This is a genomic window from Calothrix sp. NIES-3974 (assembly GCF_002368395.1).
GTDB lineage: Bacteria > Cyanobacteriota > Cyanobacteriia > Cyanobacteriales > Nostocaceae > NIES-3974.
The window spans coordinates 807,402-865,072 of record NZ_AP018254.1 but is presented as its reverse complement, the minus strand read 5'-3'; the positions used below and the strand labels follow the sequence as shown (position 1 = coordinate 865,072).

At 41.5% G+C, this 57,671-nt stretch carries 43 protein-coding genes, 1 other RNA gene, 1 pseudogene and 1 riboswitch (2 of these 46 cut by a window edge); of the genes and pseudogenes, 20 read left to right on the top strand and 25 right to left on the bottom strand.

What is annotated here, in order from left to right:
* Positions 1 to 242 carry the beginning of an NAD(P)-binding domain-containing protein gene (locus CDC37_RS03360; protein ID WP_096620486.1) on the bottom strand. 1,360 nt of this gene lie to the left of the window's left edge, so the window shows 242 of its 1,602 coding nt (coding positions 1-242); its start codon is at positions 240 to 242; the stop codon falls past the left edge of the window.
* Between the two features lie 822 nt (positions 243 to 1,064).
* Positions 1,065 to 1,490 (bottom strand): NUDIX hydrolase, encoded by a 426-nt coding sequence (locus tag CDC37_RS03355; protein WP_096620485.1) that lies wholly within the window; start codon positions 1,488 to 1,490, stop codon positions 1,065 to 1,067.
* Positions 1,491 to 1,937: 447 nt separating this feature from the next.
* On the opposite strand from CDC37_RS03355, the gene CDC37_RS03350 reads away from it, so the two are divergent.
* Together CDC37_RS03350 and CDC37_RS03345 are read left to right on the top strand one after the other, a co-directional pair.
* Positions 1,938 to 2,153, top strand: coding sequence for a hypothetical protein (locus CDC37_RS03350; protein ID WP_096620484.1), 216 nt, complete (start codon positions 1,938 to 1,940; stop codon positions 2,151 to 2,153).
* 1,153 nt (positions 2,154 to 3,306) lie between these two features.
* Positions 3,307 to 4,548 carry a DUF4912 domain-containing protein gene (locus CDC37_RS03345; RefSeq protein ID WP_096620483.1) on the top strand — a complete coding sequence of 414 codons (1,242 nt, stop codon included), beginning with the start codon at positions 3,307 to 3,309 and terminating at the stop codon, positions 4,546 to 4,548.
* A 593-nt stretch (positions 4,549 to 5,141) separates the two neighbouring features.
* Here the strand turns inward: CDC37_RS03345 and CDC37_RS03340 are convergent.
* Both CDC37_RS03340 and CDC37_RS03335 read right to left on the bottom strand, forming a co-directional pair.
* Positions 5,142 to 5,858: a rhomboid family intramembrane serine protease gene (locus tag CDC37_RS03340; protein WP_096620482.1), complete on the bottom strand. Its 717-nt coding sequence runs from the start codon at positions 5,856 to 5,858 to the stop codon at positions 5,142 to 5,144.
* 174 nt (positions 5,859 to 6,032) lie between these two features.
* Positions 6,033 to 7,226 carry a trypsin-like peptidase domain-containing protein gene (locus CDC37_RS03335; RefSeq protein ID WP_096620481.1) on the bottom strand — a complete coding sequence of 398 codons (1,194 nt, stop codon included), beginning with the start codon at positions 7,224 to 7,226 and terminating at the stop codon, positions 6,033 to 6,035.
* A gap of 913 nt (positions 7,227 to 8,139) precedes the next feature.
* On the opposite strand from CDC37_RS03335, the gene CDC37_RS23895 reads away from it, so the two are divergent.
* Positions 8,140 to 8,307, top strand: coding sequence for a hypothetical protein (locus tag CDC37_RS23895; RefSeq protein WP_157780629.1), 168 nt, complete (start codon positions 8,140 to 8,142; stop codon positions 8,305 to 8,307).
* Positions 8,308 to 8,422: 115 nt separating this feature from the next.
* Here CDC37_RS23895 and CDC37_RS03330 read toward each other — a convergent pair whose 3' ends face one another.
* Complete coding sequence (locus CDC37_RS03330; protein ID WP_096620480.1) at positions 8,423 to 8,617, bottom strand: hypothetical protein; 195 nt, start codon at positions 8,615 to 8,617, stop codon at positions 8,423 to 8,425.
* A gap of 832 nt (positions 8,618 to 9,449) precedes the next feature.
* Between CDC37_RS03330 and CDC37_RS03320 the strand changes: the two genes are divergently transcribed.
* Positions 9,450 to 10,745: a recombinase family protein gene (locus tag CDC37_RS03320; RefSeq protein WP_096625874.1), complete on the top strand. Its 1,296-nt coding sequence runs from the start codon at positions 9,450 to 9,452 to the stop codon at positions 10,743 to 10,745.
* Positions 10,746 to 10,961: 216 nt separating this feature from the next.
* On the opposite strand, the gene CDC37_RS03315 is transcribed toward CDC37_RS03320, so the two are convergent.
* Both CDC37_RS03315 and CDC37_RS03310 read right to left on the bottom strand, forming a co-directional pair.
* Positions 10,962 to 16,679, bottom strand: a complete 5,718-nt coding sequence (locus CDC37_RS03315; RefSeq protein ID WP_096620479.1) for a GAF domain-containing protein — start codon at positions 16,677 to 16,679, stop codon at positions 10,962 to 10,964.
* Between the two features lie 505 nt (positions 16,680 to 17,184).
* Positions 17,185 to 17,391, bottom strand: coding sequence for a hypothetical protein (locus CDC37_RS03310; RefSeq protein ID WP_096620478.1), 207 nt, complete (start codon positions 17,389 to 17,391; stop codon positions 17,185 to 17,187).
* Between the two features lie 1,007 nt (positions 17,392 to 18,398).
* On the opposite strand from CDC37_RS03310, the gene CDC37_RS03305 reads away from it, so the two are divergent.
* Positions 18,399 to 18,923: an SRPBCC family protein gene (locus tag CDC37_RS03305; RefSeq protein ID WP_442861077.1), complete on the top strand. Its 525-nt coding sequence runs from the start codon at positions 18,399 to 18,401 to the stop codon at positions 18,921 to 18,923.
* Here the strand turns inward: CDC37_RS03305 and lnt are convergent.
* The gene (lnt, locus tag CDC37_RS03300; RefSeq protein WP_442861076.1) at positions 18,907 to 20,454 is read right to left on the bottom strand and encodes an apolipoprotein N-acyltransferase; all 1,548 of its coding nucleotides are present in this window, start codon (positions 20,452 to 20,454) and stop codon (positions 18,907 to 18,909) included. The genes CDC37_RS03305 and lnt overlap by 17 nt on opposite strands.
* A gap of 647 nt (positions 20,455 to 21,101) precedes the next feature.
* Positions 21,102 to 21,238: riboswitch (cyclic di-AMP (ydaO/yuaA leader) on the top strand.
* 477 nt (positions 21,239 to 21,715) lie between these two features.
* Here lnt and CDC37_RS03295 point away from each other — a divergent pair.
* Positions 21,716 to 23,053: an SLC13 family permease gene (locus CDC37_RS03295; protein WP_096620476.1), complete on the top strand. Its 1,338-nt coding sequence runs from the start codon at positions 21,716 to 21,718 to the stop codon at positions 23,051 to 23,053.
* 32 nt (positions 23,054 to 23,085) lie between these two features.
* On the top strand, positions 23,086 to 23,214 hold the full coding sequence (locus CDC37_RS25405) for a hypothetical protein (protein ID WP_255408887.1): 129 nt from the start codon (positions 23,086 to 23,088) through the stop codon (positions 23,212 to 23,214).
* A gap of 294 nt (positions 23,215 to 23,508) precedes the next feature.
* Here CDC37_RS25405 and CDC37_RS03290 read toward each other — a convergent pair whose 3' ends face one another.
* The 4 genes from CDC37_RS03290 to CDC37_RS03275 form a co-directional block, all read right to left on the bottom strand.
* The gene (locus CDC37_RS03290; RefSeq protein ID WP_096625870.1) at positions 23,509 to 24,549 is read right to left on the bottom strand and encodes a Gfo/Idh/MocA family protein; all 1,041 of its coding nucleotides are present in this window, start codon (positions 24,547 to 24,549) and stop codon (positions 23,509 to 23,511) included.
* 148 nt (positions 24,550 to 24,697) lie between these two features.
* Complete coding sequence (rnc, locus tag CDC37_RS03285) at positions 24,698 to 25,417, bottom strand: ribonuclease III (RefSeq protein WP_096620475.1); 720 nt, start codon at positions 25,415 to 25,417, stop codon at positions 24,698 to 24,700.
* Positions 25,418 to 25,908: 491 nt separating this feature from the next.
* Positions 25,909 to 26,347, bottom strand: an RNA gene (rnpB, locus tag CDC37_RS03280) — RNase P RNA component class A.
* Between the two features lie 316 nt (positions 26,348 to 26,663).
* Positions 26,664 to 27,377 (bottom strand): cadmium resistance transporter, encoded by a 714-nt coding sequence (locus CDC37_RS03275; RefSeq protein ID WP_096620474.1) that lies wholly within the window; start codon positions 27,375 to 27,377, stop codon positions 26,664 to 26,666.
* A 115-nt stretch (positions 27,378 to 27,492) separates the two neighbouring features.
* Here CDC37_RS03275 and CDC37_RS03270 point away from each other — a divergent pair, with 115 nt between their 5' ends.
* From CDC37_RS03270 to hisS, 4 genes are read left to right on the top strand one after another with little or no spacing between them, the layout of a single operon-like run.
* Entirely contained in the window at positions 27,493 to 27,864 is a 372-nt protein-coding gene (locus CDC37_RS03270) for a DUF2237 family protein (RefSeq protein ID WP_096620473.1), read from the top strand.
* A 3-nt stretch (positions 27,865 to 27,867) separates the two neighbouring features.
* Positions 27,868 to 29,277 (top strand): aldehyde dehydrogenase family protein, encoded by a 1,410-nt coding sequence (locus tag CDC37_RS03265; RefSeq protein ID WP_096620472.1) that lies wholly within the window; start codon positions 27,868 to 27,870, stop codon positions 29,275 to 29,277.
* A complete protein-coding gene (locus CDC37_RS24675; protein ID WP_096620471.1) occupies positions 29,274 to 29,471 on the top strand; it encodes a hypothetical protein in 198 nt (65 codons plus the stop codon). The genes CDC37_RS03265 and CDC37_RS24675 overlap by 4 nt, the downstream gene beginning before the upstream one ends.
* A complete protein-coding gene (hisS, locus tag CDC37_RS03255) occupies positions 29,464 to 30,867 on the top strand; it encodes a histidine--tRNA ligase (RefSeq protein WP_096620470.1) in 1,404 nt (467 codons plus the stop codon). Before CDC37_RS24675 ends, hisS begins: the two co-directional genes overlap by 8 nt.
* Before the next feature lie 78 nt (positions 30,868 to 30,945).
* Here hisS and lepB read toward each other — a convergent pair whose 3' ends face one another.
* The 3 genes from lepB to rimI form a co-directional block, all read right to left on the bottom strand.
* Positions 30,946 to 31,515, bottom strand: coding sequence for a signal peptidase I (gene lepB / locus CDC37_RS03250; RefSeq protein WP_096620469.1), 570 nt, complete (start codon positions 31,513 to 31,515; stop codon positions 30,946 to 30,948).
* 922 nt (positions 31,516 to 32,437) lie between these two features.
* Positions 32,438 to 34,909, bottom strand: a complete 2,472-nt coding sequence (locus CDC37_RS03245; RefSeq protein ID WP_096620468.1) for an ATP-dependent Clp protease ATP-binding subunit — start codon at positions 34,907 to 34,909, stop codon at positions 32,438 to 32,440.
* 446 nt (positions 34,910 to 35,355) lie between these two features.
* Complete coding sequence (gene rimI / locus CDC37_RS03240; RefSeq protein ID WP_096620467.1) at positions 35,356 to 35,913, bottom strand: ribosomal protein S18-alanine N-acetyltransferase; 558 nt, start codon at positions 35,911 to 35,913, stop codon at positions 35,356 to 35,358.
* A 153-nt stretch (positions 35,914 to 36,066) separates the two neighbouring features.
* On the opposite strand from rimI, the gene lysA reads away from it, so the two are divergent.
* The 4 genes from lysA (at position 36,067) to CDC37_RS03220 (ending at position 39,913) form a co-directional block, all read left to right on the top strand.
* The gene (gene lysA, locus CDC37_RS03235) at positions 36,067 to 37,464 is read left to right on the top strand and encodes a diaminopimelate decarboxylase (protein ID WP_096620466.1); all 1,398 of its coding nucleotides are present in this window, start codon (positions 36,067 to 36,069) and stop codon (positions 37,462 to 37,464) included.
* Between the two features lie 138 nt (positions 37,465 to 37,602).
* The gene (gene cdaA / locus CDC37_RS03230; protein WP_096620465.1) at positions 37,603 to 38,523 is read left to right on the top strand and encodes a diadenylate cyclase CdaA; all 921 of its coding nucleotides are present in this window, start codon (positions 37,603 to 37,605) and stop codon (positions 38,521 to 38,523) included.
* The gene (locus tag CDC37_RS03225) at positions 38,520 to 39,284 is read left to right on the top strand and encodes an isoprenyl transferase (RefSeq protein ID WP_096620464.1); all 765 of its coding nucleotides are present in this window, start codon (positions 38,520 to 38,522) and stop codon (positions 39,282 to 39,284) included. Before cdaA ends, CDC37_RS03225 begins: the two co-directional genes overlap by 4 nt.
* A 110-nt stretch (positions 39,285 to 39,394) precedes the next feature.
* Positions 39,395 to 39,913: a hypothetical protein gene (locus CDC37_RS03220; protein ID WP_096620463.1), complete on the top strand. Its 519-nt coding sequence runs from the start codon at positions 39,395 to 39,397 to the stop codon at positions 39,911 to 39,913.
* A 47-nt stretch (positions 39,914 to 39,960) separates the two neighbouring features.
* Here the strand turns inward: CDC37_RS03220 and CDC37_RS25400 are convergent.
* Together CDC37_RS25400 and CDC37_RS03210 are read right to left on the bottom strand one after the other, a co-directional pair.
* Positions 39,961 to 40,359, bottom strand: a pseudogene (locus tag CDC37_RS25400) (FkbM family methyltransferase); the annotation flags it as partial.
* Between the two features lie 88 nt (positions 40,360 to 40,447).
* Entirely contained in the window at positions 40,448 to 41,377 is a 930-nt protein-coding gene (locus CDC37_RS03210; protein WP_096620461.1) for a cobalamin-binding protein, read from the bottom strand.
* Between the two features lie 329 nt (positions 41,378 to 41,706).
* Here CDC37_RS03210 and CDC37_RS03205 point away from each other — a divergent pair, with 329 nt between their 5' ends.
* Positions 41,707 to 43,827, top strand: coding sequence for an ATP-binding protein (locus tag CDC37_RS03205; RefSeq protein WP_096620460.1), 2,121 nt, complete (start codon positions 41,707 to 41,709; stop codon positions 43,825 to 43,827).
* 172 nt (positions 43,828 to 43,999) lie between these two features.
* Here the strand turns inward: CDC37_RS03205 and CDC37_RS03200 are convergent, their stop codons facing one another.
* From CDC37_RS03200 to CDC37_RS03175, 6 genes are all read right to left on the bottom strand, one after another.
* Positions 44,000 to 44,725, bottom strand: coding sequence for a DevA family ABC transporter ATP-binding protein (locus CDC37_RS03200; protein ID WP_096620459.1), 726 nt, complete (start codon positions 44,723 to 44,725; stop codon positions 44,000 to 44,002).
* A gap of 195 nt (positions 44,726 to 44,920) precedes the next feature.
* Positions 44,921 to 46,084 (bottom strand): ABC transporter permease DevC, encoded by a 1,164-nt coding sequence (gene devC, locus CDC37_RS03195; RefSeq protein WP_096620458.1) that lies wholly within the window; start codon positions 46,082 to 46,084, stop codon positions 44,921 to 44,923.
* A gap of 144 nt (positions 46,085 to 46,228) precedes the next feature.
* Positions 46,229 to 47,440 carry an MFS transporter gene (locus tag CDC37_RS03190; RefSeq protein ID WP_096620457.1) on the bottom strand — a complete coding sequence of 404 codons (1,212 nt, stop codon included), beginning with the start codon at positions 47,438 to 47,440 and terminating at the stop codon, positions 46,229 to 46,231.
* Between the two features lie 548 nt (positions 47,441 to 47,988).
* Positions 47,989 to 49,389 (bottom strand): HlyD family efflux transporter periplasmic adaptor subunit, encoded by a 1,401-nt coding sequence (locus CDC37_RS03185; protein WP_096620456.1) that lies wholly within the window; start codon positions 49,387 to 49,389, stop codon positions 47,989 to 47,991.
* Positions 49,390 to 49,688: 299 nt separating this feature from the next.
* Positions 49,689 to 50,300 (bottom strand): TetR/AcrR family transcriptional regulator, encoded by a 612-nt coding sequence (locus CDC37_RS03180; RefSeq protein WP_096620455.1) that lies wholly within the window; start codon positions 50,298 to 50,300, stop codon positions 49,689 to 49,691.
* A 273-nt stretch (positions 50,301 to 50,573) separates the two neighbouring features.
* On the bottom strand, positions 50,574 to 51,173 hold the full coding sequence (locus tag CDC37_RS03175; protein WP_231943205.1) for a YdcF family protein: 600 nt from the start codon (positions 51,171 to 51,173) through the stop codon (positions 50,574 to 50,576).
* Positions 51,174 to 51,674: 501 nt separating this feature from the next.
* On the opposite strand from CDC37_RS03175, the gene ctpB reads away from it, so the two are divergent.
* Both ctpB and CDC37_RS03165 read left to right on the top strand, forming a co-directional pair.
* Positions 51,675 to 53,009, top strand: coding sequence for a carboxyl-terminal processing protease CtpB (ctpB, locus tag CDC37_RS03170; protein ID WP_096620454.1), 1,335 nt, complete (start codon positions 51,675 to 51,677; stop codon positions 53,007 to 53,009).
* Between the two features lie 144 nt (positions 53,010 to 53,153).
* A complete protein-coding gene (locus CDC37_RS03165) occupies positions 53,154 to 54,131 on the top strand; it encodes a glycosyltransferase (RefSeq protein ID WP_172892749.1) in 978 nt (325 codons plus the stop codon).
* Positions 54,132 to 54,234: 103 nt separating this feature from the next.
* Here the strand turns inward: CDC37_RS03165 and CDC37_RS03160 are convergent, their stop codons facing one another.
* The gene (locus CDC37_RS03160; protein ID WP_096620453.1) at positions 54,235 to 55,206 is read right to left on the bottom strand and encodes a phycobilisome rod-core linker polypeptide; all 972 of its coding nucleotides are present in this window, start codon (positions 55,204 to 55,206) and stop codon (positions 54,235 to 54,237) included.
* A gap of 367 nt (positions 55,207 to 55,573) precedes the next feature.
* On the opposite strand from CDC37_RS03160, the gene CDC37_RS03155 reads away from it, so the two are divergent.
* Together CDC37_RS03155 and CDC37_RS03150 are read left to right on the top strand one after the other, a co-directional pair.
* Positions 55,574 to 56,164 carry a DUF1517 domain-containing protein gene (locus tag CDC37_RS03155; RefSeq protein WP_096620452.1) on the top strand — a complete coding sequence of 197 codons (591 nt, stop codon included), beginning with the start codon at positions 55,574 to 55,576 and terminating at the stop codon, positions 56,162 to 56,164.
* Between the two features lie 166 nt (positions 56,165 to 56,330).
* Entirely contained in the window at positions 56,331 to 57,209 is an 879-nt protein-coding gene (locus CDC37_RS03150) for a hypothetical protein (RefSeq protein ID WP_172892826.1), read from the top strand.
* 77 nt (positions 57,210 to 57,286) lie between these two features.
* Here CDC37_RS03150 and CDC37_RS03145 read toward each other — a convergent pair whose 3' ends face one another.
* On the bottom strand, positions 57,287 to 57,671 hold the 3' end of the coding sequence (locus CDC37_RS03145; protein ID WP_096620450.1) for a pentapeptide repeat-containing protein. 986 nt of this gene lie beyond the right edge of the window; only the last 385 of its 1,371 coding nucleotides appear in the window; the start codon falls outside the window, past its right edge; it ends in the stop codon at positions 57,287 to 57,289.

Here is a 57,671-nt window from a genome sequence, read left to right as displayed (position 1 = left end):
TCACTTAAAAGTGAATTCCAATCCCAGCGAAGGTTGATTTCTGGGTCGTTGTACCCTGTGTAAACTTTATTGATGGAAATCAGTTTTTTGTGGCGAGGATAGTTTTTAAAAAAGGTTCCGGCACTGTCTCCTGCTTCTAAAATTAGGTAGTTGTGACCAGATTTTTCTAAAAAATAACCTAGCTGTACACCAGCAGGACCAGCACCAATGATTATATAGTCAAACTTTTTTATCGAAGTCATTAATACACCTATTAGTTAGCTAATGGTAGTTGTTTACTTACAGAAGTTACACACTGAATAGGGATTCACAGGGATTTACATTATTGAAATGAAAGAAAGCAATTTCATAATCTACCTTTCTCTGACAGATAACTAAGTATTCACTGAATTGCCTTTTGCCTAACTAACCGACATTATTAATTATTTATTAAAAATAATATATCCGTAATAGATGGTATTTTAAAACTCGTAATCTGACTGGTTTAGCTCTAAGTAATATTATTTACCCACACTAATTTAATTCCCAAGGAGGATGCTTACTTTTATCGGGTATGGTTCGGAAAAACGATGACAAAGTAAGCGCTGGTAGTTCACTTTAGAATTTTATGTATCAATTCCTGATTTATTGCAAGACACATAAGGCTTAAACCTGCATTTGCAGCGAATCCCTAAAACTTACAGGGAGCAGGGAGTAGAAGGAAAACCAATCTTTCACTCAAGACTCATTACTTATACTGATTCCAAAAATATTTACAACACATCCAGAATATGGAGTATATCGCACCTGGTCAAACAAAATTCATCTGTTGTATTCTTTTCTTCTAATTGCTATTACTCGTGAAAAATCCGGGTTAAAAATTTGGAACAAACCGAATTATGTCATGAAATTATGACAAACAATACCGAATTAATTTGATTTATTCCTGGGAACATGGATTGCAAAACCAATAATAACAAGATTTTGAAGTCATAGTAAAAATACATACATCAAGCAAATATTATGATATTAACTATTGAAAAATATACCAATAGAAAGGTAGACAAAGCGATCGCATTTATATATCAAGAGAATTCGTGCCTAGATTCGCAGACGCGTTTGATAATACGTTGAAGCGATCGCAACTCAATTTTGGCGATCGCTTCATTGATATCGACCCAAACTCGTAAGCGTTGACCTGCTTCTGGATAGTTTTCACATAGGGATTCCACGCTCAAGGGGTACATATGAACGCGATAGGTTTTACCCTTTTTGCGATATTTGTAACAACCGATTTTTTTTGACTTGACTGTTCCGTAGATACCTGCTTCTTCCCAAGCTTCCTTTGCAGCAGAATCAGGGGGTGTCATCCCCGTGACAATTCCACCTTTGGGAAGCACCCATTTTTGATGTTTACGATTAGTAATGAGCAAAACCTCAAGTTTCCCATCCTGAAGACGGTAAGGAATAACTCCAGATTGTTTGAGGATTTTGTTGGATTTTTGTCCCATATCACCTGGTTAGATAATTGTGAATGCAGTTTTTTGGGAAAAGGCGAAAGTCGTCTTCCCCATTCTCGGATGAATCTTATATGGTTTTTGTCGATTCCGCCACTGATTTCGAGTATTTTTTTAGACTACAAAACCTGGAGAGGAATTTACTTAAATCCTTCTACAAGAGATATTTATGGAAATCAGAATATTCTTGATAGTTTTATTTAATACAGGAGACCGAATACAGGAGAAAGCTTACAGTTGATCACGTTATATAAACAAAAGTTGCAAAGATGAGTTAAGGATGAAACACATCTCTGCCTAAAGTACCTAAATACGTGAATTCAGCATGGTAATATATTAAGGCTGGGCCAATAGTTGTTGCAGGTTGTTCTAGATCACCGGATGTTAATTGTAAGATTGTGTATCCTGTAGAGAAATCAAGTTTTAACCCGTGGAGGGCTGATGACTCCCAATATTATGCGTCAGCTATGGTCGATTGTCGAAACCACTCAAACCAAAATGCTGTTGCAAATGGATGATGCAAGTTTGGTACAGTGGCTGGAAAAACAAACCCAAATTCAGGTATCTCTGGATAATTCCGATGCGGACTTTTTGCGGGATTATATCCGTTCGAGATTACCTTTGATTCGGGAATTAGCCTACGAAAGAATGGGATGAGGGATTTTGGATTACTCTTCGGTCGATCCGCACTACGTACCTCTATGGATTTTGAATTAGAGGAAGTTGATTCTGGAGATAAACTATATCCCTAAATCCTGGATTTACTGGAAATAATCTATACTTTGTACACTGAATCGGTATTAGTGCAAAATTAATTATACTTTTTCAAGCTAATTTGCTTTAACCGTAAAGCTGATACTTAGATTGTTTCAATCGCTCTATTCGCAGTAAAAAATATATCTTTAATTTTGCTGATGTGCTTATTTTACTTTTGGTTTGTTGACAGGTAACATTCCCTAGATTTCTCACAAGATTTTCAATCAACACAGTTCAGTTAGACTTAAAAGCCTGATTATTGGGTAGGTTGGGTTGAAGAATGTAGAGGTAGAGAGAGAACCTCGTGGAATGCGTCCCCACGCGGAGCAGAGGGACGAGATCATCACAAAAACTGTGTGAACTTATGGGTAAATTTCGACAAAATCAACAGTCTATGCAAAGCCTTAACCCAACCTAGTCTTAACTGAACCGTACTGGCTTTTAGGGGTGTGGTTTTCATCTTTATCCTCTGTAAAATAAGTATTCCATCACATAAGTTCTGAGGTTTTTTTGTTGTGGCTTTAACTAGGAAAAAGCTTTAATATCAAGCACTAAAGTGCTACTACGTGCCTTTCTTCACTCTTTATCGATACCGACCACAAGCATACACCGACTCTCCGATGGCATTGTTTTTTATGTGTGTGCTTCACTGCTAACTTTATACTTTCCCATCAAAGTCAACAAATCTTGACTTTATCCTTTCATAAATAGTTCATATAAACTATAAAGGATGCAATATGTCATCAAAGTTTGACATCGGGATCTAAAAAAGGCTTGAAAAATCGTCAAGGGGAGCAAAATCCCTACCAGAGGGTATTGATCCCGACCAGTGATTAGCGGTTAATATTCAGTAACAAATTAAGTTTCTAAAAAGCGAGTTGCATTACGCGTGTAGTTAGCAACTTCCGTGTATTGCAAGCTCAAGGACATCGCTTTGACAAAAAAACACCATAGACAACATATCAACACATCCAAAAATTGCGGGGAAGAATGCTTGCATTTACCTAGATAAAAATCCAGGAGAACAAAATCGTAATTATACGAGGCGAAAGTTATGGCACAAGAACGCCCACCATTAGAGGAAATGACCTTAAGGCAGTTGCGTAAAGTGGCAAGTGCCTACGGAGTATCACGGTATAGCCGGATGCGCAAAGCGCAACTATTAGCAGCAGTACAAGAAATAGAACGTACTAAATTTACACCCAACCAATCTCGTTCTCTGGAGGCACAGGAAGTCGTGGAAGCATCAAAATTTGAGTTAGGACAATCGAATGACCGTTTAGGGGAAGACCTAACGGGGGTTGACGAGTTTCTAACAGATTTACCCGGTGGTTATGGGGAAAGTCGGATTGTTTTGATGCCAAGAGACCCCCAGTGGGCTTATGCCTATTGGGATGTGCCCATTGAACATAAGGAGGAATTACGTCGTCAGGGTGGACAGCAACTAGCATTGCGCATCTACGACGTAACCGATATAAACCTTGATCACCAAAGTCCCCACAGTATCCAGGAATATCCCTGCGATGAAATGGCGCGGGAATGGTATTTACCGATACCTGTGAGCGATAGAGATTACGTCATCGATATTGGTTATCGTTGTGCGGATGGTCGTTGGTTGGTGTTAGCTCGTTCAGCGCGGGTGCATGTTCCTCCTGTGTATCCCTCCGACTGGATTGAAGATATATTTGTCACCGTTGATTTCAACGAAGACCTACGGGGTAAAACCATCTACGAACTCGTACCTCCAGCGAAGAAAATGGCGACTGCGGGTGCTGCTGGTAACGCGATTTACGACCAAATTTTTGGTATGGCAGAATCGGCTGAAGCCATGCGGGTTGCGGGTTCCCTGTTTGGTTCGATGCAGCATGTTCCCGGTTCAGTACGTCCAGAACAAGCAATTAGTTCCTACGTCTTTCCATCGGGTGTGGGAATGTGGGCTTTACCAACAGCATCCGGTGTAAGTATGTCCGGTGTGGGAATGTCCGGTGTTGGTTTCTCTGGAGATGTTCCCATGCGTCCCCGGAAATTCTGGTTGATTGCCGATGCGGAGTTAATAGTTTACGGTGCAACGGAACCAGATGCGACGGTGACAATTGGTGGTCGTCCCATCAAGTTGAATCCGGATGGTACATTCCGCTTCCAAATGTCGTTCCAGGATGGGTTGATTGATTATCCAATTATGGCGGTTGCTGCGGACGGGGAGCAAACCCGTTCGATTCACATGAAATTCAATCGCGAAACACCTTCTCGGAATACCAACACCAAGGATGAAGCGGTTTTGGAATGGCTTTCTTAGGTAAATTCTAAATCTTGCGAGAAAAAGCCATAGATGGGCAGCATCTTCTCGAAGATTACTGCCAAGAAAAGTAGGTCTCCGTATTTAGCTTGTAGTTGCGCGGAAAGTGCTAAAGCGCAACTACGAGCAAATATTAAGTCGCAATGACGTATATGCGTAGTGCAATACAGTTCAGTTAGACTTAAAAGCCTGATTATTGGGTAGGTTGAGTTGAAGAATCTAGAGGCAGAGCCTAGGCTGTGTACCTTGTGCCTTTTTTGGGGTCGCAAATTCATGCACAAACCGTGACCACAAACTTGTTCCAATACTGCGGCTGTTGATACATATAGGTAAGCTCTGCTTCCTGATTTGAGGCAGTAGCCCTCGTGGAATGCGTCCCCACGCGGAGCATAGGGACGAGATCATCACAAAAACTGTGTGAGTGAACTTATGGGTAAATTTCCACAAAATCAACAGTCTACGCAAACCCTCAACCTAACCTACAGTTATCTTTAGCTGAACCGTATTGATACATAGTGATTGCGTAATTCATGTAATTAACAAATTCATAATCCAACACCCAACTATACATTCATTCAATTACGAATTACGAATTAAAAATTATAACCATCACCATCCACATCACTAAAAAGTCCTAAAATGGGGGCGAGAATTGCACCAAAAACAAAACCGCCAGCATGGGCCCAGTAGGCAATTCCACCACCTTGCATTCCTATATTTGTGGGGATTTCTAAACTAGCAATTCCGTAAAAAGCCTGTTGCAGAAACCAAAATCCGAGAAAATAAAAAGCAGGAATTCGGACTGCGGGAAAAAATATACCCAAGGGAATCAAGGTAAGAACTTCAGCTTGGGGAAAACGCAAAATATATGCACCCATAACTCCCGCGATCGCACCGCTAGCTCCTAAACTGGGTATTAGGGAATCCTGGGCAAAGTACCACTGAGTTAATGCAGCTAGCACTCCGCAAGTCAAGTAGAAAACTAAATACTTAATATGTCCTAATTTATCTTCGATATTGTTACCAAACACCCAGAGAAATAACATATTTCCACCTAAGTGTAATAAGCCACCATGTAAAAACTGGGATGTGATTAATGTCACCCACTCCGGGATGGGTTGACCAACGGGAATACCTGCGAAACTGGCGCTAAGTTCCCTAGGTACAACTGCAAATAGGTCAAAAAAAGCATCCAGGTATTGGGGAGGAATACTGGATTCGTAGATAAATGCTAAAACGTTGACTGCAATTATACCGTAGGTGACATAGGGGGTGATGACGGTGGGATTGTTGTCTCGAATTGGAACCACAGGCTAATTTTTTCCTTTGATTTTTGCTTAACAGCCCTAGATTAATGGATTTTGAGGAGCTACACTACTAACTAAAGTAGAGGTTCTTTGTCGCTTTTATACTAAAAAGCAGTTTTGGTGGAGGAAGTAGGGGAGGTAGAGGTACTGGGGGTGATTGGTAAAGATTTACATGATTTAACGCTGAAGTTTTTGAATAGTATCCATTAGATTTTGGTATTTGCTATCGTCACCCTGTTTCTGAAACAACTCAGCAGATATTTGAAAATCTCTAATCGCTTTTCGCTTATCTTCCAATTTAAATCTGACGATACCCCGGTTGTAATATGCTCTTGCATCTTTGGAGTCAAGACGAATTATCTGGTTATAATCTGCGATCGCATCTGTCATATATCCCATCTGATAACGAGCAATACCTCGATGATAATAGGCAAGGGTATAATTTGGATTAATTCTCAGCGCTCTGGTGTAATCAGCAATTGCGTCCCAGGTGTCACCTTTTTCTGCATGGATAAGTCCCCGGACAAAGAACTCTTCAGCAGTTTGAGGATTGCTCAGATTAAGTTGATTCGTTTTAGTAGCACTATTGTTATCTATATTTAAATCAGAAAGGTTTAACCCAGATTTGGATATGATATCAACAAAGTTATTGATGGGAATTGCCGAGTTAAAACCCGTTGGTAATACTAACGGAACCCTCGAAAATCTACCGGATGAATCGGGTAAATAGCCTTCAGCTAGACCGAGGTCTCCTTGTCCATGAACCCCAATAACTCTAGCATTGCCATTTAATACAGGACTACCACTCATACCCCCCCAAGTCAAAGCATTGAAGCGTAGGTTATATCCTTGGGGTTCATTTTGGCGTATGCTCGTAATATAACCAGGTGAAAATTCAGCTTCCCGATTGTTTCCTCGACGACCACCAATTGCCGGATAACCATAAATGTAGATTGGATCGCCAATATTTACTAGATCAGAATTACCTAGGGTCGCGACTGGATACTGATTGGTGCTATTAAACTGTAATATGGCAAGGTCGGGGTCATCCTTTTTAACCTGAAAACTAATTCCTGCGGTGACAGGATATTTTTTCCCATCAAAGGTGCTAATTGTGTAAGCAACATTCCCTTTTACCACATGGCTATTAGTTAGTACTATGTAGGCATCCTTGTTTTTCGCAACGATGAACCCTGAACCAGAACCTGATTGACTATCGATCCGCACTGTAATTGGTTTAGCTATATCAGCAATTTCTCTAGGAGTATTTGCTATCACCAGTACAGGTTGACTGATAATCAGAACTGCTGCGGTTACTGTCGTTGTAAGTAGACTCGAAAACCAATTCAGAGGGTATATGGTTAGGTTCATAGAATTCTAGTGAGAATATCTGTAATATCTTGAATTAATTCCATTTCTATCGGATTTGTAAATCCCGCATTTCTCACAAAACCCTAAAACTCACAGGGAATAGGGAGTAGTCCGTGACGGGAGTAGAAGGAAAATCAATATGTTACTTAAGTAAGGCTTACAACTTACTCGTGAGAAATCCAGGAAATGCAATTTTCCCCTATATTTCACTTTTTGAGTATCAAAACTAGGTGAATAGTGAGGGTGTATTTTTAATTGTCAATCCTCAATATTTATGTGGATAAAATTTATATGGATAAATTAATTCACGACCAAATTATCCACATGTCAGCACAGAAATCTCGGATAAATAAAGTCGGGAAGCCAGTAGTAAACATTTAATAGGGACAGATCACTCTTGATATTTCAATATATTGTGTAATGACAGGTTATGATTTGTATTAACCCAAGTTACTAGTTATAAAAAAAGTGCCAATTTTTTACAAAATCTGAAAGTTTGGTGTCTAACAATGCATGAGAGTGGAAACTTTGTATTATTCTAATACCATTCAGAGGCACTAACTAGCAACTTAAGTTATGAAAAAAGTGGCAAAATCAAGTAATTTTCATCACTTGGGTCATTTATATCTATTGTGATTTATTTTTGACATCATTGATTTAAGTAATCAGTAAAGTTGAGTAAAAAAATAGGAAGATAAATATCTTATAAAATTATAATTTGTATAAAACTATTCTCATAAAAGCTAATTTTTGCCTTCAATAATTGAAATTCATTAAATACTTCAAATAGTGACAAAATCGGCTATGAACCCCTTCGATAAACAGAGAAGAGCGCGTCTGCATAGCCCTTAAACCTCATTGATAATACTTCTGATTGTTGCTATTAATTAGCATTAATTGCTGAACTAAATCCATGAATGTATCCTTAAAAGAAACCTTGCTATACAAGGGTTTATTTCTCAGTATACTTAGCGAGGTTCAAGTAGGATTACTGTATTTGTTTACTATTCTCTATCAATTGGGATGTCGCGATCGGACTCAAGCTGCACTATGGGCTTGTCAAAATCTTTACCTAAATTAATCTATGTCACCCATCCCCAAAAAAAAGACTCCGAGAATTAATCCCGAAGCCGACCCCGCAATATCTATAAAGAGAAGCCATGTAGATGATGAGTAAACACCTGTTGAAGCTAAATCTAGGTGGTGTGACTTTTGCCGTAAATCATCCTTGCAGTTACATCTAATTTACCTTGTACCGGATTCCAATAATTTGAGATTTCGTCCGACATCCCCAACTCCTGAGCTGTACGTCCGAGGATGGATTGTTGACGATTTTTTACCATTTGATAACGACGACTCATTAATGCACGAGCTCTATCCTGGGTAGACATACGCGATTTTTCCTACGAAATTTAATCTATACGTTTCACTGGGTTGTTCAGCTACATATACAATATAACAGATAATTCTGTATCTAAAGTTACGGTTTGATTAAGAAGTCAGATTTTTTTATATTTTTTTCTCGAAGATAAGGCCTTATTGTCAGCAAAACATGACATCATCAGTAACGAAGGATTCTTTTTGGGAATCTAGATGGAGTCACCCCGGTTTAATCGGGGTTTTTTTTGTTGTTAAGTCGGTGGGTGGTGGAAATTGTCGTTAAGTACAGACGCGATATATCGCGTCTGTACGGGGGTAGAGACGACCCGACGGGTCGTCTCTACGCCGAATGATTGGTTACATTGTGGTTTTATGTTTAATTGCACCTACCTGATTTGAAAGTGTAGACGCTACGCGTATCCGAAGGGTGTAGGGAGTAGTGAGTGTGAGCAGGAAAAAACCACTTTCATCTCAAAGAGAAGCTGCGCTACGCGCATCTACGGCTTTAGTGTATGTAGTACATGACGGCTACTTAGCTATGGTAAGAAGAAAAAGCAGATGGCAAAGAATCTGAATGAAATCATGCAGAAATTGCCGTGCGATCGCGTTGAAAAAGTTGAAGCGCGAGGAGCTGCATTAATTGCAGAATAGATGATGCTCCAGGATATCCGAACAGCAAGGGAGCTTACCCAGGAAAGATTTGACTTTCAACACTACGGGGATATTTAAATATAATGGGTGGCGAACTGGAAGTTGCTGTGAAATTTTCAGAGTGTCCACCTGTTATAATTACTGGACTTGCAGAACTTGATGGAAAGGATGAGCAAAGTTAAAAATCCCATGATGAAAATCTTTGCTTACACCTACACAAATCCTTTAATTGAGGAACCACCCCTCGCGGACATGTGGGGATGGGAAATTGATTGTGTGTATGAGGATTTAGGACAACGGGTCGAATTGGAGGAAATGCTGCGGGTTTGTCGTGAGGAACCCCCTGCTTACCTGCTTATACGTAGGCTAGAAGAATTAGGTGATACGGTTGATGAAGTTAGTTCTCGACTTTCCCTATTCCAAACTCAGGGAATTATTTTAATTGCGATCGCCCAAAATTATAATTCATCTCAACACCTCACCCATCCCCACATTGAGTTACTAAAGTTACTTAAGTATGTTCAGTCAGAACATCACCGTCGTCGTCTGCGTCAAGCCCACGCCCTCAAGCGTTTAGATGTGAATCCGCCTCCGGGAAAGCCTCCCTACGGTTATAAACGAGGACAAAATAAATACATGATTGACCGGACAACTGCCCCTGTAGTCAAGGAGTTTTTTGATTACTATTTAATTTATGCCTGTTTGCGGGGGGCGGTTCGCCATATCTACAAGAAATATGGTAAAAAAATTTCCGTCACCACTGGTAAACGCTGGTTAACTAATCCTGTGTATCGAGGTGATACGGCTTACCACAATAACGAGGTGATTCCGGATACCCATCAACCGATTATTTCCCGAGAAGAAGCTGCCCAAATTGAGCGATTATTAAGGCGCAATCAACGTATTCCCCGCCGTAGCGCTAGCGCTCCCCGTTCCCTCGCCGGGATTGTTCGTTGTGCCCAATGCAACTCTCCCATGACTATTACCCGTGTCAATCAACGTCAGAAACATCGAGAATATTTATACCTACGACCAATAACTTGTCCCCAGCAACCGAAATGTCAGGCGATCGCCTATCAACAGGTTCTCGAACAAACCATCGAAACTATCTGTCAGCAATTACCACAGGCAGTAGCACAATTGACACAGTTTGATTCCAGACCGAATACTACTATCAGTGGAGAAATTACTCAAAAACAGCAAATCCTCGAGCAAATACCCCAATTGGTTAGAACTGGTATACTGGATACGGCAACAGGGAAATTACGTGCATATAATTTACGTACCCAAATATCCCAACTCCAAGCCCAATTAGCCAGTCTTCCTCCAGCCAATTTATTGTCCATTGCTCAAACGGTTTCCATTCCCCAGTTTTGGTTAGACCTATCGGAAACCGAACGCAGATTCTATCTACGTGAATTTATTCGGCAAATTGATCTCCATCGCAATGGTCGGGATTGGGAAGTACGGATTCAGTTCATTTTTTGATGAAAAAATTCTCATCTAAATTTCATCTATTTTTCATGATACTGGGGTTTAATAGAACATTGAGGGTTGGAGTGGGGCTTTTGTCGAGAAAAGTAGTATGTCGGCAGAAGCCACTCAAGACGATAGATTGTCATTAGGGCAGCTTTACCGACTTGTACTACGAATAAAACTACTCAATCCAATTTTTGCATGACTTCGGTGATTTGATCTGGGTATTTACAAATTATTTAATTCGATAATTTTTTCAAATTGGAAATTTAAGGCTAGTTCAGTAAGGTATGTGGTTAAGATTTGCTGTTCTGGTGGGATTTCGGTGAGTAATTCCAGGATTAAGTTATCGCTGCAACTAGCTGCTGCATGGAAAAGTTGTTCTCGCCAAGACTTAGGCATTTGGGTAATCAGGTTTGGGATGTCTGACAGAGAGTTTGTCGAGGGTTGGGAAGCATTGATGCTGGTATCAGTTTCCCGGTTGGTATCATCGTACAAATATTCGACTTGCAGATGGGTTTGTAATTTTTGGAAAAGAATTTGTGTGTTTAAAGGTTTATTAATTAAATCGTCACATCCAGCTGCCAGCATTTCTTGTTTTTGTTCCGCAAAAGCATTGGCGGTGAGGGCGATAATAATCGGCTGGGGATGATTATCTTCTCTAACTCGATTTTTGATGGTGGTGGTGGCTGTATAACCGTCCATAATCGGCATCCGCATATCCATGAAAATTAAATCCGGATACCATTGTTGCCAAATGGCGATCGCTTCTTCTCCGTTAGAGGCTTCCCGAACTTGAAATCCGACTGATGTTAATAATCTCACGAGGAACAGTCGGCTGTCTTTAGCATCATCAACCACAAGAATTTTATTACGAGTTTGATTGGCTGCCAAACTGCGAATTTGCTGGTGAGATTGGTCTTCACATTCCCCATTATCCGTCACACTCACGGGGATAACAAAGCTAAATTTACTACCAACCCCCACCTGACTATCCACCCACATTCTTCCTCCCATTAATTCCACATATTTACGACTAATTGCTAGTCCTAGACCTGTTCCTTGTTGGGAATTACGTCCAGTTTGGGTTTGGACAAAAGCTTCAAATAGGAGGTCTAATTCTGTAGCTTCGATTCCTGGACCGGTGTCGCTGACGGTAAATTCAATTTCACAGGTTTGTTGCCAATTGACACCAACCTCTACTTTCCCTTTGGAGGTAAATTTAATGGCATTACCAATCAAGTTTAATAGTACCTGACGGAGTTTGCTTTGGTCGGTTTGAATATAGGGGGGAATATCCTTGGCGATTTCAACTTGAAATTCGAGATTTTTCACAGCAGCTCGATCTGCGAGGAGCTTTTGCAGATTTTCGAGAAAGCGATAAAAATCAAAGCAGGTAATATTAACTTGGCTGCGTCCAGCTTCAATTTTTGACATTTCCAGAATATCATTAATCAAGTTGAGCAAATGTTCACCAGCTCGATTAATAATACCTAAATTTTCCCGAATTTCTGCCGAGAGACTGGTGTCGCGGTGCATGAGTTGGGTAAATCCCAGAATGGCATTGAGGGGTGTGCGCAATTCGTGGCTCATATTTGCTAAAAATTCGCTTTTAGCTCGGTTTGCCGCATCTGCCGCGATCACTGCCTTTTGCAGTGCTTGGGATTGTTGCACTTGCTGCAAGGCTACCCCTAATTGATTACCTATTTGCACAACTATACTAATTTCCCCACTATGCCATTTTCGCGCACTGGAATTTTGATAACTAGCTAGTAGTCCCCAAAGTTTTTCACCACAAAAAATCGGTACTGTAATATAGGCACGGGCTTGGAACTGTTCCAGCAATTCAATGTAACAAGTTTGAAAACCAGCTGCATAAATATCCGGTACACAGAGAAACCCTTTTCCTTGGGCATAGGCTCCCCCTCTGGTCGTTTGGAGGTAGGTATCGATAATCGGACTGTCGTAACAGGTCATGTCTTTTAAGGTACATTTATCATCCCCAACTAATTCCCCTCCCCAATCTGCATCTGTACGTAAAAGCGATCGCCATTCCCGACCTACCGACTCAGCGACGAATTGGCCACTCCAATCCGGGTTAAACTGATAGACCACAACGCGATCGCAATTTAAAACTTGTCGTAGCTCTTCAGTAGTAGCAGCAAAAATTGTCTCGATATTCAGGGTTTGTCGCATCCTGGTAATGGCACGGGTAACAGCTCGTTCCCTTTCCGCACTTTCTTGTAGGGCAATCTCGGCTTGATGGCGTTCCGTGATATCAGTAATAGTACCGATAAATCCCAGGTGTTGGTTGTTTTCATCAAATTCCGGCAATACCTGGCTAATTACCCAGGCGGTTTTCCCATTACCCATGATTCTGTATTCTAAATCACAGGCAGCGACCGCATTTACTGCTTTTTGCCACTGGTGGCGAATGCGATCGCGGTCTTGGGGATGAATAGCAGTCATCCACCCTTGTCCCTGGGCTGTAGCTGGTTCCTGTCCAGTTAACTCCTGCCAACGGGGATTGGTATAAAACCAGTTACCCTGGGTATCCGCATGGAAAATCACAACTGGGGATGCCTCCGCCAAGTTACGGTAGCGACGTTGACTTTCCTGTAGGGCTAATTCAGTTTTTTTACGTTCGCTGATATCAATGCTGTAACCAACTATTTCCAATGGCTCACTGGTTTCTGGGTCACAAAATAGGCGCAGTTGGGTGTTCACCCAATGGTAGCTACCATCACCATGTAAAAAGCGATAATCGTGGTTATGGAAACCCTGGGTAAATAATTGGGAGAAGTTGCGGAAAATGCGATCGCGGTCTTCTGGATGGATGCGGGATGCCCAAAAGGAAGGATGATATAATATTTCATCGGGGTGGTAGTTAAAGACTTCGCTGACGTTAGGACTAACAAAGGTGATTTCTAGATTTTCTGTGGGTTGACAGCTAAATAGGGTTGCACCACTGGAAGTTAATAATAGCTGTAACCGTTCACTCACCCGTTGTAGCTCCCGTTCGGCTTGTTTACGGGCCGTAATTTCGACTAACACAATACCAACGCCGCAGGGTTGCCCATCTTCGTCGGGAATGGGAAAATAGGAAATAATAAAATCCCGCAGGACATCCGGTTGATTTAGGGAAGCAGCACTAACTTCCTGGTTGAGAATCGGTAGGTTTTGTTGCAACACCTGCGAACAAATTGGCTCGATTTGTCCACTTAAATGGGGAATTACCTCCTCAATGGTTTTACCAATATGATGTTTAACATGCAATTCATTGACTTGAGCCAAAATATCATTAATTTGCACATATCGTAATTGCCGATCAATAATGCACATCCCCACCGGTGCGCCATTAAAAAAGGCATTTAACCTGGCTTCGCTGGCAATCCGAGCTTGTTCTGCCTGTTGACGCGATCGCATTTCCAAAATCAAGGACAGCATATCTGCCAAAGCGCGAGCAAAACTAATATCCTCCTGTCTCCAGGTATGGGGTTGACCAATTTGCTCCACACAAAATATTCCCACCATTGTCCCCGACAACCGCACCGGGATGGAAATTTTGGCAGTAATGCGGTCGGGGATAAAATAATCGGCTATCAACTCCCGCAATCGCGGGTCTCCTTGTGGATCTTCAGTGACGACAAACTGCTCACTCTCAAGAGCTTGCAAATACACAGGATAGTTTGTTAACAAAAAGCGACGGGGGTCTTTCCCGTGTTTACCCTGACTCTGTGAGTAGTACTGACAACATTCGATATATTCGTGGGTATCATTATATAACCACACACTAGCCCGTTCCACCTCTAAATTTTCGACGGCAGCGACGGTAATTTCCCGAACTGCGGTGAGCAAATCTGACTCAAACAAAACTCGATTTTTCGTCAACCGGGTCAATTCCAAATTGTGACGACGCAACTTTTGGGCACTTTCCCGTAGAGCCGCTTCTGCTTGTTGTCGTTCGTAAATTTCTGCCTGTAACCGCAAATTTTGGCGGTCTAATCCGACCCTTGCTTTTTGCTCCTGTTCTAACAGTTTAGCATGGGCCAACCCAATTCCCAACTGAGCGGCAATCGACTCAATTAACTCCACTTCCTCCGGACTCCAATCACGAAAGCGATCACATTGGTGCAAACAAATCATCCCGTTGGCTTCCCCCTTAGAAGAGGTTCGCACCGCCAAGAGGGATTTTACCTGCAAAGATTCACAAATTGCGATCGCCTCCCCTAATAATGGCTCTGTGTACACATCCCTAGACACAACTGCCCCATCTTGACTTAAAACTTTAGATACATGGGCATTTCCCAGCACAGGAATATGCACATTTTTCACAGACCCATATCCAGGTGCGAGAAATTCCGCCAGAATGGGAACCTGGGGAATGGGGAGGGAATGGTAAACGTGAATCAACACCCGACTACTTCCTAAAGCCGCTCCTATTTGCTTGGCCGCCGTAGTGAGGATTTTTTGCGTGTCTAATTGGGAACGAATTTTACTCGTGATTTCCCTGATGAGTAAACTCCGTTTTAATTGCCGTTGTAGTTGTTTCTGAGCTTCTTGGCGTTCATAGGCTAAAGAAATTGCTGTAGCTACTGCTTGTAGAAAATCAATATCCGCAGTTTCCCAAATTTTCGTACTGACACAGTTATCGAAACCAATAAAGCCGACAAATTCGTTTTTCACAATTATGGGAATCACCAGAATTGATAATATACCCTGTGGCTGCAAAACTTCCCGTTCTGATGCGGGAAAATCGGCCACAACACCTGATAGGATACTGCCACGACTCAATATTTCTAACCAACGGGGCAAAAATTCATCATAGGATAAATTCTGTAAGTTATCTTGATGAATTGTAGGTGTAATTCCCGGAGCACACCATTCTGCTTGTTGACTAGTAACTAAGCAGCCATTTTCATCTCGATGATTTTCAAATACATAAATACGACTAGCTTTAGCTGTATTCCCCAGTAGTTCAACAATGGCTTGGTAAGTATATTTACGATTTTCAAAAATGAGTAGTTGTTGTTGAACCTCCACCAAAATTGCCAAATTATTTTCCCTCGCTTGGCGGATATTCATTGCATATTTTTTATCACTAATATCCATCACCGTCGTCACCGCAAATTGTTCACCGGATTGGGTGGTAAACCTTTGGGTTCTTGAATCTACGTATATGGGAGAATTATCACGACGACGGTGGATTTGTTCACAGTAAATCGAAGGATAATTTGGGGGAGATGAGCTTTCTGATTGGTCTAATTGATGATAAAAAGTATTGGTATTTATATATTGTTGTTTTGGCGTTGATTCGGCTATTCGGAAACTTAAATTTTGTCCAATTAATTCCTGGGGAGAAAAGCCATATAACTGACAATAGGCTGGATTTACTTTGAGGATATTACCACGAATATCAGTTAAGCAAATTCCAATTTGTGCCGAATTAAAAATTGATTCTAATTCTTTTTGACTCGCACTTAATTCCTCAGCCAGAGCTTCCTTGGCAACCACTTCTTGCTTTAATTCTTGATTTTTTTCCTGTAGTTGGGATTGAAGAAGTTGAATTTTTACCTGATTGGCAACCCGTAACAGAATCTCCTCCGGATGTAACGGCTTACAAATATAATCAATCGCTCCCATTTTCAGAGCTTGAATTCTATCCTCAACCTCATTTAAAACACTAATAAAAATTACTGGTATAGTCTGGGTTTGGGGATTGCTTTGTAACCTTTCACAAACTTTGTAACCATCAATTTCTGGCATTTTCAGGTCAAGCAAAATTAAATTGGGTTGCCAATTTGCAGCAATTTCTAAGGCAACGAATCCCGATGTTGTAGTCTCAACTTGATAATTATAGGCAGACAACAACTCAGATAAAAATCCTAGGGTTTCATAGCCATCATCTACTATTAAAATTTTGAAATTATCTGCGGTAATTGTCATGAGATTCCCAATAATAGCTCTGATTCAATCTAATTTCGCCCTATGTATTATAAAGAAAGTAGGATACAGGAGGGTTGTGCTGACCGTGGTCGCGGGAGTATCTGTTCCCTTTTGAAATTAGCAATCAACATAGTCACATTATTTACATCCATCAAAATGAATAAAAAGGATTAGCGGTCTGTTCCATTAAATTCATCTTATTTGTAAACATCACCTGTTTTTTTCTTTAGTTGTGTTGAACTAAGATGGGGACAAATACACTAAAATCCACATACATTCCCCGGACTAGGAACAAACTCCGAAAACTTTCAGTGACTCTTCCGTGACGGGGGTAGGGATTATTAGGCAAATTAACCTATTAGTCAAAACTTGTCACTCCCTTGCTCAAAATGCAGGATTTGTTATAGCTAAAGCCTTTCCCAAGGTACTGTCACCTGTCAAAAAAAGTGAACACACAACTTAAATGCAAAAAGCCTTTTCTCCTGTATCCTCTATCCTGATATATTTAAAAACGCCACCAAGTTTTTTGCAGATAGGAAAGCACCCCAAAAGTGATCGCAATCACAAACAGCAGCAGAATCAGACCACCTGGTAAAGCAGTTAAAAACGGAATTCCGAAACCACGCATCACCCAAACCGCGATCGCAATACCCAAAAACATACCGAAGATTTGGGTCAGCTTTTGATTGAGCTTTGATGATTGACTCACAATTTCCTACTCCTGATTATTTTTGCAAACAGAAAATTTTGACAGCAGTCAGCAGCATCAAACTAGAGTTTTTCTGTACTTTTGACCTAATTATCTAACTATATTTGCTATCCGTACCAGTAAATCTAATTTTTTCACCCCCCTATCCTCTCTTACTGACAAATACTGGTTCTTCGATTTTATCCTAGTATTTCCCCCCAGTAACTAGACATACCCCAATATTTGACCACCGCATAACGGAAGTCGAGACGACCCGGTGGGTAGTCTCCAGGGAAGTAGGGGGAGAAAGGGAACAAATGCTTCTAGCGCAAAGTTAATGTGGTGGAGTACCAGGTTGAATTGGATTATCCTGCGGGTACGCGCAGCCTTTTCGTCGAAAATACTGCTACATATCTTCTATGGATGTGGAAGGGTGATTTTGAATAGAAATTAATTTTTTATCCCCTCCGTCTCATAATCCCAAATTTTAAATCATGAAGATAGGATGAAGCATTGGGCTTTTATCTTTAAGTATTTGTGGAGATGTATATGCAAAATCAGTTACTCAATTGAGTCTGTATTAAGTATAGATAACGAATCTGTAAATTCCTCGTGATATTGATGGACATAAATTCCCACAAGCTTTATTTCTGAATATTTTCACGGATTGATCACCAAATTGTCATTCCTAACTAAATTCATCATAATGATGCTATATTGAACTTGATTTAAGTTGGGACTGTATAATTACGGCAATCAATCTCAAGTCACAAAAAATACATAGTTTTGGTAAATTTTGAGGGAAAAAATAGGTTTAGCAATGTCTATTTCCGGACAAGCTGTATATTTAGGTGGAGTCATAATTAGGCTACTGATTGGGGGTGGATACCGTTGGTGAAATTAAAAAGTTTGAAATATAGTTAACACTTAAACCAACAAGTCCTGAAAGATAAAGTTACTAACTATTTATTGTGGATGTGCCATAGGAGTGTAATCAAAGTATGACAGCCTCATTCCCAACCGACTTAACAATGTTTGCTGCTGAACAACCTTGGAACCCGGAGCAACAAAGGATGTTAATCCAAGGTGAGGTGATTGTCGAAACCGAGAGTCATAATGCTTGGGGGGGTGCGGTGACTGCGTGGATGTATTTACCCCTAACGCGATCGCAGGTTTGGCAAAAGTTAACGGATTATCCCTCCTGGGTCCAGTACTTTCCCGATATCACCCGTAGCGAAGTAATACAAAGGGGTGAGGTCAAGCGTTTGTATCAAGCAGCACAAAAAGCCTTCCTATTTTTCTCCGCCCAAGTAGAAATATATCTTCAGGTGGTGGAAGATTTAGGACAAAGAATCCAATTTCGCTTGGAAAAGGGTAGTTTCCACGATTTTACCGCCAATATCGAGTTAAAGGATTTTGCCCAGGGGACAATCCTGAAGTACGCCGTGAGAGCAACTCCAACCATTCCCGTACCCTCAATATTCATTCAGCAAGCCATGAATTTTGAATTACCCGCAAATATGCGGAAAATGCGACAGGTTATTTGTAAAAAATAGTTAACAGCCAACAAATTATCCCTAACCCCAGCAAGGTAGGTGTTAACCAGTCCCCCCATTTCACATAGGGAGTTTGGGTGGTGCGACGATAAATGGTTTCCGAGTGGATGGCGTAGGTACGGTGCTGAGAAATCCACAAAGTTTTACCGTGGGGGTTGACAAAACCCGACAAACCTGTATTCGTCGCCCGTACAGCCCAACGGTCAGTTTCAATTGCTCGCATGAGATCGTGAGCATGGTGTTGCATTTGCATGGCTGCGCTGTAGGGGTCATTATTAGAAGCAGTAAGGATAAATTCTCCCCCCGCAGCAGCTTGACGACGAAACAGTTCCGGAAAAGCCGATTCATAACAAATACCCGCGATCGCGATTCCAAAGGGAGTGGAAAATATTTGTTCGCTTTTACCGGGAACTTGACGTGCTGTCACTGGGGAAAGACGACGGATAAATTGACCAAAAAACTCCTCTAGGGGAATATATTCCCCCAAGGGGACTAATTTATGTTTTTCGTAGCGCTGCGGTAATAAACCATTTTTGCCAAAGGTAAATAAACTATTGGCATAGGTATCAGTATTTGCACGTTCCGCGAATCCCCCAATCCAAGCAATTACACCCCGTTGTTCCACCGCTTTTACCAAAGAACTGGAGCGAATATCCCTCAAGAAAAACGGTAATGCACCTTCAGGGGTCAAAACCGCATCCACCCCTGTATACGCAAGTTGTTCGTAACCACGGGTATATCCAGTTAAAGCGCGACGCAAACCATCCCCATCAAACTTAATTCGATTCGGTACATTTCCCTGAATCACACCAACTTGTAGCGCAGCACTAGCTTGTTCATTCAAAGGTTGGATATATAAGTAAAAACCCAGTAAATGGGTGCAAATAAATAAAGCGGCGGGTAAGGTATAAAAAAATTGGTATTTTAGCGTAGATTTACTAGACTTAGTAGCCGAATCTGACATCAACAAACAAACTTCAGCTATCAAACCATTAACACCCACAATCACACTCGTCACCGCACTAGTTCCCGATAGCTGTCCCAGATGTAAAATCACCAAATTATGGGGAGATTGGGTATAAGCAAGGGTTGTCCACCACAACGGTCCCAACATCCAGATATTTTCTAACAAACACCACAAACCTGCACCTAAAAATAAACGCGTCAATACCACCAATGGTATCGGAATCCCACTAGGTTGATTCCCAGCAGATAAACTCGAAATTACCCCAGCAAATAAACTTGTCCAACAACCAACCAGCAAAGCACCCCAGAGAGTAATAAACAACCAAGCAAAAAATGCGATCGCCACACTCCCCAACCAAGGAATCCCCATCCAAGTCAAAGGGTGTAGTCCAGTAATCCAAGATAAAGCCGTACCATGATAGCCAATTCCCCACACAGCACCAACCAAAAACTTTTTCCCAGGTGATTTATGGGGGTGTTTAACAAGCACAACCCACAATGGAACTAAAGCCATCCACGCTAAAATCCAAGCATTGACAGGGGGAACTGTTATACCCATACCCATTCCGGTAACTAGAATGAGCAAATACTGATTAAATAAACTTTTCTTAACTCTGTGTGATTGCATTCCCAAATTTTTAACTTGAAATTTAGAGACTTGAGATTAGTAAAGCACGAGTCCTCAAGGATGGTGGAAAAGTTTGAGAAAGCATAATCATACATTTCTGACTGAAGTGTAATGGGAGAAATTATCTAGGGTTTAGGTGTACACCAAGAAGCTACCCCACAGAAAAACTAAGTCTCCCAAGATAACCATTTCCCCACCCTGAACTAGCCATGAAATACAATAGGGCTTTTCCAACAACCTTTGAGCAGGGAACCAAAAATCAACGGAAAATCACCTCACCAGACCAACAGCCAAAAGAAGTATGTCTCCATCGAAACCACAGCATAGAGACAATATAGACTGATCAACAGGAAATTGCCTATATTGTTCTCAATCGGGCTTGCAGAAAAAGTCTAGGGAACGAATACAGAGACCAAAATTGCATTTCTCACAAGTAAGGGATACGCCCCGCAAATCAGTTCAGCCAAACTGAATAGAAAAAGGGCTGAATATCAATAATACAAAATTATAAACAGAATGTGATAGGATGGTGTATAATTTCATGAGGAAGTCAGCCTAATCCAAAAAACTTGACAACAAACTAAATTAAAATATTGTCAGTAATCCTGGAACGGAGGAACCATTGTTTGGGGCAAACCTGAAGGTTGCACTGCAACAAAAAGGAGAGTATCTCTCAACTCTAGCCCGTCAGCTAACTTCGTAGGCATTGAGAGGAACCAAAGAGTTTTCGCATCCCCTGCATGTGATAAATTCATCTGTGTTCCTGGCTGGTACTGCTCGCTTCCTTGTACCCCATGAAACTTTTTGAGGTGAATTTATGCGTTGTTTGCGGGTATTGACCTAAACAGACCCTATATCCCCAGTCGAGGAGACACCCGTACTGAAATTGAGGTGCTGAAATTAGAGTATCTCGATTGTATTACTATGTCTCCCAGAGATTCAACATACATCCAGAAGTTTTCCAGCAGATAAACTTGATATTGTTTAGTTCAGATTAATTGGCAAATTAGCTAATATCAATTCCTACTGTCAAAAAAGGATAATTACAGTCTTCAAGTCACTGCTCAAACAAAATTTAGGTAATAGTATGCTGAATTGAGAACATACTTTGTAAATCAGTAGCGTTGCAGTATATACAAACATATTGAATCATCAATAGTTAAGTAATCAGTTAATCACCAAAATTTAGAGGTTACCAGTGGAAAATTGGCAAGCAACACTTAGTGTTTTAATATTTGTTGGCGTAATTATCATAATTACAACTGAGTGGATTCACTTTACGATTATTGCCTTCTTAGGTGCTTTAATTTTAGTGTTTACAAACATTTTAACCTTACCAGAAGCAATCGGGTATATTGCCAAAAGTCATGGAACACTGGCTTTATTTTTTGGTGTGATGGTATTAGTAAGAGCCTTTGAACCAACCAAAATATTTGATTACCTGGGAACGCAGATGGTTTTGCTAGCCAAGGGTGAAGGAAGGCGTTTACTCCTAGGAATTGTGGCTATAACCACGCCAATTTGTGCTGTTTTGCCAAATGCAACTACAGTTATGCTCCTAGCACCCCTAATTCCCCCAATAGCAGAGGAAATTGGAGTCAATTTCATTCCCTTATTAATCTTACTTGTATTAGTCGCTAACAGTTCTGGTTTACTAACTATTGTCGGTGATCCAGCCACATTTATTGTTGGTGATGCGGTCAATTTGAGTTTTCTAGATTATCTCCAGCGATTAAGCTTAGGAGGTTTGATCGCGGTTTTCGTAATTACAGCCACATTACCAATTTTCTTTCGGAAAATTTGGCGAACCAAACTAGAAACCCTCGATTATTTACCCCATCCACACATCAATCACCCTCGTGTTCTCGCATTAGGTGGAATCATCTTTGCATTAGTGTTATTCTTTTTTGCTTTTGGTGAATACCTACCATTAAAAGTTTCTCCAGCAGCATCAGCTTTGTTAGGTGCAGCACTTGCATTACTACTATCCCATCAAAGCAAGATAGATACAGTACATAATATTCTGCGTGACGTTGATTGGAGTACACTCATATTTTTTATGAGTATTTTTGTGCTGATTGGTGGACTAGAAAAGACGGGTGTCATTGGGAATTTATCAGCGATTCTTGCATTTATTCTCGGCAAAAATATCTTTCTCGGTTCCTTATCCCTAGTATTCATTATTGGAATTTTATCAAGTCTGATTCCCAATATCCCCCTGGTTGTCGCAATGGTTCCCTTACTGCAAAAGTACGTTGTCAATATCGGTTTAGCGCCATCCGTAATTTTGCAACCAGATTTTCAAGGACAATATCCTCCGGAAATCCTACCTTTATTTTATGCCATGATGTTTGGTGCAACCTTGGGTGGAAACGGAACCTTAGTTGGTGCATCATCTAACATTGTTGCTGCGGGAATTGCGGAACAGCACGGACGAAAAATATCCTTTCATACCTTTTTGCACTATGGCGCTCCCATCACCATGTTACAACTTACAGCCGCATCTATTTTCTTGATAGTCAGGTTTTTAATTTAATTCGGACTTACGCGCTCGTGAGGAGAAATCAGGTGTTGGGGATTGCTACTTTGCAAGAAACCGCTACGCGTCTACCTAATGTCGCAATCACGGTGTTTATGTTGTCCTTACATAACCTGCATTTGTCACAGGTGAACGGTAAACCTCAAGTAACGGCTTAATTTTCTTTCTATTCCCTGGGAGTTGGAGGGATTTGTGAGAAATCTGGGATAAGTCCTGTTAATAATACGTGAGTACGATGAACCTCACCCCAACCCTCTGTGACTTCCCAGAGGGACAGAAAATCCGTAGTTTTCAATCAAGAATCAATTCTTTCAAAACCTCTGTTCCCAAGAAAAAGAGCTTTGGAGAGGGATTCTTTATATCTGTCGAATTCACGTTAATTATTCATCCTCAGAAATCGGGTTTTTGAGGATGGATATTGTTTGTTTTGGGTAATTACTGTATCCTGTCTTCTAGATTCTTGGATTAACCGCAACTGGAATACCCTGATGATGGAGGGATTCGCTTAAACTAGCTAAAACCTCCACTAAATTTGCTCCCACCCAACCGGAAGAAATGTCTGGAGGGGTGTGGGTGTGAATTGATTTTACAAAGCGATCGCATACTTGTTTTAAGGGTTCCTGTGGGGGAAAATCTAGTTGCTCTTGCTGAATATTGGTGGGAATAAAGCAATTTTGACGGACTTCCAATTCACCCTGGTATAACATCAACGGGGAGGGGGATAATTCGTCAAATATCAGCGTTCCCTGACTCCCAACAACCCCTAAACGACGTTGTTTATCGTTATTTAACCAGCACAGGTGAATGCAAGCTTGAAAACCACTGGGATAAAACAAATTAGCCCACACCATGTCTGCAAGTCCACCAGAATTTCCCTCCCTTTCCTGGGGTTGTAACCAAACCTTACCCGTAGCTTGAACTTGCTGGGGAAATTCACCTAACCATGCATTGAAAATGGCGATGTCGTGAATCGCTAAATCCCACATTGCGTCCACATCCTGACGCACTGGTCCTAAATGGGTGCGAGTTGCATATCCGTAGCGCAAATCACCCAATTTTCCACTCCGTACGACCTCCTCCCCCCGTTCCACTGCTGGATTGAATAGGTAAGTATGGTCAACCATCAAGATTAAATTTTGTTGTTCCGCTAGCTGACATAACTCTCGACATTCATCAGGGTCTAAAGTTAACGGTTTTTCCGCCAACACATGATATCCCCATCGCAGTGCATCAGTAATTAAACCATAATGGGTGACTGCTGGTGTTGCAATTACTACTGCATCCAGATTTGGTAAATGTTGTAATTCTTGCCATCGCTCAGTTAACAATACATCATCATCGAGATGATACAAGCGTTTCACATTCGCCAAACGTTCAGTTTCCGGATCGACAACTGCAACCACCTGGGTATCTGGATGTTCCTTAAAAATCCGCAACCAGTTGACACCCCAGCGTCCCACACCAATGATGGCTGTTCTAATTGGTTTTTTCATTTCTATTGTTGATCGATTAATTGTTAAAAATTGTTGAATTCTGGATATATGACAAATATTTTTGCCATCGGCATGAAACAATAAAGTGATATTAATCACCCTTAATTATCCATACCCAACAACTAACAATTAAAACTAGGAAATGAGTTCAGTGATTACCCTGATGATTTAAAGCTAAAAAAGCTACTTTAGCTGCCGCCTGCTCTGCGGCTTTAATCGAACGACCCTTACCTTCCCCTAACTTTTGATTATGGAGCCAAACCTCAGCAAAAAAACGTTCATGATTAGTTTGGGGATGCTGAATTTCCACAACCTTGTATTCAGGTAAAACTTTATGCTCGGCTTGCGTCCATTCTTGCAGTGCCGCTTTATAATTAAGACGGGCTGGGTCGCGACGAATTTCAGAAGCGAGTTCGCAAAAACGCGGTTCCAACCAGGGACGAATCAAATCCAAATTATTGCTACTTAAATATAAAGCCCCCAATACTGCTTCAAAAGCATCAGCCAAACGGGAATCTTGTCCTGCACGGTCAGCGATCGCACTTCCAGCTACCAACAAATACAATTCCAAACCGTAGGAACGAGCCAATTGGGAAAGAACGCGATCGCTCACCAAAACCGAACGAATCGCCGCAAAATCGCCAACCGAACACTGGGGAAAATGCTCCCATAAAGTCATTGCCGCGACTAAGCGCACCACCGCATCACCGACAAACTCCAACTGCTCATAATTCTCAGCATCCGAAGCAGTCGGATGGGTTAACGCCCGATCGAGCAAATTCCAGTTAATTCCAACATCCGTAGATAACCCGAACTTTTTGATTAAACTTTCTAATTGCCGTTGACGGCGTGGGTACGCAAGAGACATTTATTTTGTGTAGATGGCAAATTCAATCAATTCATAAATCAGCAAAAAAAACAAGTCCCTAGGGATTAATATTTAGTCTAATACATCTTTGCGTCATCCTTCCAGGGAAATCATTAATTTTGATAGGCGAGGAAAGGCACCTAGTAGCACTTTACCCGGATTTCTCACAAACTCCTAAAGCTTTCAGTGAGTAGGGAGTAGTAGGAAAATTAACCATTACTCAAGGCTTATCACTCCCTTGTGAGAAATAATAGGTTTAGCGCCCTATAGTAAAGCTTTTCCGGAGCTAAAGCCACTAAGTAAGAACTCCCCAGAACTTATGTAGTCAAATACTTGGGTTGTGTCGGTATAAATTATTTATTTTTGGGGCTACTACTCCCATTTCCGAATACAATTTCACTCAAAATCTGATACATTTTCTCCCCCTGCTCCCGAAAGCCCCCCGTCAGGAATAAACACCAAAGTCAAACGGTATGACTTCTCGAAAAAAGAGAAAGAGTCGGACATAAGCCGGGTTCTGTTTGCAAGCATCATCCCAAAAAGATACTTGCAGGCAGTAATCTATCTCGAACGTTTGTCACCAAACGCCTCTAGCGGCTTAATTTACGGAACTGGAAAAAGACCAACCATAGTCCCTAGCCTTGCATCCAACCGGGGTTTACCGAGCCAACACCTCTCGATGTTGCTGGTGCGCTCTTACCGCACCTTTGCACCCTTACCAAAATAGTGAGTAGTGAGTAGTGAATAGTGAGTGGGTTTTTACCTATTCCCTATTCCCTATTCCCTATTCCCTTTTTGGCGGTATTTTTCTGTGGCACTATCCTCACGCTCACGCGCACTAGGCGTTACCTAGCAAGTTTGGTCTTTCGGATGCCCGGACTTTCCTCAAGTAAGTAACGCGTACCTACTTGTAACTGCCTCGCCTACTCTTTCCCATCTTTAAGTGTAATCTAAATTTTAGTGGGAAGGAAATGTTTGAAAAAATATACCGCAGTCCTAAATAAGTCCTAAATAGTTTGTGCAATCTTACATGTAGGGTTGCTAAGGCTTGAAGGTTAACAGTCACCAGTCATCAGTCAACGGCACGCTATTTTTCACTACTTAAATTGGATTGCTATAGTAATCTTTTTTGATTTTTTTGGCATCAGCCTGGTGAAGTCCTATCTGTTGAGGTTAGGGTGTAGGGAAGAGGGAGTAGAAATAAACTGTACTTAGCCTTGTTCAATATTTGATTAGGATTGCGATATTAAGCGGGAAATATTAATTTATATGTCTTGCTCTCAGTCAAAATAAAAATTCCCAAAGCGATTAAAACAAAAGGGATGATTTGATGACCACGACGGCTTAAAATAGGAGCGATCGCTGGATGTTGGGCAAGTTGATTAGCAATATAAATCCACATCCCCAGCATGACGAAAAAAATACCCAAGGTTATCGCCAACCCAATAATATTCCTACTGGCAAATAGGGGCACGTAAATGCCGATGTTATCTCCGCCATTGGCAAAGGCAACTGTGGCAACTTTATAGGTTTGGGGTGAAATCATAATCGCAAACAGTGACATCAGGGAACGCTTGCCTATCTTGGGTGATGTCTGATTGGTGTCATCATCGATAACGGAATTCAATTGCACCGACACTCCCTGAATTTCATTTTCATTGCTTTGATGCTGGAGATTATTGATGAGTTGTTTAATACCGATAACAATCGGAATAAATCCCAGGATACCAATCCACTTTTTCTCGATAATTAAACCACCAAAAAACCCAGGTAAACTCGCGATAATTAGGCTGAAAAAGCCGAGATATTGACCGATAATTATATGTCTACGTTTTAAATGGGAACTGAGACTAGGGTTATTGACTTGGGCGAAGAAAACCATCAGGACGATAATATCATCGAGGGTCGTAGCAACAAAGGAGGCAATGGCTGCGATCGCGACTTCAGCAAGTTTAAACATTTTGGTTTGAGTGTCATCGGATTAGTTTTTCGCTCACGTTCTCTTATACTCTGTCTCCTGACGACCGTCTCCCCTATCCTGTATCCTGGATATTGATTGGATTTGGAGAGAAGCGATGACAGAAGCGAAAAATGTTTTGGGTCAAAAGCTAGAAATTTGCTGTACCTCCCCGATGACGGGGTTTTATCGTAATGGCATGTGTGAAACTGGAGCGCAGGATTTTGGTTCCCATGTGGTTTGCGCTCAGGTGACACAGGAGTTTTTAGAATTTACCAAAGCTAGGGGAAACGATTTGAGTACGCCAATGCCGATGTACGATTTTCCCGGTTTAAAACCAGGGGATCGGTGGTGTTTGTGTGCTTCTCGCTGGAAGGAAGCACTGGATGCAGGGGTTGCTCCACCGATTAATTTGGCTGCGACCCACGAAGCGGCCTTAAAAGTAGTAAGTTTAGAAGTATTGAAAGAGCATAGTGTTGATTTGGCTTAGGTAGTGTCACCCATCGAAGTTCGCAATCCCCGCACGGGTAAATTAGATTACGTGATTATTCCCCCACCCCCGAAGTTGTTGGCACAAAAGTGTAATCGCCTACGTCGGGGTCAATTGCAGTGGCAAAGTTTGGGTTTAGAAGGGCGAATAGAAATTATCCAGGCATTTCAAGCGGCATTAACTGAAGTTCGTCCCCAATTAATTGATGCGGTGGTAGCGGATACGGGTCGGTTGGCTTTATCGACATGGGAGGTGGATACCCTAATTGCTAATATTGACCGTTGTTGTCAACTGGCCTATAAATTAATCCGCGATCGCGATTTAAATACTACTATTAGTTATATCCATCTCTGGCAAACTGCCACACCTTACCAGTTAGTCGGGATTATTAGCCCCTATACGTTTCCATTGTTACTGGCTACTATCGAGGCGATTCCGGCTTTAATCGCTGGCTGTGCCGTTGTGGTCAAACCGAGCGAACTCACTCCCCGATTTATTGCTCCTTTGACCAATGCATTAAATAATGTTCCGATTTTGCGGGATGTACTGACATTTGTGGAGGGGGATGGCAAAACTGGAGCGGCTTTACTAGAATCAATTGATTTGGTCTGTTTTACTGGTAGTCTAGATGTGGGGAGAGTTGTTGCGGAAATAGCCGCAGCCCAGTTTATTCCAGCCTATTTGGAGTTAGGGGGAAAAAATCCGGCTATTGTTCTAGAATCGGCGGATATTGATTTAGCAACTTCGGCAATTTTAACGGGAGCATGTTTTAATGCGGGACAATCCTGTGATGCTATCTCCCGGATTTACGTAGCCGAAACGATTTTTGATGAGTTTTATCACCAACTCGTAGCCAAAGCCAATCAACTCCAATTCACAAATCTGGATCTAGAAACGGGACATTTAGGTCCGATAATTAACTACAAACAAGCCCAAATTATCACTAAACAACTAGAACAAGCCCAAAGTCAAGGAGCGATGATCCATTGTGGTGCAGAACTCAAAAAACTAGATGGGGGATTATGGTGTCCTCCCACCGTCATCACCCAAGTTAACCCCACAATGGATATTTTGACCACGGAAACCCTTGCACCCATTATGCCAGTAATTGCAATCGCTAACCCCGAAGCAGCTATTAACTTCGCCAATGATTCCGTTTATGGACGGGTTGCAAGTATTTTTGCCGATACAGAAACCACCGCAATGGAATTAGCCCCAAAATTAGAATTTGGCACTATCCTCATCAATGATGTCCTCACTACCCAGCATATATTTACAGGTGAACGCCAACCCTGGAAATTTTCTGGTAATGGTCAAACGGTTTACAGTACAAATATATTTAGTAAATTTTTGCGATCGCAATCCATCTTCCGAAAAACCAAATCCATTCCCAGTCCCTGGTGGTTAGGATGATTCGATTTTTAGATTTTGGATTTTGGATTACCGTAGAGACGACCCGTCGGGTCGTCTCTACTATGGATATTGGATTATTCGATTTTAAATTTTGGATTTTGGATTATTCGATTTTGGATTTTGGATTTTGGATTTGGAAGTATAACTTATCTCCTGACGACCGTATTCTGTATTCTCAACCCATTCATGTCTAAAAACGAAAAAGTTAATTACTCTACACCTAGTGGCTTTCCTGAATTTCTTCCCACCGAAAAGCGTTTAGAAGTATATTTACTCGATACAATTCGCAAAGTCTACGAAAGCTATGGATTTACACCCATAGAAACACCTGCTGTAGAACGTTTAGAAGTTTTACAAGCTAAAGGTAATCAGGGGGATAATATTATTTACGGACTCAGCCCAATTTTACCTCCAACTCGTCAAGCGGAAAAAGATGAAGCGGAAAAAGATAAAAAACATGATGATAGCGGGACAGAAGCAAGAGCCTTAAAATTCGACCAAACTGTTCCCCTTGCTGCCTATATTGCTCGCAATTTAAATAATTTAACATTTCCCTTTGCTCGCTACCAAATGGACATGGTATTCCGTGGGGAAAGGGCAAAAGATGGCAGATTTCGCCAATTTCGTCAATGCGATATCGACGTGATTGGTCGCAAGGAATTAAGTTTATTATATGATGCCCAAATGCCAGCAATTATCACCGAAATTTTCACAGCAATTAACATCGGTGAATTTAAAATTCGTATCAATAATCGTAAAATTCTCACCGGATTTTTCCAATCAGTAGGAGTAGCAGATCAGGATATTAAAACCTGTATTAATATTATTGACACCCTGGAAAAAGTTGGGGAGAAAAAAGTTAAGTCGGAGCTGGAAAAAATCGGGATGTCCGCAGAAAATAGCCAGCGAATAATCGAGTTTATTCAAATTAATGGCAGTACCACAGAAATGTTGGATAAATTGCAACACTTAGCCCAGACAATACCCCAAGCTGAAATATTTCAACTCGGAGTAGAAGAATTAACTACTGTCATTAAAGGAGTACAGGATTTAGGGGTTCCAGAAAATCGTTTCTGTATTGACTTATCAATTGCACGTGGATTAAATTACTACACGGGCACAGTGTATGAAACCACCCTTATTGGTCATGAATCCCTGGGAAGTATTTGTTCCGGAGGTAGATACGAAGAACTAGTCGGCATTTTCCTCGGTGAAAAAATGCCAGGGGTCGGAATTTCCATCGGCTTAACCCGGTTAATCAGTCGTCTCCTCAAAGCTGATATTCTCAAACCCCTACCTCCCACCCCTGCGCAGGTGATGGTACTAAATCTCGAAGCTGATTTAATGTCAGTTTATCTACGGGTTTCCCAACAATTACGAAAACAGGGTTTAAATGTAATTACTAACTTTGAAACCCGTCCCCTGGGTAAACAATTCCAACAAGCGGAAAAACAACAAATCCCCTTTTGTGTCGTCATTGGTAGTAACGAAGCTGCTAATAATATTGCGGGATTGAAAGATATTCGTACCCGTACCCAAATTCAAGTTCCTATAGACGAATTAGCCCAAACGATTATTACTGGTTTGTAGATTTTAATTCGCCATTGTTTACAAATCCCTAAAATTTCTAGGGAATAGGGAGTAGGGGAGAAAAAAGGGAATCAAACCCTAAATTCTTCCCATTCGATTTAATGGCCAAAATCTAAACACTGCGTGACCAATAATATTTTCTTGGGGTAAAAATCCCCAGTAGCGGGAGTCGTTGCTGTCGTTACGGTTATCCCCCATGACAAAATATTGGTGAGGGGGAATTTGAACTTCCGCAAAGGGTTGATTTGCTGGTTCAGCAATATAATTTTCTTGCAAAGGTTTACCATCCAGGTAAACTACCCCATTTTTCACCGCAATTTTTTGACCTGGTTGACCAATAATCCGTTTAATAAATGCTTGGTCTTTCCCGTAACCGCGACGCTGTAATTCTGCTGGGGGTTCAAAGACAATAATATCTCCAAATTTCGGTTCCTGCAAGCGATAGGATACCTTTTCCACAACTAGTCTATCCCCCGCAAACAAAGTGGGAACCATTGATTCGGAAGGAATGTAACGGGGTTCGGCGATAAATGTACGAATTAAAAAAGCTAGGATGAGCGCGATCGCAATTAAGCTAATATTTTCTTTGATGTTTTGCCATAGGGAGTTGGTTCTGTTCTTTTCAACTTGATTTTCCTGGGAAGTCATAGGATTTTGGATTTTAGATTTTGGATTAGGTAACTCTTATGTACTACTTAGACCAGAATGAATGAGAGTAGTTATTTTACTTTTGTCTGTTGCCTATTTCCTGTTGGCTTTGCATCAATCAAGTAAATTAAGTTGATTGAATCAGCTTTCGGCACATTTGCTATTTTGTTACATAATGTTAATTAATTAGCAGAATAATATCATTTAGTTGCTCATTATCCAGTACAAGGTATACTGATAAACAAGTTTGCTTCGATATTGAGCTTGTTTATCAGTAAATACACGGATAAGCATCTACCTTTTTTTGAGGTTATTTCGGACTTTTGATAGGCTAGTAAATTGGTTGATAGGTATTATCGCTTCTTTGGACATTACTGGCAAAATTTAAATTTTATTCCGAGCTTTTTACCTTTTAGATATTATCAAAAAATTGGAATGTGAGTTATGTTGTTTACGCTAATGGTCGCTACGTATCAGGGGCTATAACCTTTGACTATTCTAGTTTCATTTATTTCAAGCGTTTAATACCCATTTGCACACAAAATATTATTACCCTCACGCTTCAGACTTTTTCCGCAGACCCTACTTAGGGCTTGCCGAAAAATAGTTAGACTTTACATATCGTAAGCTGTTGAGGCTATTTTGGCTGAAAAAAAATGCAAATACATGGGTATATAAAACTTCAAAATCTGGCATTTGTAATTTTTTTGGGTCTTTTGAAAAGTGGAAGGGGAAAGCGTAAAACTATTCCCTGCACAGACGCAACATGTCGCGTCTCTCCCTATTCCCTACCCCTACTAAAAGACTTATTCAGCAGACCCTACTTAAATGGGAACAACATCAAAAAACGGTAGCAAATAGATAGATTTTGCTACCGTTCCCGATTTCCATCAAATCTGGTTTAAATCAACTTTGGTTTCAATTATGATTCAACCCCAGGTGTCAACAGTTCGCGACGCTGCTCGGAACGAACGACTACATTACCTGCTTCGTTGATATCGACAACAGCTGTGTCACCCTCTTTAATTCGTCCAGAGAGAATCTCTTCTGCCAAACTATCTTCAAGCAAACGCATAATCGCTCGACGTAAGGGACGCGCTCCGTAGGATTGGCTGTAACCTTCCTCGATTAAACGCTCTTTGAAGCGGTCGGAAACCTCTAGGGTAATACCTTTTTCGGTTAACCTTCCAAATACTTCCTTGAGCATAATTGCGGCAATTTCCGTAACTTCCTGCTTGTTAAGTTGACGGAAGACGATAATTTCGTCCAGACGGTTGAGGAACTCAGGACGGAAGTAGTTTTTCAGTTCTTCGTTAACTAAAGCGCGAATGCGGTTGTATTGGGATTCGCTTTCATCTTCGGCTAACTCGAAACCAATTCCACCACCACCTTTTTCAATCACCTTAGAACCGATGTTCGAGGTCAAAATAATCAAGGTGTTTTTAAAGTCCACTGTCCGACCCTTCGCATCGGTCAACCGACCGTCTTCCAGGATTTGCAGCAACATGTTGAATACGTCGGGGTGGGCTTTTTCGATTTCGTCGAATAATACCACTGTGTATGGACGACGACGTACTGCTTCCGTTAACTGACCGCCTTCGTTGTAGCCAACGTAACCTGGAGGCGAACCAATCAGTTTGCTGACGGTGTGACGTTCCATGTACTCGGACATATCTAGGCGAATCATCGCTTCTTCCGAACCAAAGAAGTAAGCTGCCAAGGATTTGGTTAACTCGGTTTTACCAACCCCCGTTGGACCAGAGAAAATAAAGCTAGCAATGGGACGGTTGGGGTTCTTCAAACCGACGCGAGCGCGACGAATTGCCCGTGATACGGCTTTGACCGCATCTTCCTGACCGATAAGACGTTGGTGGAGTGTATCCTCCATGTGCAGTAATTTCTCGGATTCGGATTCGGTCAATTTGTTGACGGGAACACCTGTCCAAGATGCCACAATGTGGGCAATATCTTCTTCGGTGACAACGGGTTCATCACCTTCGGTTTTGCTTCCAGAAGCTTTACTTTGGGCAATGGTGCGAATTTCGGCTTTAATTTCCATCTCGCGATCGCGCAATTCGCCAGCTCGATCAAAATCCTGGGAACGCACTGCATCGTCTTTTTGCTTGAGAATTTGCCGCAGTTCCTTGTCGAGTTCCTTCGCTGCTGGGGGTAATTGGGAATTTATTAAACGTACCCGCGAACCCGCTTCATCGATTAAGTCGATGGCTTTGTCGGGTAAATAACGGTCTGAAATATAACGGTCGGATAATTTCGCGGCTGCAACTAAAGCCTCATCAGAAATCTTGAGTTTATGATGCTGCTCGTAGCGATCGCGTAATCCGTATAAAATTTCGATGGTTTCATCAACCGTCGGCTCACCCACCATTACTGGTTGGAAACGGCGTTCCAAGGCTGCATCCCGTTCGATGTGTTTGCGATACTCATCTAGTGTGGTTGCACCAATACACTGTAATTCGCCGCGTGCGAGCGCTGGTTTGAGGATATTGGCAGCGTCGATTGCTCCTTCTGCCGCACCTGCACCGATTAATGTGTGAACCTCGTCAATAACTAAAATAACGTTTCCTGCCTGACGAATCTCATCCATGATTTTCTTCAGGCGCTCTTCAAATTCACCCCGGTATTTAGTTCCAGCGACGAGTAATCCAATATCAAGCGTTACAACCCGCTTGTCTTCGAGGATATCCGGAACATCCTTGTTGGCAATTCTCGATGCTAATCCTTCGGCGATCGCTGTCTTCCCAACGCCTGGCTCCCCGATTAGAACTGGGTTGTTCTTGGTTCGCCGACCCAATATCTGAATCACGCGCTCAATTTCTTTGGCACGTCCTACTACTGGATCAAGCTTGCCATCAGTCGCCATTTGCGTCAGATTCGAGCCAAATTCATCGAGGGTCGGCGTTTTTGTCCGACTCGACGAACCACCGGGAGCAACCTCCGCAGTCTCGCCCAACATCCGAATCACTTGAGTACGCACTTTAGACAGGTCTACGCCGAGATTCTCAAGCACCCGTGCTGCCACACCTTCCCCTTCGCGGATCAAGCCCAACAGCAGATGCTCAGTACCGATGTAGTTGTGTCCTAACTGGCGTGCTTCTTCAAGCGACAGTTCGAGAACTCGTTTTGCTCTGGGTGTAAATGGTATTTCCACCGCAACAAATCCAGATCCTCGACCTATGATCTTTTCCACTTCGATGCGAGCGTCTTTGAGATTAACTCCCATTGACTTCAGCACCTTAGCCGCCACGCCGGTTCCTTCGCCAATTAGACCCAGGAGGATCTGCTCGGTTCCGACGAAATTATGCCCAAGACGGCGTGCCTCTTCTTGAGCGAGCATTATCACCTTAATGGCTTTTTCTGTGAAGCGTTCAAACATGGCATTTTTCCCATCACCTGCGTCGTGCCGGTACGCTGATTTTAGCACAGCAAAATCCAATGGATGTCTGTATCAAGTTTCAGATATCCGTACCTTGTCACCCAAGTTTAGGGGAAATTTTTCTTTTTTTTTATACTCTCGTCGTCATGACATACTGAGGAGATACGTCGAAAATATCTATTTATAAGACTTTTAAACAAATTTAGCCGCTTTTGCTAAGTTGACTTATACATCACCAAGTATAAATTTATATATGAAAACCTTACTTTTGTCAAGCCCTAAATAAACATTATGATTTTTTTAAATGTATAAAGCTTTATCGATTAAATTTCATTAATTGTAATAATAAGAGGTAAAGAATTGTTAAGTGGAAGGTGAAGGGATTGGGAATAGGGTCGTCAGGAGACAGAATTTAGGTATGCTCCCCAGCATTCCCTACTCCCTTCCTAACCGAATTCCGGGATCAAATGCCAATGGTAGACGCGTAGGCGATCGCGAATCGAGTCTTGCCATTGGTCGAGTTGTTGGGGAAAATGGGGACGTTGGAGGTCGCCACGCCACAGGATTAGGGCATCTTCACCGTTATCTTGGTAATAGCGTTTCCTGCGTCCGGCGGTTTGAAAGCCGAATTTTCGGTAGAGGGAAATTGCCGCTTTGTTGGAAGCTCTGACTTCTAGGGTAGCTCGTTCTAAGCTACGTTCGTGGGCAATTTGCAATAAACCCCACAGCAGCAGTTGTCCTAGTCCCTGACCTTGATATTGGGGATGAACGGCCAAAATGGTAATGTGAGCTTCTTCGAGAATTGACCAAACACAGGCGATTCCCAACAAGCTGAGGGATGAGGGTGTAGCGATCACGCCGATAATGTCGCTGTTGGGGCTATCTAGTTCCCGTTGATAGGCTTCGATTGTCCACAAACCACCAAAACAAGCACGATCGATTTCGAGAATCATGCTGATGTGGGAATGGTTGAGATGCTGGAGTTCGAGATTCGCGATGTTCATTCGCGATATTTGGATTTTCTAAAGGATAATAGAATCTTTATTATCTACTGCATTCAGAATAATCAAGCAGGGAGAGGGCAAAATCACCTTCTCAAAATTGTGTATTCTGTTTGAAGTAGTATTTTTGGTAGTTTCAAATACAATAATATCGCTATGGTTTCGACGCACCCCATCAGGGTTGAACAATCTGGTAGTCAATATATATCACAGGATGTAAATTCCCATACATCTCCTAATCAACAACTTTTACCATTAACGGCCCGTGTCAATCAGGATGACCACTTAGAAATTGGTGGGTGTGACGTGAAAGCGTTAGTAGAAAAGTTTGGTTCACCCCTGTATATTCTGGATGAGCAAACCTTACGCACGACTTGCCGTCAGTATCGCGATCGCTTTCAACAATACTATCCCGGTGAATCTCAGGTTTTGTATGCCTCCAAGGCTTGGAGTTGTTTAGCTGTTTGCGCGATCGCCCATAGTGAGGGTTTGGGTATTGATGTGGTTTCCGGAGGAGAATTATATACAGCTCTGCAAGCAGGAGTCAAACCGGAGGTAATTTATTTCCACGGCAATAATAAATCCCTGGAGGAGTTAAAATTGGGGATTGAGTCGGGGTGCAATATTGTAGCCGATAATTGGCACGAACTTCAAATGCTGGTGGAATTGGGTCAACAAGCCCAAGCTCCCATCCCGGTGATGTTACGGTTGACTCCGGGAATCGAATGTCACACCCATGAATACATTCGTACCGGTCATTTAGATAGTAAATTTGGTTTTGACCCCAATGAATTGGATGATGTATTTGCCTTTGTCCGTGATAACCCGGTGTTGAATTGTATTGGTTTACATGCCCATATTGGTTCCCAAATCTTTGAACGCCAACCCCACCGTGACTTGGCAGCAGTAATGGTGGAGTGGTTATCTAAGGCTGCCAGTTTTGGATTACATGTGGGTGAGTTAAACGTTGGTGGTGGGTTAGGAATTAAATATACAGAAACTGATGACCCTCCAAGCATTGCCGAATGGGTGAAGCCCATTTGTGAAGTTGTTCAAGCAGCCTGTGAAGCGGAGAATTTACCCTTACCCAAATTATTATCGGAACCCGGGCGATCGCTGATTGGGACGGCTTGTGTTACAGCTTATACAGTTGGTTCCTCAAAAACTGTGCCAGATATTCGCACCTACGTCGCAGTGGATGGTGGTATGTCCGATAACCCCCGTCCGATAACCTATCAGTCAGTATATCGAGCCGTGGTCGCCAATAAAATGAGTGTTCCGGCAACAGAAACAGTCACAGTGGCTGGGAAGCATTGCGAGTCAGGAGATGTGGTGATCAAAAATGCCCAATTACCACCCACCCAAGCCGGAGATATTCTCGTCGTTTTAGCTACGGGTGCTTACAATTACAGTATGGCTTCTAATTACAACCGTTTGCCTCGGCCGGCGGCGGTATTAGTGGCAGATGGCGAAGCAAATGTGATTTTGCGCCGGGAAACCTATCAAGAATTAATTGCTAACGATAATTTACCGGAAAAACTTCTCCAGCGATAGGAATATTAAGGTAAGGATGGGCCAAGATGAAAAGTTTAAGCAAAAATTAAAATTTTCATTACCTTGATTACTATCCTTACTGATATACTTTGCTGAATTTAATTATTGTTTAAGGACAAAATATTTGATCCAGATGTCATGGGAGATTGGTGGAAGCAATGGCTGACATATTTCGTGTCCCAGTCTTTGCTGCTAAAGGCTCTGGATATCGTCTTAGTGTTGACGTTGACATACATGATGCTAGTCCTGATTAATGAACGTCGAACACTGTGGATGGTGCGGGGATTTATTCTTTTAATGCTAGCGTCTGCACTCAGCCATCAGTTAGGTTTAGAACTACTCAATTTTGTTCTGGAAAAATTGGTGATTGGTTGTGCGGTGGCAATGGCTGTGGCTTTACAATCTGAATTTCGCCGGTTTTTGGAACGTTTAGGACGGGGAGAGTTTGGACAGTTGTTTCAAACTTCCAGTTTAGCGGTTCCCAAATCCGATAGCGTAGTTGACGAAATTGTTGAGGCGGTTCGAGAACTATCCAAAAATCGGATTGGGGCGCTCATAATTATCGAAACTAGCGGACTAATCGATGAACGGGATTTTTCTGTTCCCGGTGTGAAATTAAATGCTGAGGTATCTAAGGAGTTAATCCAAACGATTTTTCAGCCGAAGACACTTTTACATGATGGTGCTACATTGATACGTGGCTCGCGTATAGTTTCATCAGGTATAATTTTACCGCTTTCAGGGCGTACAGCCTCGCGTCAGTTGGGAACACGCCACAGGGCGGCTATGGGAATTACTGAGCGAGTCGAAAATTGTATCTGTGTGGTTGTATCGGAAGAAACCGGTTCGATTTCCCTGGCTGAAAGGGGAAATTTAAATCGACCACTGACGATTACCAAACTGAAAGAATCCCTAGAGGATAAATTGTCTCCCAGTGTAGATCGCGAAGCTGTGGCCACGGATTTACTCGGTTTGGGACGACAAGTACGCAGCAAAGCCTTCTTTGTCATTTCGCGTTTACTCGGATTACCATCGACCGCTTCTCGGAAGAAAAAATGACAGCACAACAAACAGAACAGCGAGTTTTACCATCGGATCTCAAACCAGAATTACTTCCTAAACACGTTGCGGTGATTATGGATGGAAATGGCCGCTGGGCCAAACGTCGGGGTCTACCGCGAGTTATGGGTCATAAACGTGGTGTGGACTCCTTGAAGGAAATTCTCCGAACTTGTAATGATTGGGGAATCGGGGCTTTAACTGCCTATGCATTTTCTACGGAAAATTGGAAACGTCCTCATGAAGAGGTTGATTTTTTGATGTCTTTGTTTCAGGTTGTGCTGCGCCAAGAACTACGGGAAATGATGGAGGAAAGTGTCCGCATCCAATTTGCGGGACATTTGGCCTCCTTACCAACTTCCCTGCAAGAGCAAATTGCCCAAGCAACGGAGGAAACCCGTAATAACCGAGGTATTCGTTTTACAATTGCTACCAACTATGGTGGAAGGCAGGAAATTATCCATGCTTGTCAAGCGATCGCTAAATTAGTGGAACAGGGTTTAGTGAAACCGGAGCAAATTGATGAGGCTTTGTTTGAGAAGTATTTGTATACGGCGGACATCGGCGACCCGGATTTACTCATTCGTACCAGTGGGGAAATGCGGGTGAGTAATTTTTTACTTTGGCAAATCGCCTATACGGAAATTTACGTGACGGATACATTATGGCCTGATTTTAACCGTAGTGAGTTGTATCTGGCTTTACGAGCTTACCAACAACGCGATCGCCGTTATGGTAGCGTAGAAAGTACGGTCAAGTAGCTGATTCTATTAAATTCAAGTTAATCTCCCATCGAGATTTGACACAATCAAGGATAAAAATGCTAGGGTGCTGTTAATTTTTCTCCTACTCCCTACTCACTCTATCTACCATGAATAAAATCGAAGATACTCCTAAAGGTTTGTTAACAAGTAAGGTAAAATTAATTGCTATTGGTTTCCTAGCAGCTATTGTTGCTGGCGCTGTGTTATATGCTTTCGGTTGGTGGCAAGGCAGTAAATCGGTTGATTCTGGAGAGGAGCAAATTAACAAAATTAACCAGGAGTTACAAGTTAGTCAACAACAAGTTAATCTGCTACAAAATCGGAGTTATTTAATGCAGGCTCGTGCCGCTTTGTTTGAAAGTGCTGTAGATTTAGATCAGCGTAATTTTGGCATGGCTAATGTCCGTTTACAGGAAGCGGCTAACGCCCTTGGACAAGTGAAGGATGGACAGAATAAACTGGATGTGGTTAAGTTGGGTGAATTACGACAAAAAATAGCCCAAACTAATATTAATGTTGCGGTAAATCTGGAAGCACAACGCCAAAAAATCCTCAGTTTTGTGCGAGAATTAAATGGTTTAATTCCGGAGGAGTTTAAGCAAGTATCTACAGAGAAAACTCAATGAAAACCTATTTATTGGGTTCCCTATTTCCTCCTCCAAAACTAATGTTTTCAATTTGGATGAGGTGTGGTTTTTAAAAACCTGCGCATGAATGCTTGTTTATATTTATCAATAAATCCATAATAAAAAAGTTCCCAAGTGGATAAATTACAATAATTCTGGTTGAGAAAAAGAAGGTCTTCGTGACAGGTAATTGTATAAACAAGACAAGCAAATCCCAGTTGTTGCAATTTGGCTTTAATTGCTTGAATTCTCTGACCCATATTATCTAGATAGGTGAGAAAATCGTGAAATTCAACACTGATTTGTTTTATCTTCGTGATTGTGCTGTCACTCAGGGAATTAAATAATTCTATTTCTGCACCTTCAATATCAACTTTTAATAAATCAACTTGCTCAATTTGATTTATTTCTAAAAATCTTTCTAAAGTTATGCCTTGAACTTGAACGACTTTCTCTGTATTCGCATATTAATTTTTAATTAAATCATTTTGACACAAAACCCGTAGAGACGACCCCACAGGTCGTCTCTACCAATTACAAATAATCCCAACCTCGATACTGGTAATTATACAGAAATATTTCTGGGTGGATAATTTCTGCAAGGATTTCTAAGGAATCAACTAAGCGTGGACCAGGACGATTAAAGTAAGCATTTCCGTCTGTGACATAAACCCGTTGATTACGGACTGCACGTAAGTTTTGCCATTCGGGTTTTTGGGTAACTGTACGTTGGGTGTCGTGACGAGTTTGTTCTAAATTCAATCCACAGGACATGAAGATGATAATATCTGGATCATAAGTTACCACGTCTTCCCATTCAATCCTTGGTGAGTGTTTCCCTATTTGACTCAATAGGGGTTTTCCTCCGGCAATTTGGACTAATTCAGGAATCCAGTTCCCTGCGACCATGAGGGGTTCGTTCCATTCAATGCAGAGGACAGAGGGGAGAATTTCTGACTGAGCAAGTCCCTTGGTTCGAGTATGGACGATTTTTACCCGTGATTCCAAGTTTTCTAATAATTTCACCGCATCGACTTGGAAAATCCTGGCTACTTCCTCTATATCTTTCCAGACATCTTTCAAAACAAGGGGTTGTAACGAGATAATTTGGGGTAAGGGTGTGATAACTTCAGATACAGCGTCTTTGACGTTTTGCAGACTAACAGCACATACTTGACATTGGTCTTGGGTAATAATGTGGGTGGGTTGGAGTGATTTTAAAGTGTCTATTTTAATGTCGTATATACTGAGGGCAGAGCGAAGTAATTGATTGACATTAGCGTTAATCGCTTCTGAGGATAGGTCAGAATCGAGACGGGGTTGAGTACAAACTGGAAGATTTTGGATTGCTGGGGGATAATCGCATTCGTGGGAGCGTCCGACAAGGCGATCGCTTAAACCTAATGCAGCTAAAATCTCTGTCCCACTGGGGATAAGTGAAACTATTCTGGCATCTTCGATCATTGCTGCACCTGTTGAAATTGCTGGTAATTACATTTTGGCAAATTTTTAATTTACTTAACTGATTTCGGAAGAAATATTTATAGTTTAGCGAGTATTTACCCCTATGATTTTGAGATAGGAAAACAGGATGTATCCAGCTAAGTTGAGAAATATAAGTGTCACACCATGCAGCAAAAATCATCTTTTGAAGTTGTTATCTTAATGTCATGTTAATCAGAATCGTTTATTTTATATGTATTTATACTTACGGAATTGGTCGTCAAATATGTGTATCTAATTGCTAATTGAACGAAGGTGGAAATTCTCGAACGGTGCAAAGGGTGGCAGTTATGATATCAAAACCGATTAAAGTACTAGTTTTTAATAATACGTATAAGGATTTAAATTCAACAGAAGGGAAAGATAGCCATCAGCCAGAGGCTTTAAGCTTGGCGTATCACCTGGAGAATAGTCAAAATCACAGTGGGAGTGATTTCGTTGATTTGTTGACAAAAATTAACCAAGAAGATAGTGAAAGGAAGTTTTTGATTGATTTTGAGAATTATCCACGGACTTCACAAGCAAATGGACAACAGGAGTATTTGGATATTACAAAAATTAAGTTATTTCCCCATTTACATATCCATAAATTTGATATAATCATTCTCGATTTTTCCCAACAAGTAGAACCTGATTTACAGTTAATTACCCAGATACATTTATTAGTACTTGATTTACCAATCATTGTGGTTGCTTTTCACCAAGATGAAACAATTATCGAAGATATATTAGGTCACGGAGCTACGGATTATTTATGTTTATCAAAATTAGATAGAGCAAGTTTACGCTATCATTTGCTTGCAGCTTACCAGCGTCGCTGTAGACAAAATGATTTGGTAATGGTGACTAAACCTGAATCCCATTTTCGAGCTATTTTTGAACGTTCTTCCCTGGGAATTGGCTTAATTGATATGACGGGACATTTAGTAGATGTAAACCCCGCATTATGTAAGCTACTGAATTACGAGCGTAATGACTTATTTGGTAAACGTTTTACAGATTTAATTAGTTGCGCACCGGGTGATTTAGAAGTTTATCAACAATTGGTTTCCTATCCTCTTGAACGGTTAGAAATGGAGCGTCGATTGATTCGTGAAGATGGTCGTTTAGTTTGGACAAATTTGAATTTGTCGTTGATTCCTAACATAAGTGGAGAACCCGCTTATTATTTAGCCATGATAGAAGATATTCGCGATCGCAAACAGGCTGAGTTTAAGTTACGCAAAACAAAGGAAGCTGCGGAAGCGGGAAATCGAGCTAAAAGCGAGTTTCTCGCAACGATGAGTCACGAGTTACGCACTCCCCTCCATGCGATTATGGGATTGTCTCAGTTGCTCCAGCAAAAAATTGTCGGGGAATTAAATGAGAAGCAATTGGAATATATTAATTGTATTTATTCGAGTGGGGAGCATTTATTGGCTCTGATTAACGATATTCTCGATTTATCGAAGGTGGAAGCGGGGAAAGAAGAGTTATGTTTAATACCGATTCCCATTGTTGATATCTGTAATTATGTGATTTCCACAGTACGCGATCGCGCTGTTGCCAAAGGGTTAGAATTAATCTCGGAAATTCGTACAGATGTGGAAAATTGTGTTGCGGATGAGCGTCGTCTCAAGCAGATGTTGTTAAATTTGTTGACCAATGCGATTAAGTTTACCGCATCTGGTCAGGTGCAGTTAATCGTGGAAAAAATTGAGAAATGTCTGTATTTTCATGTTGTGGATACGGGAATTGGAATTGACCCTAGTAATTTTGATTTATTATTTGAACCTTTTACCCAAGTTGATAGTAATTTGAATCGACAGTATGAAGGTACAGGTTTAGGATTAGCTTTGACGAGAAAACTTGCGCGTTTACATGGGGGGGATGTAATAGTTGAGTCAGCTGTTGGTAAGGGAAGTAAATTTTCCTTACTTTTACCCCACCATGAGCAAAGTGAGATTAATGCGCTCAACAGTAATATGTTTGATTCCTGGAATCTTAACCATGAATATTTAGAAAACCAAGTATCTAATCAAAATGGTTTTCCACAGCAACCGGTTCAACCTAAGCGTATTTTTTTAGTTGAAGATGAAGAAAATACGGCGATTTTATTACAGGATTACCTGCAAACAATTGGTTATCAGGTTGAAATTAGCGCTGATGGGGAAGATTTTTTAGCACGAGTACGGGAATTTGATGCAGATTTAATTTTACTGGATATTCACCTATCTGGTAACGTGAGTGGAATGGATTTATTACAGGAATTGCGACAACAACCGGATTTAGATTTTCTACCTGTAATTGTGGTGACTCCGACAGCAATTAGCGAACGTCAACAGTTTTTATACGCAGGTGCGAATGACGTACTGAGTAAACCAATTGGGATTGTGCAGTTAGAATCGATTTTGATGCGGTATTTGGGATGAGAATTCAGGATACAGGAGAGTTTGCGGGGATTATCTTTTGACTTTAGTAAGTAAGTGGTGAGACAAAATTCATTATACAAAACTTTGACTTGAAGCTCTTACTCAGCATTACCTAGCCTAAATACTAATATGTAATTATTTCTGTCGATATATTTGTTGACTTTCAGCCAGTTTATTTTACTTTCATGGCAACATCAACACCATCACTGACCAATTTTCCATCTTCCATATAGATAATTCGGTCAGCAATGTCTAAAATCCGGTTGTCGTGGGTGACGAGTAAAATTGTACAACCTTGCTGTTTCGCTAGTTTTTGCATTAATTCCACCACATCCCGTCCAGATTTCTTATCAAGTGCTGCTGTCGGTTCATCTGCAAGGACAATTTTCGGATGACTAACTAAAGCACGAGCGATCGCAACCCGTTGTCGTTGTCCTCCAGATAAACTTTCTGGATAATAATCCATTCGTTCTTCTAAACCAACAGATGTAAGCATTTCCTCAGCTTTTGCATTTGGGTCTCCAGCTAAATATTGTTCGTGGAGTTCCAGGGACATACGGACGTTTTCCTTTGCAGTCAGAAAAGTCATTAAATTATGAGCTTGGAAAATATAACCGATATTGCGTCTGAGTTGAGTTAATTGATGTTTATTTGCACCACAAATTTCCTGACCAAGAATTTTCAGACTACCTATTTGTGCAGAACGTAAACCACCCATTAAAGTTAGTAAAGTTGTTTTCCCGGAACCAGAGGGTCCGGTCATGATGACAATTTCTCCAGCTTGGATTTCCAAATTAATATCAAATAAAGCTTGCTTACGTAATGCACCTGTCCCAAAAAAGTGATTCAGTTGGTAGATAGCGATCGCTGGTTCTGAATTTAAGTTTTGGTCAAACATAAAAGATGACTTTGTGGTGATGATTTATGACTAATAAATGGGGAGTGGGGAGTGGGAATGAGTTATATCGTTAATGCTTTATAATTCGTAATTCGTAATTCGTAATTCTTAATAGCCTACGGCAAGGCTACGCCTACGTAATACCCGCGTAGTGGGTATTATCTATTAATTATGAATTAATTTAAATGAATTAATTTAAAAAATATCTGCTGGGTCAGCCGAACGTAACTTACGCATAGCCACCGCTCCAGAAATACTACACATAACTACCGTCAAGATAAACACATTAATTGCCCTTTCTACAGTCATGGCAATTGGTAACATAGTAGCAACAGATGCCGCATAGTACAAACCTAAAGTTAACACAAAACTCGGAATATAACCCAATACAGCTAGGATTAATGATTCCTGCATTAACACGGTCAGTAAATACCGGTCAGTATAACCCATTGCTTTTAATGTTGCGTATTCTGGTAAATGTTCGGAAACATCCGAGTACAAAATTTGATAAACAATCACAATTCCCACAATAAAGCCAACCCCTACACCCAAACCAAAAATAAATCCAATTGCTGTACCATCTGCCCAATATTTCTTTTCGATTTGGGCAAATTCCTCCACACTCAAAACTAATACATCATTGGGTAATAGTCGGTCAATTTGCTGTTGAACAGCAGGAATATTGCTATTAGGTTTTAGCTTAATTAATCCTACCTGAATTTGATTGCGATCGCTAGCTGAAAATAGATTTAAAAAAGTGGAGTCACTCGTAATAATATTTCCATCGGCAGCAAAGGAAGCACCATTAACAAATAATCCTTTAACTTGGACATTTTTACCATTTAATTCCGTACTAAATTTACCTGATTTCTGAAAATCATCACCATTCACACCATATTCAGGACGACCAGCAATATCAAATAAAACCGTATTTAACGGCTTGATTTTGTCTAAATTTTGATTCACATCTGCCATTTTAAAGGTTTGTTTACTGGGGTCTACACCCCACACCAAAATGGTTCGTTCTAAACGGGTTTCCGGATTTCGCCATTGACCAGAAGCAATATAAACAGGTGTGACAGATTCTACATTTTCTACTGCTAAAGTTTGATATAATCTTTGACGTTGAAAACTTTTAACTGCAAATAAAGTTTGCATCTGCGGGTCAATTAAGACTAAATCAGCTTGCAATTGTCGATGGGGTTGAATAGCAGCATCGTATAATGCACCTTCAAAACCCATTTGCAGTAACATCAAAATATCGGCAAAGGTAATCCCTGCAACTGCGACTAAAAGACGTGTTTTTTCCTTCATTAATTGTCGCCAAGCAAGGGGTGTTCTTTTAAATAGTTTCCGCATTCTTCCCCGTATTTGTTGATATATATTTGTGGAAAAGCCAGAAACCTCTCATATTTTCAGAGAACAGCCTCTTAGCTTAATTTTATTTTTACTCCCTATTCCCCACTTCCTTCAAATTTGAGAATTTTTGAGAAATCCAGTTGACTAACTACGAAGATAAACTGCGGGACTGGTATAGGTAATTGAACCCGTAAACAACATGATAATTCCTGCGGAAATAAACAGGGTCGGAAGATTAATTTCTAATAAAAACCCAGACAAAGCTTGGGAAAATGGATCAAGAGCGATCGCAGCAAATGTTAATAAACTCATTACCCTTCCCTGCATGGATATTTCGGTTTTTTCCTGTAACCAAGTAATTGCCAAAATGCTGACAATACCCCCAGCAAATCCCATACAAACTAGAATTACATAGGCAAGCCAAAAAGTATTAATAAACGCCAACATAATCATCCCCACACCCAGTAACCAAGATAACCACACCAACATCAAACCAATTCGTTTTACCCGACCAATAATTGCTGCAACCACCACACCTGCTAATGCACCAACACCATAAGCTGCAAGGAAATTTCCATAGGCGATCGCATCTCCTGCAAATCTTGATTCTACTAGTTTTGCACCCCCCACCACAATCGGTCCTAACATAGCAAAATTCAACATGGCTGCAACAAATAAACAAATCCGAATTACTTGATGATTCCATGCATATTTCCACCCTTCTATTAGTTGCTGACGGGTATCATTAAATGGATTTTTCATGGTTATATTCATCTCAGCAGGAGGTTCAATCAATTGTAAAAATAAACTCCCAATAGCAAATAAACTTGTATTAATCAGCAATGCAACTGGCAATCCTAAACTACCAACTAATAAACCAGATAATGTGGGGCCAATCACATTTGTAATCTGTTCACCTCCCCCTAAAAATGCATTTGCTGTTGCTAACTGTGATTTATCCACCAAGCGCGGTAACATAGTTAATAAAGCAGGATAAATTAATGCCTCCAAGGTTCCAAATAAAGCAAAAAAAATTATTAAGAAACTCCAATTAAAAGAAATTAGAAATAAGAAAACACTCGTGATTTCCACAATTAAAGTTACACCTAATGCAGCCATTGTCGCCACCCGATTCGCCGCAAATTGGTCAATTATTACTCCCGCAATTAACGTAAATATAACCCTGGGAATTGCCGCAGCCATCAAAACAGTGCCAATTGCGATACCTGAACCAGTCTCTTCCAAAACAAACCAAGTTAAAGCAACAACCCAAAATTGAACTGCACATAAAATCACCGTTTGTCCTAACCATAACCAGTAAAAATTTGCTTGTTGATATAACGGTTTTGTCTTCATTAATTGTGAAATTTGGAATTTGATATTAGAGATTTTTGTTTACTCAAAGTGAATCTATAAAATCATCATCCCAGAACATCACAATTACTATCCTATCTAAGGATACAAAATCCTGGATTTTGAGCAAGTAAGTTATAGGTCTTAAGAGACTGTTTGAAAAGTCGCTTTTAATACTTAAGAAGCTTGTTTTTTGGGAGTAGGGGAGACGTGACATGTCGCGTCTGGACGGGAATCACGAGTAGTCGATAATAATAAATATACCTTTTGAGCTTCTTTACTGTATTCCAGAAGATGATTAAGAAAGCATTTATTGACACTTTTCAAACATCCTCCAAGTAACGAATTATTCTAATCCGTAATTGATCATTACTCCTGCAAAAGAGCAATGCTTACGTAATTCGTAGTTCCAGACTATTAGGTTCGGGAATTTAGACCCGACCCTAACAAATCCACGATGGAAGAAGGAGAATTAAACCCAAAAATTACGTAGGTGCAGCCTTGCTGTAGGCTATTACTAATTCGTAATTCGTTAATTTTCCTTCTACTCCCTATTTCCCGATATCAATCTCCGTCTGTACCTGAAGATTCGATAAAGCTTCAACCCGTGGATTATCCTCTGGATTGATGCGAATTTTCACCTCGATGACACGACGGTCTAAATTTTCACCTGGTTGATTAGAAAACACGTTCTGACGACTTACCTGCAAACCTATCTGGGAAACTTTTCCCTTGACAGCACCAGTAAACGCTTCACCAGTAATTACCGCAGGTTGACCCAATTTCACCTTACTAATATCACTTTGATAAACCTCCGCAACAGCAACCATCCGTTCTGTTTGAGCTAATTCCACAATCCCGTTTGCACTAATTTTCTCCCCTGGTCGGGTATGGATTTTCATGATCCTACCTGCATCGGGAGCGCGAATCAAAGTTTGCTCTAACTCAGTTTCTGCTTGTTTTAGTGTAGCTTCTGCGTTCGCAACTTCTGTTTTTGCAGCTTGAACATCAACAGGACGGACTTCTGCAATACTCGTCAGAGTAGCTTTCGCTTCCATCACCTGTTTATTTCCCGTCCGAAGAATGCGATTTAACCCTACCTTCGCTTCACTAATTTGCTTACTATTAGTTGCGTTGATGCGTCGTAACTCCGCTTGTGCTTCACTCAGTTGACGTTGACTAGTTGCATTAATCCGTACAAGAACTGCTTTTGCTTCCCGAAGTTGTTGACGAGCGGTTTCCAAACTCAAACCCTTCTCATCAAATAGTGAATTGGAAATCGCACCTTCCGTTGCAAGTTGTTGATACCGTCTAAATTCAGCTTCTGCGTTATTTAATTGCGCTTCCAGTCTTTGAATGGTAGCAATTTGAGCTTGTTGATCCCCCTTCCACTGTGCATCCAGTCGCGCAATTACCTCCGTTTGCGCTTGTCTTTCCCCTAACCACTGCGCTTCCAACCGCGCGATCGCTTGTTGTTGTGCGGTTACATCACCCTGTAATTGTGCTTGTAGACGGGACACCGTAGCTTGTTGAGCGCGAATATCTCCGATTTTTGCACCTGCTTCTATTTGTGCAAGTTTTGATTTTGCGATCGCAACTCGTGTTTTCGCAATCCGCAATGCGTCTTCAAGTTTATTTTGAGAGTCCAGAATCGCAATTATTTGACCAGCTTGAACTTTATCCCCTTCTTTAACCAATAATTTTGCTATCCTATCCCCATCTAAAGCAACAGGAGCAGATAATTTAATTATTTCTGTTTCTGGTTCTAGTCTTCCTAAAGCTGATACCTTGGTGATTGGTGGTGTTACCAATTCTGTTTTTGCTTTTTGGGAATTTACCAATCCCCAAGGAGCTAAACCATAGTAAATTACACCTCCGGTTACGAATATTGCACCCGTAACTAAACCCAACAACCATCGATTTTTTGGTTCGATCAACGGTGTCATTTTCATGTGAGATTATTCGGTTTTGGATTTTAGATTTTAGATTATTCTTCGGTTGATCCGCACTACGTGCGTCTATGGATTTTGAATTGGGAATATCCTGTATTTCTCACGATTTTTCACGCGTGAACAGTAAGTTTTAAGTCAAGGCTTAATTCTCTTTCTATTCCCTACTCCCCACTCCCTCAGAAATGAAAATACAAATTGAATTTAAAGATATTCATACTTCTTACTCCTATCTCCCAATACGGTTCAGTGATTTTGGGAGACGCTATATGTCGCGTCTCTACAATTATTTTGGGTCTTTCTTATCCGAATTGTATTGTCCTGTCTCCTGTCTCCTGCATCCTATTTTCTTTCTCCAAATAAGCATTCACCATTTTTGCTAACAACATACATTGAGCTTTCACATCAAGATTCAGATTTCCTAACAATTTTTCCAGAATTAAACCATCAATTAATGACATGACAAAATCCGCAATTATCGGATTTTCCACCCCAATAAATTCATAAATTGCCCAACGATAGCGATCGCAGGTTTCTTGCCAACGTTGACCATCTACATCACCTTCCCTCTCCTGATTTTGAGCAAAGTCAACCATCAAATATGTCCATTTAATCTGGTCTTCCAGATTTTTCGCTAAATAATCAGCAAGTATTTCCGCTTTATCATCAAGACTCCTTATTCCTTGCCATTGCTTTGTCACAAAATAAATATCACGCTGGAGTTTTTCCTCCACCAGCTGCTCAAACAAAGCCTGCTTACTGGGAAAATAGTGATACAACGTCCCCGTTGACACATTCAAACCCTTGGCAATCTGCCGCATCGTAATCGAACCATATCCCTTCTGGGCAAACAAATCAAAGCATTTTTCTAGTAACTCCTGACGATACAACTCTTTATCTACAATTTTTGGCATTATTTAAACTAAATTTATTTATATCGAACGTTCGTTATTTATTAATATAGCAACCGAGGTTAGAAAAGTCAAACAACTTAAAAGCACTACTCCTGTCTCCCGTCTCCTAGTCCCTTATTCCTGTCTAAGTAGGTAGGTGCAATTAAACATAAAACCATGATGTAACCAATCATTCGGCGTAGAGACGACCCGACGGGTCGTCTCTACCCCCGTACAGACGCGATATATCGCGTCTCTCCCTGCTCTTAACGACAATTTTCACCATCCGCCTACTTACTGCAAATTTCCCTGTCTCTCACACTTAAAACTACCCGGTTCCCATTGACCCATATCCACATTTTCTAACTTAATCACATTCCCACACTGGGGTTGCAATAGATGACTCAATCCCCCCCAAATAACACTACGTCCAATATCTAAAACAGTTTTCCAGTGAGATTCCTGATTACCAGGTCTACCCGTTTCCGGGACAACTTCCGTTTCCACCCATATCCCATGAAAACCGAGAATAATTTTTGCCATCAATTCAGCCCGAAAAACATGGGAACCAGAGGTAATTAATTTTACTTTTTCCACATGCCAACTACGTAAAATTGGTAATCCATACAAAAAATTATCAAATGTGGATTTAGCACACTTTTCTAACCAAACATTCTGAATTGGTGCATTCTCCCGCGCAAAAATCAGACGAATACAAGGGTCCTTTGAACCCTGGGAAATCAAGATTGGTATCTCACCGAACAGATTTACTCGCTGGGAAACGTATATTTCTCTTTGAATACTACCACCAAGTACAAAGACTGCATCAACAGACTTGGAAGAAGCCCGAATCAGGGTTATAGTGTTATAAATTAGCCATAGGCTCAGGAACACCCCCAGCCCCACGCCAATTTTCTGCCTGAATTTTCCCTTTTGTAGTTTCCTGAATAATTTGGTGTGTAGTCTATTTTGTAAAGATATATGGTGTATGCCATTAAAATACCTCTTTACATTTCTTTTCATTACATCCTCTTGACCCATTCACTTTGTAAAATTCTATTAACTCAGATCATTAGCAATTCCAGTGTTATCTTAAGAAGAGGGATTCATTATTACGCAAATTCACTGAATAAACGATTTACTGTAGTATTCAATTGTATTCAATGATATGTGATAATTTTCTTTCCGGAGGAGTGCGACTAAACCAGATAAGATTTGCAGGGGCTGTATAGTAAGTTACTGAGAATACGGTTCTTCCTGGGGTTTATCTTGTAGAGTAAACCTAGAGGCCATTTCACAGGGTATAACAGTCAAATCAGCCAAATCAGCCTAAAACTATGTATCCCTGAACCTGATTGCTAAACTGTCAACAATTACGATTATTCCAGCACATACATGAACCAATCTGCGAACCGTCACTCACCATTGCAGTTAGCCTTAATTAGTGGATTAATTTCTTCCACAGCGATTTTTTCATTTTTGGGTTTAGCTTGGTGTCGTTCAGCTAAGGCGACATTACAGGACAGCCCGAAGGCAATAGTAGACCAAGTTTGGCAGCTAGTAAACCGCGAGTATGTCGATGGCAAGTTTAATCAGAATGATTGGCTTGCGGTACGACGGGAGTTACTAAGTAAAGATTACAGTTCCAAAGAAGAAGCTTACAATGCGATTCGCAACGCATTAAAGTTGTTAAATGACCCCTACAGCCGTTTTCTCGACCCCAAGCAGTATCAAGCCCTAACCAGTCAAACTGCGGGGGAAGTATCGGGGATTGGGATTCGGATGGAGATCAATGAGCGAACCAAGCGTTTGACGGTCGTAGAAGCGATTGAAAATTCACCAGCTCTCAAAGCGGGAATTCAGTCTGGGGATGAAATTTTAGCGATAGATGGCAAGCCAACGGCAACGATGAAAATTGACGATGCTTCCGGACTAATTCGAGGACGGGTAGGTTCGGCGGTGGTGTTGCGAATTGGTCGTCAAGGTCAAGGTGAGTTTGATGTCAAGCTCACCCGGGCAACAATCGAAGTCCCCGCAGTCAAGTATACCATGCGACAGGAAGGGACACGGAAAATTGGCTATATTCGCCTACGGGAATTTAGTGCCCATGCTTCAGAACAGATGCGTCGTGCCATCCGTGATTTAAACAGTAAAGGTGCGCAAGGCTATGTGTTGGATTTGCGGGGAAATCCGGGTGGTTTGTTGCAAGCGAGTATTGAAATTGCTCGGATGTGGTTGGACGATGGTTCGATTGTCAGGACTGTAGACCGTAAGGGTGGTAACGATATCACAAAAGCGAATCGAACCGCATTAGCGAAACAGCCCTTAGCAGTGTTGGTGGACAGTAATTCTGCCAGTGCTAGTGAGATTTTAACAGGTGCGCTCCAGGATAATCAACGGGCGGTTGTGATTGGGACAACCACCTTTGGTAAGGCATTAGTGCAATCGGTGCATGAGTTAGCAGATGGTTCCGGTGTGGCGATTACCATTGCCCACTACTATACTCCCAAGGGTACTGATATTAACCAGAAAGGGATTACCCCGGATATTAAGCTGGATTTGAGCGAAAGTCAGCAAAAACAACTGGCATCAAATCCCGACTTGTTAGGAACCCTGAATGACCCTCACTATGCCCGTGCCCTTTCGATTTTATCGAGTAACCACTTAGCCAAACCAGGTTCACCCCAGTGGCGATCGCAATTTCGTTCGCTGAATACAAATAATTTATAACCCAAGATGGGAACGGATCTATCCGGATGGGTTATACGTGAAAACGCTTCGCGAAATGTAACTTAATTTGCATTCAAATTACTGATTTCAGGTTTTAGTTGGGGAATACTAAATTAGGAGTTTCCAGCTAGAACCTTGAATTTTATGTATCCGACAACCCTTGATACAGCCGAAAAAACAGCCATGAATCCGTTTATGCCCAAAGTGTCGGTCGTCATACCGATTTATAATGGGGAGGCAGACTTGCCGGAGTTGCTAGAGTGTCTTTTTGCACAGACCTATCCGAGCGAGCATGTAGAGTATTTATTAGTAGATAACAATAGTAGCGATCGCACGTTTGCCCAATTACAAACAGCCGCCGCCCATACCCACATTAACCTAATTCCCCTCCAGGAAGCAAATATCCAAAGTTCCTACGCTGCAAGGAATACGGGTATCCGTCACGCAACGGGGGAAATCATTGCCTTCACCGATGCGGATTGTCGTCCCCAACCCCACTGGTTAGAATCTCTCATTCAACCCTTCATCGAATCGGATGTAGCCATCGTCGCAGGGGAAATTATCGCCCTTTCTGGTCATACCATCCTCGAAAAATTTGCCGATCACCATCAAACTCTTTCCCAAAAACATACCCTTGCTCACAAATTTTATCCCTACGGACAAACTGCCAATTTAGCAATTCGTCGTACTGCTTTAGAAAAAGTCGGTCTATTCCGTCCCTATTTAAGTACGGGGGGAGATGCGGATATTTGTTGGCGAATCCAAAAAGAAAATATTGGTCGGATCGAATTTGTCCCCGATGCAATTGTCAAACACCGTCACCGTGCGACCTTGAGGGAATTAGCCAGTCAATGGCGACGTTATGGACGTTCTAACCGCTATTTACATGAACTCCACGGAATTGACTTGATGCGGGAAGTATCCCTCCGGGAATGTTTGTATGTGATTGGACGCTGGTTATTCCGAGATTTACCCAAGTATGTGATAAAAGCCTTTTTTGGTCAAGCAAGCTTAATTGATATTCTGGATACACCCATTGGTATATACACAGCACGGTCACGTTACATAGGACAAAAAGATGCAAAATTGCCAGAACAAGCAACTATGATTGATTGGCTTTGAGGTAAGAAGTCGGGTGTCGGAGAAAACCCGACTCCTAAAGCTCAAGCTACATGCTTAACTGCGTTCCAACAATATGTCGACCCTTCTTCGACCTGGAAGTACTTCACCTGGTAAATACTCGACTTCTCCAGCGATTCAAGCGAGCTTCACCGATAGTTGCAAGTCTTCTCGCATCGGCAATTTGTTCTCGGAGGGTGGCAATCCGTTGGGCTTGAACATCTGCGTAGTCTTGCCAAGATTGCGACTTGTCCAAATCAACAAAATTCGTAAAATTACTCACCTGGGATGCACCGATACTAGCAAAAGGTCGTAATTCTGCTAATTGGGCTTGTAAACTTTCTAACTCACCGGCTTGGGCTTGAATAGTTTCCCGCAATTGCTGCGGTGCGGGTAGAATTTCTGTATAGAAAGGTTGGTACCGAGGTGGTTCAATGGCTGGAGGGGGGTTATTGAGTCCGAGAACCTGAGCCAACAGAGAATTGACATCGGTGGGTTTTTGGGGGTTGTAGGTCAGAGCGGAAATCAGCGATCGCGTTAATTTTGGTTGGGTATCCGCGTCACTGGTGGCATTACCTGTAAATAATTGTTGCATGTGGGCAAATTCAGCAGCATTCACTCCCACTTGGGTAGTATGACCGCGATAGAAAGGAACAACATGATCACCAAAGGCGTTCATGTACTCATCGCTTTCTAGATAGGAATCAATTTCCGCCTCAAAACCATGCTGATCGAGGATTTGACTATGGACAGACATCTCCTGGTAATCCTGGGGAGCGCGTCCTAGCAGATGTTTAAAATTTAACTCTATGCCTCGATAACGATAGCAATTGTGAAAAAAGCGATCGCGATATAACTGGGATGTGGCCACATGGCGGACAAAATCACGAACGGTAATTTCCCGTGCTTGCAATTGGGATTCAGCCACATGTAAGCGTTCACTTTCCATCACATGGGTATTTCCCAAAACTTGACGGTAAACCGCACGAATTACCGTTTCCACCTCTGTTGGGGAAGCTCCTGGCCATAATTCCGTGGGAGAATTGAGTTCTGAATCACGTAATAGCGTTGTGATCAATTGACTTACCTCCGATTCTGGCTGTAATTAACTTTCATGCTTTACCAGTTACCACCGATTTGTGATGAGCTAATTATTCCAAGATATCTTTCATCTCATCGGTAATGGTTATACTGCAAAGAGTAATAAATTGAACTTCTGAAATAGCCACAATGCTTGTGAATTAAGCTATGTAGCTCACTGCTAACCACTCGCAGTATAACTATTAACTGCTAACTGATTTCAGCAGTGTTTCTTAAGTTAGCAAGAATTGGAACAAAGTTAGAGTTACGTTTTATGACAAAAAATTACGTCTTTGTGCTAGTCCGTTCTCATCCCAATCATGGTTAAGCTAATCAAGAGAATCTCAACAACAGGGAGTCGGTACATGTCTGGTTTATTTAATCGCATGATGGGTAGAACCCGTTACGTTGTCTGTCGTATATTTGTACATTTGAGTGGTACAGATGTGACACCAATTCTCGGAGTATTAAATCGTACAGCCCGTGAAGCAATTGATGCAGACGGCGACATGGAAGTGATGGGAGAATGTTTAGTAGATGTTTGTCAAGCATTGCTGCAATACGATGATCATTGGTCGTCCGTCCATAACGAAGGGGATGTGTTTTGGCAAGAAGGAGAAGCGGGGGATTTCTTTAACGAATTGTTTACCGATTCAGCCCAGCGCTACCTGAGCGAACCCGATTTAGAAACCAACGACACAAATACAAATTTAACCTTACCTCCCACGGAAAACGTCGTAGTGATGCTGACTATTGCCTACGAGGGAGAAGTACCCGACCTAGAAACCAATCTCGCAGGAGTGGCAGAATTAAAACGAGGCTTGAAAGCCATCATCGATTTGCATTACAAACATAATTTGCGCGCAATTCAGGTGCATTTTTCCCCCGCACGTCTGGGAGACGAACTTACCAGCGACCAGTTGCTGCAACATTATCCAGAATTAGTTCCCCTGTAATCGGGAGAGGGGGAAAACAGACAACCCCACAGGTGGTCTGGACAACAAGGGAAGAGAGTGCGATCGCATTTTTGCTAATCTCAGAGAATTGTGGGGACTTCCCTACTCAACGTTAATAAGGAGAAGTTGTTAAGCTCATAGTTAAAAGGACAACATGAAAAAAATAATGAATATTTTGCGTAAATGCACTGTTTTTTTACTAGCGTTTAGTTTGTGTGTTACAACTGTTGCCTGCGGAGGTGAAGCTCAAACTAACGGTAATCCCCCAGCTAGCAATATCAGTCAGAATCAAACAGTTAGTAATACCCGCATCGCCGATGGTCGGTATGAGGTGCAGCAAGCTAGCTATGATGATGCAGATGGTTCCTACACCCTATTTTTAATTGGTAGTAACCCTCCGCGATTCCAAACCGATAATTTACAAATGGCTCGTTTGACCGATGAGGAAATCAAAGCGGGTCAAAAAACTTACTTGAAAGTGGAAAATGGTCAACCGGTTTTATATTTAACCGAAGATTTTAAAATTGAATATATTCACAATGTGACGGAAAACCGTACCAATCCCCAAACAGGACAAACCGAAACGGTGATTGTGCGACGTGAAAATGGTTTTTGGGCACCTTTTGCTGGTGCTGTTGCAGGACAAGCAATCGGTAGTCTCCTATTTAGACCCCAGTATTATGTCCCCCCTGTCTATTCTTCAGGTGGTATTATTTACGGATACGGTGGCTATGGACGTACCTACAATGATGCTGTAGCGAGTTATCGGAATCAGTATAACTCCGCCCCTGCCGCAGTTCGCAACCGTACTACTTTCCGCACCACCGGAACTATCCGCAGAAACTATCCTAACACCAGTACAGTTCGCAATACACCCCCAAGAAATACTGGTAGCCGTGCAACTGGTTCCGGCTATGGTTCCAGCACCCTACGCTCATCGGGTCGTAGTACACCCAGACGTTCCAGTGGTAGCTCCAGTAGTTTCGGTAGCTCTAGGGGTTCTTCCACCAGACGTAGTACGGGGTTTGGTAGCCGTCGGCGTTAATTTTTGAAGAAAAGTCGGGTTTGCTAACAATTTTCAAAACCCGATTTCTCTTGTAATTCGTAATTCGTAATAGCCTATTACGAATTATTAATAATTACTTTAGTGACAGGGCGAAATAATTTGCTAAACTCACCGGGTTTAAAGGTTTCCCCCCAATTTGCTGGTAAACGACAGGGGTTAGGATTTTCTTTGCTGGGAATTCGCATGAAAATATACTCACATTTAACATCTTCTAGGCGAGTTTCTGGTGTGATTTGCCAATCTTGGATGTAGGCTCCTGTAAGTAAAGCTCCACGAAAATCGGTTTGAGCAACTTCTGTTTTCACCAGGGTAGCGCGGGACAGGTCGGCTTCCCGTAGGTTAGAACCGTTTAATTTTGCCCCCACAAAACTAGCGTCTTTGAGGATGGCCCCTTGTAAATTAATTCCTTGCAAATCGGCGTAATCAAAATTGCGATTTTGT

Excerpts from the sequence above, each read along its gene's own strand:
- rnc (WP_096620475.1), bottom strand. The coding sequence starts at position 25,417 with ATGTCTCTTGCGTACCCACGCCGTCAACGGCAATTAGAAAGTTTAATC.
- CDC37_RS03345 (WP_096620483.1), top strand. The coding sequence starts at position 3,307 with ATGGCACAAGAACGCCCACCATTAGAGGAAATGACCTTAAGGCAGTTG.
- CDC37_RS03290 (WP_096625870.1), bottom strand. The coding sequence starts at position 24,549 with ATGAAAAAACCAATTAGAACAGCCATCATTGGTGTGGGACGCTGGGGT.
- CDC37_RS24675 (WP_096620471.1), top strand. The coding sequence starts at position 29,274 with ATGATTCGATTTTTAGATTTTGGATTTTGGATTACCGTAGAGACGACC.
- CDC37_RS03330 (WP_096620480.1), bottom strand. The coding sequence starts at position 8,617 with ATGTCTACCCAGGATAGAGCTCGTGCATTAATGAGTCGTCGTTATCAA.
- CDC37_RS03305 (WP_442861077.1), top strand. The coding sequence starts at position 18,399 with ATGTTTGCTGCTGAACAACCTTGGAACCCGGAGCAACAAAGGATGTTA.
- CDC37_RS03150 (WP_172892826.1), top strand. The coding sequence starts at position 56,331 with ATGAATATTTTGCGTAAATGCACTGTTTTTTTACTAGCGTTTAGTTTG.
- cdaA (WP_096620465.1), top strand. The coding sequence starts at position 37,603 with ATGGGAGATTGGTGGAAGCAATGGCTGACATATTTCGTGTCCCAGTCT.
- devC (WP_096620458.1), bottom strand. The coding sequence starts at position 46,084 with ATGCGGAAACTATTTAAAAGAACACCCCTTGCTTGGCGACAATTAATG.
- lysA (WP_096620466.1), top strand. The coding sequence starts at position 36,067 with ATGGTTTCGACGCACCCCATCAGGGTTGAACAATCTGGTAGTCAATAT.
- CDC37_RS03350 (WP_096620484.1), top strand. The coding sequence starts at position 1,938 with ATGACTCCCAATATTATGCGTCAGCTATGGTCGATTGTCGAAACCACT.
- CDC37_RS03205 (WP_096620460.1), top strand. The coding sequence starts at position 41,707 with ATGATATCAAAACCGATTAAAGTACTAGTTTTTAATAATACGTATAAG.
- CDC37_RS23895 (WP_157780629.1), top strand. The coding sequence starts at position 8,140 with ATGAATGTATCCTTAAAAGAAACCTTGCTATACAAGGGTTTATTTCTC.
- CDC37_RS03335 (WP_096620481.1), bottom strand. The coding sequence starts at position 7,226 with ATGAACCTAACCATATACCCTCTGAATTGGTTTTCGAGTCTACTTACA.
- CDC37_RS03210 (WP_096620461.1), bottom strand. The coding sequence starts at position 41,377 with ATGATCGAAGATGCCAGAATAGTTTCACTTATCCCCAGTGGGACAGAG.
- CDC37_RS03355 (WP_096620485.1), bottom strand. The coding sequence starts at position 1,490 with ATGGGACAAAAATCCAACAAAATCCTCAAACAATCTGGAGTTATTCCT.
- ctpB (WP_096620454.1), top strand. The coding sequence starts at position 51,675 with ATGAACCAATCTGCGAACCGTCACTCACCATTGCAGTTAGCCTTAATT.
- CDC37_RS03180 (WP_096620455.1), bottom strand. The coding sequence starts at position 50,300 with ATGCCAAAAATTGTAGATAAAGAGTTGTATCGTCAGGAGTTACTAGAA.
- CDC37_RS03185 (WP_096620456.1), bottom strand. The coding sequence starts at position 49,389 with ATGAAAATGACACCGTTGATCGAACCAAAAAATCGATGGTTGTTGGGT.
- CDC37_RS03225 (WP_096620464.1), top strand. The coding sequence starts at position 38,520 with ATGACAGCACAACAAACAGAACAGCGAGTTTTACCATCGGATCTCAAA.
- CDC37_RS03200 (WP_096620459.1), bottom strand. The coding sequence starts at position 44,725 with ATGTTTGACCAAAACTTAAATTCAGAACCAGCGATCGCTATCTACCAA.
- rimI (WP_096620467.1), bottom strand. The coding sequence starts at position 35,913 with ATGAACATCGCGAATCTCGAACTCCAGCATCTCAACCATTCCCACATC.
- CDC37_RS03275 (WP_096620474.1), bottom strand. The coding sequence starts at position 27,377 with ATGTTTAAACTTGCTGAAGTCGCGATCGCAGCCATTGCCTCCTTTGTT.
- hisS (WP_096620470.1), top strand. The coding sequence starts at position 29,464 with ATGTCTAAAAACGAAAAAGTTAATTACTCTACACCTAGTGGCTTTCCT.
- CDC37_RS03320 (WP_096625874.1), top strand. The coding sequence starts at position 9,450 with ATGAAAATCTTTGCTTACACCTACACAAATCCTTTAATTGAGGAACCA.
- lnt (WP_442861076.1), bottom strand. The coding sequence starts at position 20,454 with ATGGGTATGGGTATAACAGTTCCCCCTGTCAATGCTTGGATTTTAGCG.
- lepB (WP_096620469.1), bottom strand. The coding sequence starts at position 31,515 with ATGACTTCCCAGGAAAATCAAGTTGAAAAGAACAGAACCAACTCCCTA.
- CDC37_RS03190 (WP_096620457.1), bottom strand. The coding sequence starts at position 47,440 with ATGAAGACAAAACCGTTATATCAACAAGCAAATTTTTACTGGTTATGG.
- CDC37_RS03270 (WP_096620473.1), top strand. The coding sequence starts at position 27,493 with ATGACAGAAGCGAAAAATGTTTTGGGTCAAAAGCTAGAAATTTGCTGT.
- CDC37_RS03155 (WP_096620452.1), top strand. The coding sequence starts at position 55,574 with ATGTCTGGTTTATTTAATCGCATGATGGGTAGAACCCGTTACGTTGTC.
- CDC37_RS03315 (WP_096620479.1), bottom strand. The coding sequence starts at position 16,679 with ATGACAATTACCGCAGATAATTTCAAAATTTTAATAGTAGATGATGGC.
- CDC37_RS03220 (WP_096620463.1), top strand. The coding sequence starts at position 39,395 with ATGAATAAAATCGAAGATACTCCTAAAGGTTTGTTAACAAGTAAGGTA.
- CDC37_RS03245 (WP_096620468.1), bottom strand. The coding sequence starts at position 34,909 with ATGTTTGAACGCTTCACAGAAAAAGCCATTAAGGTGATAATGCTCGCT.
- CDC37_RS03165 (WP_172892749.1), top strand. The coding sequence starts at position 53,154 with ATGTATCCGACAACCCTTGATACAGCCGAAAAAACAGCCATGAATCCG.